The organism is Streptomyces sp. MMG1533, assembly GCF_001279775.1.
In the GTDB taxonomy this organism is placed as follows: domain Bacteria; phylum Actinomycetota; class Actinomycetes; order Streptomycetales; family Streptomycetaceae; genus Streptomyces.
The window spans coordinates 1-55,627 of sequence record NZ_LGDG01000238.1 but is presented as its reverse complement, the minus strand read 5'-3'; the positions used below and the strand labels follow the sequence as shown (position 1 = coordinate 55,627).

The following is a 55,627-nucleotide window of genomic DNA, read 5'->3' as shown; positions in this document are numbered from 1 at the left end:
CCGTCCTGATACTCCCCGGGGAGTAACGCGCCCGCCCGGTCACCCCGGGCAGTACCCCGCAACTCGCCCTCCCGCCCGACGAATCGCCCCCTGCCCGCCGGGAGTCTGGAAACGACCCAGACATTCCGACCGGAGGGAGGCCCGTCCATGGGGGCCGCAAGGACACTTACACGGCGACGGGGCGCAGTGCCCTGGGTGGTGCTCGGCCTGTGGCTGGCCGCGCTCGTGCTCGTCGGACCGCTCGCCGGGAAGTTCAGCGACGTACAGCAGAACCGCGCGGTCGACTATCTGCCCGACAGCGCGGACTCCACCCAGGTGGCGCGGATCCAGGACGAGTTGCCGGGCGGCGAGTCGACCGACCTGGTGCTCGTGTACCACCGGGACGGCGGGCTCACCTCCGCCGACCGGCAGACCGCCGCGGACCAGGTCACCGAGGTCGGCGGCGCCTACGACCTCTCGGGCACACCGCGGGGCATCCCGTCCGAGGACGGCTCCACCCTGATGTACCCGGTGTCCAGCACCCAGCCGGGCCAGGACGAGGAGGCCCGCAACGCCTTCGTGGACGGCGTGCGCGACCTCGCCGAGGGCACGGGCGGGCTCAGTGTCGAGGTCGGCGGGCCCGGCGCGCTCAACACCGACATGAGCAAGGTGTTCGAGACGATCGACGGCACCCTGCTGCTGGCCACCCTCGGCGTGGTCACCGTCCTGCTGATCCTCATCTACCGCAGCCCGTTCCTGTGGCTGGTCCCGCTCGCCGTCGCGGGCGTCGCCGCCGCCATGGCGATGGCCGCCGGATACGGCCTCCACGAACTGTTCGACGTCACCATCACCGGCCAGAGCGGCGGAGTGATGACCATCCTCGTCCTCGGCGCAGGCACCGACTACGCGCTCCTGCTCATCTCCCGCTACCGCGAGGAGCTACGACGCCACGAGCGGCCGTACGACGCCATGCGCACCGCGCTGCGGGGCTGCGGACCGGCGATCCTCGCCTCGTCCGGGACCGTCGCGGCCGGTCTGCTGTGCCTGCTCGCCGCCGATCTGAACAGCAGCAGCGGCATGGGGCCGGTCGGCATGATCGGTGTGCTCGCCGCGCTGGTCGCCATGACCACGCTCCTGCCCGCGGTCCTGGTGCTGCTCGGGCGGCGGATCTTCTGGCCGATGATCCCGGCCTTCGGCAGCACGCCCAAGAACCGCCGCTCGCTGTTCGGCGCGATGGGCACCTCGGCCACCCGACGGCCGGCCGCCGTGCTCGCGGGCGGTGCCGTCCTCCTCGGCACGCTCGCGCTCGGCGTCCTCAACCTGCCCGGGAGCCTCAAGCAGGAGGACTCCTTCACCGAGAAACCCGAGTCGATCGCCGCGATGCAGACGCTGGCCCGCGAGTACCCGGAGCGCAGCAGTCAGCCGGTCACGGTCATCGCCCCGGCGGACAAGGCGGGCGCCGTCCTGGACAAGGCCCGCACGACCGACGGGGTCGCCGAGGCGGAAGCCGGGCGCAGTGGCGACGGCTGGACCGAGATCTCCGTCTTCACCACCGCCGCCCCCGAGTCACCGGGCGAGACCAAAACCATCGAGGCCCTGCGCCACGGCCTCGACGACTCCTACGGCGCCTACGTCGGCGGGCCGAGCGCCCAGCAGATCGACCTGGCCGACAGCGAGTCCCGGGACCGCATGGTCATCGTGCCGCTGGTGCTCGCCGCGGTGTTCGTGATCCTCGTGTTCCTGCTGCGCAGTCTCGTCGCGCCGCTGATGCTGCTGGTCGCCGTGGTCGCGGTGTGGGGCGCGGCGCTCGGCATCGGGGGACTGGTCTTCGGACCGGTGCTCGACTTCGGGGGAACCGACCCCGGACTCGGACTGCTGTCCTTCGTCTTCCTGGTGGCGCTGGGCGTCGACTACGGCATCTTCCTGATGCACCGGATGCGCGAGGAGTCACTCAACGGCGCCGACCCGCAGACCGCGGCGCTCACCGCCCTGCGCACCACCGGCGGCGTCATCGCCTCCGCGGGCGTCGTCCTCGCCGCGACGTTCGCCGTGCTCACCACGCTGCCCCTGGTGGGGCTCGTCGAACTCGGCTTCGTCATCGCGGTCGGCGTCCTCCTCGACACGTTCCTCGTCCGGACCTATCTGGTGACCACGGCGAGCGTGCTCCTCGGCCGGAAGGTGTGGTGGCCGGGCCGGCTGTCGCGGATGCCGGAGCCCAGTCCGGAGCGCCCGGAACGGCAGCCGGAGCCGGTGTGAGCCGCGTGCACACCGTCAGGGCGTCCCTCCCCTCCCGGAGGGGCGCCCTCGTGGCGGAGGATGAGCCCGTGCAGGAGACCAGCCGAACCAGCCTGAGCGACCGGATCATCGCGGCGATCCACCGCGATCCCCGCACCGCCCCGCACGGCACCCGCAACGACGCGCTCTTCGCGCTCGGGCTCGCCGTGGCCGCCGTGTGCATCGGGTTGTTCACCGACGACAGCCGCCGCCCGGACGCGCTCGGCTGGACGCTGCTGCTCGTCGCGCACGTGCCGATCGTGTGGCGCCGGCGCCGTCCGCTGCTCGTGCTCGCGGTGATGGTGGCGCTGGTCGTGCCGTACCACGCCCTCGACAACAACCACAACGCCCCCACCGCGGCGGCCTTCACCGCGCTGTACACGGTCGCGGTCACCGGGCGCCCCCTGCGCACGATCCTGGCGGGCGGCCTGGTGCTCGGTGTCTCCGTGAGCGTGATGCTCACCGTCGACGAGAAGCAGGCCGTCGAGCTGCTGCGGATCTCCGGCTGGGTCGTCGCCGTGCTCTTCTGCGGTGTCGACATGCGCTACTACCGCCAGTACGTCGCCTCGATCGTGGACCGCGCCGAGCGCGCCGAACGCACCCGTGAGGAGGAGGCGCGCAGAAGGGTCGCGGAAGAACGGCTGCGCATCGCCCGTGATCTGCACGATCTGCTCGCACACAGCATCACCCTCATCGGCGTCCAGACCTCCGTCGCCGCCCACGTCCTGGCCGCCGACCCCGACCGCCTCGACCGGGAGACGGTCGCCAAGGCCCTCGACGACATCGCCGAGACCTGCCGGAGTACGCGTGGGGAGATCCGTACGACGCTGGAGGTGCTGCGGGCCTCCGAGCACGGCGAGGCACGCGGTCCGCTGCCCGGCCTCGACGGCGTGCCCGACCTGGTGGCGGCGGCGCGGCTCGCGGGGGCCCGGGTGGAACCCGACGTCCGGGTCCGGCAGGCGCCGCCCGCGGTGGGCGCCGCCGCGTACCGGATCGTGCAGGAGGCGCTGACCAACGCGGTGCGGCATGCCGGGCCCGAACCCGCCGTACGCCTGCGGATGTACGAGGAGCAAGGCGCCCTGCACCTGTCGGTGACCGACGACGGGATCGGGCCCGTGCTCGGCGGCACCCCGGGTTACGGGCTGGTCGGGATGCGGGAGCGGGCCCGCAGCGTCGGTGGCACACTCGACGCCGGACCACGGGGCCCGGGCGGCTTCGAGGTGACCGCCGTACTGCCACTCGCCGCTGCCGCATCTGGGGGGAACGGATGACCATCCGCGTACTGCTCGCCGACGACCAGACTCTCGTACGAGAGGCGTTCGCGATGCTCGTCGAGTCGGCGCGGGACATGGAGGTGGTCGGGCAGGCCGGCACCGGGCGTGAGGCCGTCGAGCTGGCTCGCGGTGCCCGCGCCGACCTCGTGGTGATGGACGTGCGGATGCCCGACCTGGACGGGATCGAGGCGACCCGCTTGATCGCCGCCGACGAGGACTTGGCGGGGGTGAGGGTGTTGGTCCTCACCACCTACGACACGGACGAGAACATCGTCGAGGCACTGCGGGCCGGGGCCTCCGGGTTCCTGGTGAAGGACACCCGGCCGGCCGAACTCCTCGACGCGATCCGTACGGTGGCGGCGGGGGAGGCGCTGCTGTCGCCCGGGCCGACGGCCCGGTTGATCGAGCGGTTCCTGCGCAGCCCTTCGGTGCCGGCGGCGGGTGGCGGGCCGGAGTGCCTGTCGGAACGTGAGCGTGAGGTGCTTGCGTTGGTCGCGCGCGGCCTCAACAACACGGAGATCGCGGAGGCGTTGGGGTTGAGCCCGCTGACCGCGAAGACCCACGTCAGCCGGATCATGGGGAAGCTGGGGGTGCGGGACCGGGCCCAACTCGTGATCGTGGCCTACGAGTCGGGCCTGGTGACCCCGGGGACGGTGTGAGCGTCAGTTCCAGCGGACCAGCGTTATGTGGTGATCCTCCGAGCCGTCGAGGGGCATCTCCACATCGGCGACCTTCACCGGCTGGGCGGTGGCGCCGGACGCGAAGTCGGCGCGGAAGAGGGAGAGTTGATCACCCTCCCCCTCGGAGAGGAAGGCGAACGACTTGCCGTCCGCGGAGAGGACCGGGTTCTGGTTGGCGCGGTCGTTGGCGGGGATCAGGTCCTGGGTCTTCACGGCCTCCGTGTAGTCGGACGTGAAGGTGATCTGCTTGAAGTCGCACACCAGGTTGGTGTCGTCCCGCCAGAACACCGGCTCGCAACCGGAGACGGAGTCCAGGCCCTTGGTGGTGACGTCCTCCAGGTAGCCGCCCACGCCGGTGTCGCCGTGGCCGCCCGTCTGCGACACGCGGCTCAGCTCCAGGGTGGGCCCGGACTCGATGTAGTCGGCGCTGTGGGCGAGGATTTGGGCGGAGGGCGTGACCGGGCCGGTGATGCGCTGCGCCGCGAGGGCGGTGAGGGTGGTGGCGGCGTCCTGGTGGAGGACGTCGGAGACCCCGGAGGCGGCGATGCGCTCCTCGGTCGAGTACCCCTTGCGTGCGTCGCGCGAGCCGAAGCCGTCGGCGCTGCTGCTCCCGTAGTCGCCGTTCTGCTCGCCGTACCACAGCCGTCCCGTGGTGGGGTGGAAGACGGCCGAGGCGTTCTCCGGACGCTCGGTGAAGGCGTCCGGGTCCGGCGGGGAGATCTCCTTGCCGGTGGCGAGGTCGTAGGCCGCGGCCCGGTCGTTCGCGCCGGCCTCCGTGATGCCGGCCACCAGGCTGAGGTCCTTGTTGAAGGCGAGGCTGGACAGGCTGCGGTAGCTCTCCTTCTCGCACACCGTCCTCGGCTCCACCTGGCTCGGCAGGACGGTGCTGCGCTCCGCGAGCACGGCTCCGTTCTTCGTCGAGTACGACCGCAGGGTGAGGCCGTACACCGGGGAGTCGCTGTCGCCGTCGGGTATCTCGTGGCAGAACGCCACCGTCAGGCTGCCCGACTGTGCGAGCGACGCGGTCTTCGCGTCCGTGGTCTTCTTGCCGCCCCCGGAGGCGGCCGCTCCGCCGTCCACTCGGAGCTCGCCGCCACCGCACGCGGCGAGCAACAGGGCTGCTCCCGCCGCCATCCCAGCACGAACCAGGCGTCCCATGACTCTTCCCCGTTCTTGTCGATCATCGAACGGAGATCATTTAAGCAGTCTTTATACGGGCTTCGATCTCGGCCTCGCAGGGGGCAGCGCCGCAGGCGGAGGTGGCACCAGGGCAGTCCGGCGGACAGGCCCTAGAGCAGCCCCGCCCTCTCCAGGAACTTCCCCACGCTCTCCACCTCGTCTCCCGACAACGGCACTTGAGGTGCCGCCGTCACCGGGCAGTCGATGATCCCCCGCAAGTGCAGCGCCGCCTTGAACGCCCCCAGCGCCGACGAGCTGCCGCCCATCCGGGCCGGGTCCCCGACGCCCACCATGCCGAACAGGGCGCACAACCGCTCCTGTTCGACCCGGGCCTGCTCGAACTCGCCGGTCCGGCAGAGGCCGTCGAGGCGGACGTAACCGTGCGGGTCGACGTTCGCGAGGCCGGGCACCGCCCCGTCGCCGCCGACCGCGAGCGCCGCGTCGACGATGGTCTCGGAGCCGGTCAGCACGCTGAAGCCGGTGATGCGCGGGTCGGTGCGGGCACCGGACACCACGGCACGGAAGCCCGCGAGGTCGCCGCTGGAGTCCTTGAGCCCGGCCAGTACACCCTCGGCGGCGAGTTCCAGGACGACCTCGCCGGGGAGCTTGGTGTGGACGGCCGAGGGGATGTCATAGGCGACGACGGGGACCGGACTGCCGGCCGCGACCAGGCGATAGTGGCGGGCGATCTCCGCGGGGTGGGTGCGGGTGTAGAACGGCGCGGCGACGACCACCGCGTCGGCGCCCGCCTTCGTCACCGCCCGCACGTGATCAAGGACCCGTGGTGTCGTCATGTCGATCGCCCCGGCGAGCACCGGGAGCCGGCCCCCGACCTGTCCCGCGACGGCCTCGACCACCAGCCCGCGCTGCCGGTCCGTCAGATACGCCGCCTCCGACGTCGACCCCAGCACGAACAGCCCGTGCACCCCGCCCGCCAGCAGATGGTCGACAAGCCTGAGCAGCGAGGGGACGTCCACCTCGCCCTCCGGTGTCAGCGGCGTGCAGAGAGGCGGAACGACACCGGTCAGCGGGGCGGGGAAGGGCATGGAGGCTCCCTGTGTGGCTACGGCTGTACTAGGGCCTGCCCGCGGATCATGCCAGACGGGCTCCAAGGGGCGCCGACCCCTGTACGGCGCCCCCTTGGCCGTGCCCGTTACGGGAGGGTCTTCTGGTAGGCCGTGTCCTCGTCGGAGTCGTAGACGAGCTTGCCGCCGGCGTCGTACCCCTTGATGTGGGGAGCGAGGGTGACCTGCTGGTTCAGGACGCCGGACGCGACGAACCAGCCGTGGTCGATGACGGCCTCGCTGGTGGCGCCGCCGTAGGAGACGGTCACCTTCGCCACCGACGACTCCGCCGTGCCGATGAACCCCCAGCGGAACGGCAGCTTCCAGCTGCCCTTGTCGAGGAACGACTGCTGGTACAGCTTGCCGCCGTTGGCGTCGGCCAGCACGGGCGGGGAGTCCGGCAGCCGGTCGTTGCCGCCGACGTTGAGCCCGGAGGCCTCGCCGTCCTTGATGTTGCAGATCAGCCGGGTCTCCTGCGGCTTCTCCCGCACGGCGACGACGTAGATGCCGTCACCGGGCGCGTTGGAGTCGCCGGTGCTGTTCAGCGCCAGGATGATCCGGTAGCTGTCGGCCGTGCCCAGGTCCATGGGGAGCCCGCCGTTCCGCTGCCGCTCCAGGTCGTAGGCAAGGCATTTCTCCAGCCCGTCCGTGGCCTGCGCGAGCGTGATCCCGTCGAGCAGCTGCCCCGGCGTGGCCGGCCCGGCGGGTCCCGACACAGTCGCCGACGGCGTGGGCGTCGGCGACGCCGCCCGCGAGGCGCTGACCGACGACTGCGGCGACGCCGTCACCGACCCCCCGTCCGAACCCCCCACCGCATACGCCCCCACCGGCACCGCCGCCAGCGTCGCCAGGACCGCCCCGGCCGCCGCCACCCGGCGCCGCCGCTCCACCACGCCCCGGCGACGGATCGCGGGGTACGGCGCGGGTGACGGCCGGATCGTGTAGGCGTCCTCGGCGAGCAGCTCACGCAACTGCTCCTCGAAGTCCGGCCGGTCTCCCCGGCCCTGCCCTTGCCGCTGTTCCTCGCTCACCTGGTTCCTCCCTGCCCGGCGGACGACGTGCCGGCGGACGACGTGCCGGCGGACGGCGTGCCGGTGGATGACGTGCGACTGCGGTCAGGCCCGTCCATGACCTGCGCGAGCCCCGGATACGTACGCAACTTCGCCAGCCCCTTGGACGCCTGGCTCTTGACCGTGCCGGGGGAGCAGCCGAGGATCTCGGCCACCTCCGCCTCGGACAGGTCCTCCCAGTACCGCATGACGATCACCGCCCGCATCTTCGGCGGCAGTCCGGCCAGCGCGCCGAGCAGCACACCGCGCTCGTCGACCCGTGACACGGCCTCGTCGCGCCCCGCCACCTCCGGCGGCGCCGCGGTCAGCGACTCCGTGACGCGCCGCTTGCGGAACCGGTCGCTGTTGCAGGTGACCAGCATCCGGCGGACGTACGCCTCCGGGCTGTCGCTGCGCGACACACGCCGCCAGGAGCGGTACGCCTTCGCCAGCGCCGTCTGCGTCAGGTCCTCGGCGTGGTGCGCGTCGCCGGTGAGCAGATACGCGGTCCGTACGAGCCGGGACCACCGCGCTCTGACGAATTCCTGGAACTGGGCCTCTTGTTCGGCCTGCATCAAGCACCCTCCCTCGCCCTCCAGACCACCGTTCTCCCGGATTCGGTTGCCCGCGGTCCGGCACCGGGTTCGAATGGGCTCGTGGCGAGTATGGAGCGGTGGGACGAGCGGGACGCCGGGGTGCTGCGGCTGCCTTCCGGGCGGCTGGTGCGGGGGCGGGGCCTGCGGCGCCCCCGGGAACCGGGAGCGCCGAGTCCGTCGTACGGCGTCTATCTGCTCGGCCGACAGCCGCCCGCGGTGGACTGGGAGTCCCGCTGGCTGCGCTGGCCCGACTTCCGGCTGCCCGCCGACCCTGCGGCCGCCCGCGCGGTCCTCACCGAGGCCTGGGAGCGGGCCGCCGGTGAACGCGTGGAGATCGCCTGCGGCGGCGGACGCGGCCGTACGGGCACGGCGCTCGCGTGTCTGGCGGTGCTGGACGGCGTGCCCGCCAAGGAGGCCGTCGCGTACGTCCGCCGCCACTACGACCGGCACGCGGTGGAGACGCCGTGGCAGCGGCGGTACGTACGGCGGTTCGGGGGGACGGCGGGGTCAGGGGCGGCGGGCGCGGAAGCGTAGGCCGCCGCTCTGCGGGTGCGTGTCGACGGCGACGTCCGTGAAGCCGGCCTCCTTCAGGCGGGCCGGCAGGGTCGCCGGGTCGAGCGTGTTCATCGTGTCCCGGAAGTGCAGGACGCGGAAGCGCAGGCCCGGCTGGCTGTCGCTGCCGGCGAAGGTGCCGCCGGGGCGCAGGACGCGGAACGCCTCGGCGAAGATGCGGTCCTGGTGGGCGGCCGTGGGCACGTGGTGGAGCATCGTGAAGCAGACGACGGAGTCGAAGGACGCCCCCGGCAGGGGGAGTTCGGCGCCGTCCGCGAGGAGGACGCGGGCGCGGTCGCCCCACTTGCCCTGGAGCAGCCGGACCGTGTCCGCGTCGATCTCGGCGGCCGTCAGGTGCGGCACCAGGTCGACGAGGACGCGGAGGTTGGCGCCGTAGCCGGGGCCGATCTCCAGTACGTCCTCGCCGAGGTCCACGTGTTCGAGGGCCCAGGGGAGTATGAGGTCCTTGGTCTTCTGCGCCCAGTCCTCGGAGCTGCAGATCCTGCGGTGGGCTCGGTTCATCGGCATGGCACCGACGCTAGGCGGGACGTACGGGCGTCCACCACGCGCTAGTCTGCCGTCCCATGTCGCCGAACGGACAGTACCGCCCGTACGACACCGCCGGTTCGGGCATCTTCGTCGGCCGCTTCAGCATGCCGCGCGGCAGCGCCTTCACCACGCACTGGCACGGCCACCATCAACTCGCCTGGTCGGCCAAGGGGTTGCTCCGGGTGCGCAGCGAGCAGGGGGTGTGGCTGCTGCCGCCGTCGCTGGCCCTGTGGATCCCGGCGGGGGTCGCGCACGCCACCGAGTCGGCGGGCGACGTCGTCATGCGCAGTCCGTACGTGGATCCGGCGTGCTGCCCGCACATCGACTGGCACGATCCGACCGTCGTGGCCGTAACTCCCCTGCTGCGGGCACTCATTGACCACCTGTTCCGTACGGACCTGGCCCCGGACGCCCGTTCGCGCGCCGAGCTCGTACTCCTCGACGAGCTGCGTCCGGTGCCGGTCACCAGCGTCTTTGCACCCCTGCCCCGCGACCCGCGCGCCCGCACGGTGGCCGAGGCACTGCGCGCCGACCCGGCGGACGGCCGGAGCCTCGCGGACTGGGGCGTCCAGGCCGGCGCCGGCGCACGGACGTTGGCCCGTCTCTTCGTCGCCGAGACGGGCCTTGCCTTCGGGCAGTGGCGGGAGCGCTCGCGGATGCAGTCCGCGATGCCCTACCTCGCGGCGGGCCTGCCGATCGAGTCGGTGGCCCACCGCGTCGGCTATGCCACGGCCAGCTCCTTCACCGCCGCGTTCCACCGGCTGGTGGGCGTGACGCCGAGGCAGTACTTCCCGGTCGGCTGAGGGTTTCGGCCAGCAGCGCCGCCGTCCTGGCGACGAGGGCGTCGTCCCATGCCGCGTCCTGGTCGGGCTGCGTCGACAGGACGGACAGGACGACGGGGGCGCCGGTGTCGGTCCAGGCGATGCCCACGTTGTTGGTGGTGCCGTAGGAGCCGGAGCCCGTCTTGTCGGCGATGGTCCAGGTCGTCGGGAGGCCTGCCCGGAAGCGTTTGTCGCTGGTCGTGTTGTTCAGCAGCCAGTGCGTGAGGAGGCTGCGGTCCCGGCGGTTCAGTGCGTCGCCGAGGACCAGTCGGCCGTACGTGCGGCCGATGGCGTACGGGCTCGTCGTGTCCGTCTCCCGCCACGGCTCGGCCGAGTTGAGATCGGGCTCCCAGCGGTCCAGGCGGGTCACCGGGTCGCCGAGGGAGCGGCAGAAGCGGGTGATCGCGGTGGGGCCGCCGAGTTCGCGCAGCAGGAGGTTGGCCGCGGTGTTGTCGCTGTAGCGGATGGCCACGTCGGCGAGTTCGGCGATCGTCATGCCGGTGGCCAGGTGTTTCCTGGTCTGGTCGGAGCCGCTCACCAGATCGGCCGCCGTGTAGTGGATCCGGCGGGCGAGCACCTCTCCGTGCCGGTCCAGGTCCCTCAGGACGGCCGCTGCCGCCAGGGTCTTGAACACGGAGCAGACGGGGAAGCGTTCGTCGGCACGGTGACGGACGGTCCGCCCGGTTGAGAGGTTGTGGGCGAAGACGCCGAGCCGGGCGCCGTGTCGGTTCTCCAGGCGGCGGAGGCGGGCGGTGAGGCTCTTGTCGTCGGTGGCGTGTGCGGGGACGCTCGTCAGCAGGGCGGCCGCGGTGGCGGTGCCGGTCGCGAGGAGGGTGCGTCGGGTCATCGGGGACGTGTCGGAGCCTAAGATCTTTTTCTCCTTCGCTCGATGTGGGGCGACGATCTCTCCAGTGATCGACGCCGGATCTCATCCCTTGGTTGCGGGGCCGTAGACCATCGGAGGACGGCGATGCGCGCCCGCGCTCGGCACAGTGACGGCATGGAGAAGACGAAGGGGATCAACCGAGCACAGTTCCTGGCCGGGGCGGCGGCCCTGGGAGTCACGGCGGTGACCCTGCCCGCGCGCCCGGCCGAGGCGACCGGAGGCGGGCTGAGGCACCACGGCGTCGTCTACACCGTCGGCGCCGGCGAGACCCCCGGCACCGCCTTCAGTACCGCTCGCATGCGCGCCGACGTCCGCGTCATCCGCGACGACCTGCACGCCGACACCCTCGACGTCACCGGCGACGGCGTCGAACGCCTCACCGCCACCGCCGCCGAGGCCGCCGAACGCGGGCTGCACGTCTGGCTCCAGCCGACCCTCGGGGACGTTCCGCAGCGGGACATCCTCGAACACCTCGCGGAGACCGGGCGGTTCGCGGAGCGGCTGCGACGGCAGGGCGCGAGCGTGGACCTCAGTGTGGGCTGCGAGTTCTGGCTGTTCGTGCCCGGCATCGTGCCGGGGGAGACCGTCCTGGAGCGCGTCGAGAACCTGCAGAAGGGGACGGTCGACTGGAAGATCGTGCAGCGCCGCCTGGACCACTTCACGGCGAAGGCGGCGAAGGTGGGCCGCTCGGTCTTCCGGGGCCGGCTGAGTTATGCCGCCGCCCAGGACGACGAGGTGGACTGGAGCCTGTTCGACGTCATCGGCATCGACTACTACTCGTACTTTCGCGAACCGGGCGCATACGTGCGGGAGTTGCGCAAGTACCTCCGCTGGGGCAAGCCCCTCGCGATCACCGAGTTCGGCACCTGCACGTATGTCGGTGCCCCCGAGGCGGGCGGCATGGGCTGGGGCATCGTCGACCACGAGAAGGACCCGCCGGAGATCAAGGGCGAGCCGGTCCGCAGCGAGCGCGTCCAGGCCGCCTACCTGACGGACCTGCTCGACGTCTTCGAGTCGATGGGCCTGTACGCGGCGATGGCCTTCGAGTTCGTCACCCCGGACTCCCCGCACCGCCCCGACGACCCGCGTCACGACCTCGACCTGGCGAGCTACAGCATCACCAAGACCCTCAAGGACCGTCCGGACGACCCGGGTTCGGGGTGGCACTGGGAGCCGAAGGAGGCGTTCCACGCGCTCGCCCGACGCTATGCCGGGGCGTGCCGATCGTCCGGTCAGTCGCAGTAGACGTCGGCCTCCGGCCGCTCGCCCGTGGCCAGGAAGCGGGACACCGTCTCGTCCCCGCACGCATTGCCGTTGGCGAGGTAGGCGTCGTGGCCGGTGGAGTTCACGGTGACCATCACGGCACGGTCGCCCAGGGCGCGGCGGAGCTTCAGGGCACCGGCGAGCGGGGTGTTGACGTCCCGTTCGTTCTGCACGAGCAGGATGTCGGACGGCCCCCGGTCGGTGATCCGTACCGGCGCCTGCTTCGGCGGGTACGGCCAGGCGGCGCACACCATCGCGTTGCGCGGCATGCCCACGGTCAGCGGGTACTCGGCCCGGCTCTCGTCGACGCCCTTCTGGTACTCGGCGGCCGACGTGGGCCAGGCGACGTCGTTGCACAGCGTCGCCGCGCCGACCGCGGCGACGTTCTGCAGGACCTGCTCCGGTGGGGCCGCGGGCGCGGGCGGCACGGTGCCCTTGCGCGCGGCCAGGATCAGCTCCGCGAGGGCGGGGAAGTCGTCGGGGTCGGCGAAGCTGTTCAGCAGGGTCTGGCGCAGCACGCTGCCGTTCAGTTCCTCGGGGTTGGCGCCGGGCCACGGGATGGGTTCCCGGTCCAGGCGCGCGGCCAGGTTCAGGAACAGGGGCCGTACCTCGGCCGCCGTCTCGGCCAGCCGGTCCGGGTTGTCCGGCGCCGACGCCCACCTCGCGAACTCGGGGAAGGTGTCCTCGACGCCCTGCTCGTGCCCGGCGAGCCAAGCGCGCGAGACCAGGGTGGGATCGGGGTTGTCGTTGCTGTCCAGCACGATCCGGTCGGTGCGGTGCGGGAACAACTGGCTGTAGACCGAGCCGACGTACGTCCCGTACGACACACCCCACGCGGAGATCTTCTGCTCGCCCAGTGCGGCCCGGAGGCGGTCGAGGTCGCGGGCCTCGTTACGGGTGCTGAGGTGCTTGAGGAGCTCGCCGCCGTTGCGGGCACAGGCGTCCGCCATGCGTTGCGCGGTGGCCATGTTCTCGTCCACGGACCCGTCCGCGGCGGGCCAGGGCCGCAGCTTGGACAGGGCGAGGTCGGCATGGTCGAGGCCGCAGTCGACGGAGGTGGAGGGGGCGAGCCCGCGCGGGGCGAAGCCGATCAGGTCGTAGGTGTCGCGTACGTCCTGGGGCAGCTTCTGTCCCTTCCCGGAAGGCGCGTCGAGACTGGACCCGCCCGGCCCGCCGGGGATCAGCAGCAACGCACCACGCCGGGTGTCCGGATTCTCGCTCGGTATCCGGGAGACGGCCATGCTGATCTTCCGGCCGTCGGGATCGGCGTAGTCCATGGGGACTTCGAGGGTGGCGCACTGCTGGCGGGGGTCGAGGCCGGTGCCGGTGCACTTCTCCCACTGGAGAGCGGGTGCGGCGGAGGCCGGGCCGGCGCTCAGGGGCGTCACGATCCCGAGCACCAGGGCGGTGGCGGCGACGATTCCGGCGTTTCGCTTGATCTGCGTCATGCGAACGAGCCTCTCGGATCTTCGCCTACCGCCCCATCCGGCCAACTGCCTTGTCCTTGCGGGGGTTTACCCCCTGGGGTACAGGTCAGGGATGCCCCTGGCTTCCCAACCCCCGCCGCATGACAAGCTGATGCTCCCCGGTCCGAAGTAGTCCCTGCGCATCCCGTCAGTCAGGCGGACCTCGTGAACGCCCTCCCCGCGTTTCAGGCGCAATACCTCCTGCAGCAGACCCCCAATTGCCTGATCTTGGTACCGTGGGTGAATGACGCCTGGATCGTCGGGGGACGCCCAGCTGAATGCTGATTTCGCCTGGGCGGCATTCGACCCGATCGCCTACGTTCATCACAACTACCTTGTCATGCAGGCGGAGGACGAGGAGATCCTGCGGATCGTCCGGGAACATTTCGGCGATCATTTCCAGGGTCGGGCCGGTGGACCCGTTTCCGGCGTCGATGTGGGTGCCGGAGCAAATCTCTATCCCGCGCTCACCATGCTGCCGTGGTGCGACGAGATCACCCTCTTCGAGCGCTCGCCCGCGAACGTGGAGTACCTCGTGAGCCAGGCCAAGGGCAGTGACGCGAACTGGGACCAGTTCTGGCACGTCCTGTGCGAGGACGGGGCGTACTACGCCCTCGACATGGACCAGCGGGAGAAGTTCCGCAGGGTCGTCAGCGTCGAGCAGGGGTGCATCTTCGACCTGGACCGGTACGAGGCGCGGTGGTCGATGGGGACCATGTTCTTCGTCGCCGAGTCGATGACCGCCTCGCAGCAGGAGTTCGCCCTGGGCGTCGAGCGGTTCCTGGGGGTCCTGGCCCCCGGCGCTCCCTTCGTCGCCGCCTTCATGGAACATTCGAAGGGGTATCAGGTGGGCGAGCAATTCTTCCCCGCCTGTGATGTGGGAGAGACCGAGGTTCGTGCGAGTCTCGATCCATTTGCCGAGGACCTCAAGGTCGAGTGCCTCAGAAGCTCGGCCACCGTGCGCGAGGGTTATTCGGGAATGATCGTCGCTTATGGACGGCGTCGGAACTGAGGGCAGCGCAGCCGTGTGTGTGTGGGGGGCACGGGAATGCAGATCAAGCCGCGCCCGCACCCTCTCGACATGCTCCTGGAGGCCACCGCGCGGCGCGAGATGCACGGTTCGAGGCCCGCAGGCCGGTCTTCCGCACCCGGTCGGCGTGGATGCGTGCCTGCGACAGCGACCTCAGGCAGTTCGCCTCCCGCCCTGGCATCGGCTACGACCAGGTCCCCCGGCTCCGTGCCCCTCGAACCCGTTCTGCAGTGGCGTGAGCAGCTCATCACCGACGAGGACGTCCTCGACAGTCAGATCGCCAACACGGAGACCTGGGAAGCGCTCAGGGGGCTCGCCGCCCGCCTCACCGAAGACGAGTGGCGGCCGAGGCGTGACGAATGGGCGTACGCCGCGCGGGCGTGTGTACGCGGGCTCGGATAGTCTCGAAGCCCCGGTGACAACGTTGCCCGAGCCCGGGCGCTCACAGAGCCGGACGACGGAGGCGAAAGCAGTGTCGGCCAAGGCGGTGGTGATCGGCGCCGGAGTCTCAGGGCTCACCACGGCGGTGTGTCTGGCGGAGTCCGGAATGGACGTCCGGGTGGACACCGACCGGTCCCCGGGCGAGACGACCTCGGCGGCCGCGGGCGCGATGTGGGACCCGTATCTCGCCGAACCCAGTGACCTGGTCGAACGGTGGAGCCGGGAGACCCTGTCGGAACTTGTCGCGCTGAGCCCCGACGCGGACACGGGGATCCGACTGGTGGAGGGCACTCAGGAATCCAGGCTCCCGTGCGACATGCCGGTGTGGGGCGGCCTGGTGGGCGCGCGCCTGTGCCGGCCGGACGAGCTCCGGCAGGGGTTCGTTGCCGGGTGGCGCTACCGCGCCCCTCTCGTCGACATGCCCCGGTACCTGAACTACCTCGTCCGACGGCTCGAGCAGGCGGGCGGAACCCTGCGCCGCCACCGCTACGACAGGCTCGACGAGGCCCTCCGGGAAGCACAGGTGGTCGTCAACTGCTCGGGCGCCGACGCCCGGTTCCTCGCGGACGACGCTTCGGTCGACGCGGTGCGCGGCCAGCTCGTCGTGGTGGAGAACCCCGGCATCCGGACCTTCTGGTGCGACGACACCCCCGGGGCCGAGGACCTCACCTACATCTATCCGCACGCCGACGTGCTGGTTCTGGGCGGTACGGCGGAGCGGGGCAACTGGGATCTGAGCCCGGACGAGGCCTCGGCCCGGGAGATCGTCCGCCGCTGCGCGGCCGTGGAGCCGTCGATCGGCGAAGCCCGGGTGCTGGGGTATCGGGTGGGGCTGCGGCCGGTCCGCAGCCGGGTCCGGCTCACGGACGAGCGGCACGAGGACACCCTGCTGCTGCACAACTACGGCCACGGCGGCGCCGGACTGACGCTGTCCTGGGGGTGCGCCCGCGAGGTGGCACAGCGGGTCCGTACGACAGCGGGACCTACTCCTTGATCTGCCACTGCCGGCGCTCCGCGATGTCGGCCTCCGCACCCCGGCGGAACAGATACAGCCAGGTCCGGGCCGCGAGCGTGAGGGTCAGGGCGGTGGTCCACGGCCAGCTGGTGGCGTCCGCCGCCACCAGCGCCGCGCCGACCGTCGGCGAGGCCGCCGTCAGCATCGTCAGGGCGAGCTCGAACCGGCTTCGGCGGAACCGGTGGGCGATGGAGAACTCGGACCGCTCGTACCAGGCGATCGCGGCGCTGAGTACGACGGCCAGGACCATCGTCGTCCAAGGGTCGCCGCTGGCCTGCGCGTAGGTGACGGGAAGCGAGATCAGGAAGGGGAGCACGCCTCCGTACTCGGAGAGCACGTTTCCCCACTTCATGATCCTGCCGAACGAGTTCGAGCGGATCCGGGCGAGTTCGCCGGAGGCGCTCGCGTAGACGATCAGGGAGAGCACGGTGCTGAACGTCGCCCCGATGAGGAGCAGCCGCACGTCGTCGGGGAACCGGGTCGACGAGAAGGCGAAGCCCAGCAGGAAGGTGATGGCGGCGAGTATCGAACCGGAGAAGGCGATGCCGGCCGCGGCCTCCCCCGACTGGAGGGCCGCCGGGTCGTCCTGCTCGAACCGCGCTATTTCGAACGCCGGTTTACCGCCCAGGGGCACCAGCGCCGTCACCGCGTGGTCGGAGGGCGACAGGGATTCCTTGAGCTGCTCGTGGGCGGTGACATGCACGAGATGCCGGGCGTCCGGATCCAGGTACTCCACACGGGACTTGTACTGGTAGTGGATGGGGAGGGCGCCCGTCCTGCCGCCGGTGCGCATGATCCGGGTCCCGATGAAACCGCACGCCAGCAGGAGGTGGGTCACCGCCAGTTGCTCCGTGGTCGCCAGGGCGGATATCAGCGGCGGCTCGCTCGAGGTCCGGTGCAGCTTCTTCACCGTCTCGGTCAGCAGCCGTGAGGCCATGCCCCGCCGGCGCATTCCGGCCCGGATCGCGATCACGGACAGCCGCGCATGCCCCGGTGACGGCATTTCCGCGGCCACGCACCCCACCAACTCGCCCTCGTATTCGGCTACCTGCACCAGTTCACGGTCGATGGCGTCGGCAAGGAGTTCCGACGAAGGAATGACCGCGCTCTCGCACGAATCGGCCAGCAGGGAGCGGAGCGGGGCCAGATCGGCGGGGGAGGCCGCCCGGGTGGACCATGCAGCCATGTCCGTCCGTTTCGTTCAGCTCGACCTCATGGGTCGCGCGCTCGCCGGTCGCTGAATCCTACAGATCAACTTCCCTGCGCACAGGTACCGTTGAGGCGCCGCCGTGGTGAATTCCGAGGCCTGCACGGTCCACGACACGAAGTGGAGACAGCTGTGACGGAGTCCGTGTTCCGGGAGTCCACCGCGGAGCCCCGCACCCAGTCCGTACCGCTTTCCCATCTCTCGCTGGAACTGGGCCATCTCTACATGGAGGACTTCGAGGCCGGACCCGGCCGACTGCGCGAGCACTTCGCCGAGGTGCGCGTCTGGATGGACGCCGCCCGCGCCTCCGCCGCCCGCCGCGCCGGTCTCAAACGGACCCGCATCAGTACCTGCTTCCTCATCGACGACTACTTCACCCGTTTCTCCAGTCCGGCCGAACTCGTCCCGCTCGTCCTCAAAGAGGCCGAGCGGGCGGGACTGGTCGTCGACTACCTGGCTCGCGAGTCCGGCTGTGCCGTAGCCGACCGGATCGAACCGGCCGAGTCCGTCCTGCACCGCATCGTCGAGTCCCCGCCGCCCGGCACCTACGGCTTCCGCCCGCCCGCCAGCCAGACCGGCTGGCTCGCCAACGGCCGACGCACGCCCACCGATCGGCGCAGTGCCCTGGGCGATGTCAAGACCTGGCAGCCGCCGCAGGAGACCGCGGCCCGCAATCACTCGGTGTTCATGGACGTCGAGCTGTGGTCCGAGGAGGGCGACCGGCGCGTGTGGTCCTGCGCCTTTATGGCCGCCGTGTGGCAGCTTGCCCGGCTCGGACTCCTACGACACCTTGGCAAGCCCGTGCTGACCCCGCGCCCCTGGGACGGCGGGGACTTCCCGGACGACTGGGACCGCCTGCCCCCGCTGCTCAGGCTCAACGCCTCCGCCGCACCCTTCAGCGCCTACCGCACCTGCACGCTGCTGCCGAACCGCTTCCTGGCCGTCGAGGACGCCGTCCGGCTCATCCTCGACCAGGTCGACGTCGACTCCGGCGCGCTGCGGCAGGTCGCCGAGCGGTCCGCCCGCGAAGGGGCCGCGGTGCCGACGGCGGTCGCACAGCGCGCCACCTACGTTTTCTACGAGGAGCCGGCCGACTTCTTCCCGCCCGAGGGGACGTGACATGACGTCCCCGCGACAGCAGGCGCGTCCGGTCCTCGCCTGCGGTGAGGTGCGCACCTGTCTGCTTCCGACCCTCCTCGCCCTGGACGGCCGCGCCGCAGCCCAACTGCTCAGGCTGCGCATGGACGAACACGAACGGGTCTCCGAGCGGCCCAATCTGTACGTCCGTTCCCCCGAGATCCTGACCGGCGTGGACTGCCGGCTGCCCACCTCCAACGGTGCCAAGGTCCGGGCCGTAGGCACGGTGATCACCCGTGCCGCGCTCACCGAGGGACGACTGCTCCAGGCCGGCGCGTACTTCAGTGCCCCGGCGGCCGGTCCCGGCCTGCGGCGTCCCTGGGGGCACTACCTCCTCCGGCCCGGCATCGTCGAACCCTTCGGCAAGCTGCCGGAGCAGGCCGCGGCAGAGGGGGTGCTGGAGGGAGCCGAGCGCGGTGAACTCGACCTCGGAACGATCGCGGACGGCATGCTCGCCCAACTTGTGCGTCATCCGCTCCTCGATCACCGGGTGCCCTTCAAGTCCCGGCGGACACGGCTGCGTTGGGCGGCGCTGCGGGCGACCGGGGGCGAGGGGCCCACGCTGGTGCGCTTCAGGCTGGCCGAGGACGGGCTGCGGACCGTGGAGCTGCGGCTGCCGGAGGACATCCCGGCCGGCGCGGCCGCCGGTCTGTGCGAGGACCTCGCGCTGCACGACTGGCTGCTGACGACCGTCGTGCACATGCTGGACATCAGCCGGCTCGGCACGGTGGACGGGTCGTCGGCGATCCTGGAGCTGCGCCCGGCCATCGACCATCTGCTGCATCTCTGGATGCCGGGCGCCCACGTGGACCCCGCCCTGCGTCACCTGTGGGACGTGCTGGAACGGGATCCGGGGTTCACTCGCCAGTGGCAGAACCTGGTCCAGCGGATCCGTGACCAACTGGCCGTCCAGGCCATTCGAGGATGCGCCGCTACTTGAGAAGGCCGAGGAAGCCGGTCCAAGAGCGTGCGGGGAAGACGAGGACGGGGCTGCCCGAGGCGAGTTTGGAGTCCCGGACCGGCACGACGCCGGGGACTCCGTCGGCGACCTCGACGCAGTCCTCCCCGCCGTCGCCGCCGCTGTAGGTGCTCTTGCGCCAGCGGGCGGCGCCCGGGAAGTCGTACGCGACCTCGACGCAATCGCCCCCGTTGCCGTCGCTGTATGTGCTCTTGCGCCAGCGGGCGCTGCTCAGGCCGTACTCGCGCATCGTCTGTAGTCCTCCGCCACCGACTCGATCAGGGCCAGGGTCGCCTCCGGCGACAACGCGGCGGCCCTGATGTGATCGTAGGACGCCCGGACCCGCTTCACCACCGCCGGTTCGTCCAGCAGGTTCCCCGAAAACACCCCCTCCGTATAGGCGGTTGGCGGCGCGTCCTCGAACTCCATGAGCTTCATCATCTTGCCCATGGCCGGGTGCGCTCCCGCCGCGAAGGGCAGCACCTGCAGTAGCACTGCGCGCTCCCGCAGCAGCGTCGCGATGTGGTCCAACTGGTGCGACATGACCCCGGCGTCGCCGACCGGGATGCGCAGGGCCGTCTCGTGCAGGACCGCCCAATACACGGGTCGTGTAGCGTCCTTGAGGAGCTGCGTCCGGTCCATGCGCCCTCTGACCAGCTCTTCGATGTACTCGTCGGTGGCCAGCGGATTGCCCGCCAGGAACACCGCTCGCGCGTACTCCCGCGTCTGGAGCAGCCCCGGAATCACCGTCGGCGCGTACTCGCAGATCTCTGTCGCCAGCCGCTCCAGCTCCACCACGTGTGCGAAGTACTCCGTGTACGGCTGCTCCTTGATGAGCTTTTTCCAGAGCCGTTCGAAAAAGCCATCGGTTTGTAGTATTTCATCAATCCGTTGCGCAACATCCAATTGAGGTTTCCGAATGGCCTGTTCGAACTGTCCGATGTACCCACCGGACACGAAAACTCTCAAGCCCAGTTCCGCCTGAGTGATCCCCGCGTCCTCGCGTCGTCGCTTCAGCTCCGTCCCGAAGAACTCCCAAGCCGCCTGCCGTGAACCATTGGCCACAGCCAATCACCCTCCGCTGACCCGCACTTGTAGTGCACAGACTCCTGCCGAGTGTAGGCCCGGCAGGGCATCGTGGAGATGAGAAGAGTGAAACCCGAAAAGGAAGGGGAGCACGGTGAGGTCTGTGGAGTCGCAGCACTCGGCGTTCTGCGTCGAAGAGGCGGAGGAAACGGTGAAAGAATTGCGCGCGGCGCTTCTTGCGGCGGGAATTACGCTGCCGTCACTCGGGCTCGATCCGGTGAGTCTTGCGCGGGAGGCGCCCTGTCCGCTCATCGAATTGGGGCGGTGTTCCGTTCAGACCGCGCAGCGACTCGCGGCGGTGCTGCGGTGAAGCCGCCGGTGGGGGCGTATGCCGTGGACACCCGGAGTGGGCGGGTGGGGATCGTCATGGGGCACGAGGGGCCGTATGTGCAACTGAGACCGTGCGGCGGAGGGCGGGAGTGGGACGCCGAGCCGGGTGCCGTGCGGCATGCCACGCCGGCCGAGCGGCTGAGCGCGATGACGACGTATGCCAATGCGCGCAGCCGCGGCGAGGTGCCGTGAAGCACGGGGACGACGGGGGACATCCGGAGTAGGCGAGAATGGGCCCATGAGTCTGTTCCGTGACGACGGCATCGTGCTGCGCACCCAGAAGCTGGGTGAGGCGGACCGGATCATCACGCTGCTCACGCGCGGTCACGGGCGGGTACGGGCCGTGGCCCGTGGGGTGCGCAGGACCAAGTCGAAGTTCGGGGCCCGGCTGGAGCCCTTCTCCCACGTCGACGTGCAGTTCTTCGCGCGGGGGAGCGAGCTGATCGGGCGCGGGCTGCCACTGTGTACGCAGAGCGAGACCATCGCGCCGTACGGGGGCGGGATCGTCGCGGACTACGCGCGCTACACCGCCGGGACGGCCATGCTGGAGACCGCCGAGCGGTTCACCGATCACGAGGGCGAGCCGGCGGTGCAGCAGTACCTGCTGCTCGTCGGTGCGCTGCGGACGCTCGCCCGGGGCGAGCACGCGCCGCATCTGATCCTCGACGCGTTCCTGCTCCGCTCTCTCGCCGTCAACGGCTACGCGCCGACCTTCACCGACTGCGCGAAGTGCGGCATGCCCGGGCCGAACCGGTTCTTCTCGGTGGCGGCCGGGGGGTCGGTCTGCGTCGACTGCCGGGTGCCGGGGAGTGTCGTACCGTCGCCGCAGACCCTGGAACTCCTCGGGGCGCTGCTTACGGGAGACTGGGAGACCGCGGACGCGAGCGAGCCGCGGTACGTCCGGGAGGGCAGCGGGCTGGTGTCCGCCTACCTGCACTGGCATCTGGAGCGCGGGCTGCGCTCCCTTCGATACGTCGAGAAGTCCTAGACAACGAGCACCGACAAGCACGAGGAGACGGAAGCACCATGGCCGTACGCGGGATCCTGGGGCGCCAGCGCCGTGAGTACAAGACGCCGGAGCCGCACCCGTCCGGGGCCCGCCCGCCGAAGCTCCCCGGTGAGCTGGTCCCCACCCACGTGGCGATCGTCATGGACGGGAACGGCCGCTGGGCCAAGGAGCGCGGCCTGCCGCGCACGGAGGGGCACAAGGTCGGCGCCGAGCGGGTGCTGGACGTGCTCCAGGGCGCGATCGAGATGGGTGTGAAGAACATCTCGCTGTACGCCTTCTCCACCGAGAACTGGAAGCGCTCGCCCGACGAGGTGCGCTTCCTGATGAACTTCAACCGCGACTTCATCCGCAGGACCCGTGACCAGCTCGACGAGCTGGGGATCCGGGTGCGCTGGGTGGGCCGTATGCCCCGGCTGTGGAAGTCCGTCGCCAAGGAGCTCCAGGTCGCCCAGGAGCAGACCAAGGACAACGACAAGCTGACGCTGTACTTCTGCATGAACTACGGCGGCCGTGCCGAGCTCGCGGACGCGATGCAGGCGATGGCGGAGGACGTGAAGGCGGGGCGGCTCGACCCGTCGAAGGTCTCCGAGAAGACCATCCAGAAGTATCTGTACTACCCGGACATGCCGGATGTGGATCTGTTCCTCCGCCCCAGCGGTGAACAGCGCACCTCCAACTACCTTCTGTGGCAGAGCGCCTACGCCGAGATGGTCTTCCAGAACGTGCTGTGGCCGGACTTCGACCGGCGTGACCTGTGGCGTGCCTGCGTGGAGTTCGCCTCGCGGGACCGCCGCTTCGGCGGCGCCATCCCGAACGAGGAGCTGCTGGCCATGGAGGGCAAGCAGGAGTAGGCCGGAGGGGCGCCCGGTGTCACCGGTGGCCGGGGGTGGGTGCGTAACCCGGCGCTGCGGGGTGCCGCTGCGCCCACCCCTTCCCCCACTCTCGACTTCGCTCGAGCGGGGGGACCCCCATCGCCCCAGCGGCACGACTGCCCGCAGCTGGGCCGCTGACCGCTAGGCCGACTTCGCCGCGCAGTCCTCACACGTCCCGAAGATCTCCACCGTGTGCGCCACGTTCACGAACCCGTGTTCCGACGCGATGGCCTCCGCCCACGTCTCCACCGCCGGGCCCTCGACCTCGACGGCCTTGCCGCAGACGCGGCAGACGAGGTGGTGGTGGTGTTCGCCGGTGGAGCATCGGCGGTAGACGGACTCGCCGTCGGAGGTGCGCAGCACGTCGACCTCGCCGGCGTCGGCGAGCGACTGGAGCGTGCGGTAGACCGTGGTCAGCCCGACCGAGTCGCCCTTGTGCTTGAGCATGTCGTGGAGATCCTGCGCGCTGCGGAACTCGTCGACCTCGTCGAGCGCCGCCGCCACGGCGGCCCGCTGCCGGGTGGCGCGGCCCTTCACGGGCGGTCCTGCGGTCGTCACCGGTTGCCTCCTCAACGTCTGCACCTGCCGGGCCATTGTGCCAGCCCGGCCTGTCAGTGGTCAGACGCCGACCTTTCCGTCGGACTCCCGGCTGGCCGGAATCGCACACTCCGCGGGGTCCCCGGCGGGCTGTGAGGCCGCCACTGCCCGCGCGCGCCGCCGGGCCAGCGGGGCCGCCAGCGCGGTCATGACGATGAACGCCCCGATGGTCAGCAGCACGATCGTCGCGCCGGGCGGCACGTCCTGGTAGTACGACGTCACGGTGCCGCCGATGGTCACCGAGACCCCGATGGCCACGGCGATCGCGAAAGTGGCCGCAAAGCTGCGGCTCAGCTGCTGCGCCGCAGCCACCGGCACCACCATCAGCGCCGACACCAGCAGCAGGCCGACCACGCGCATCGCGACCGTCACCGTGACCGCCGCGGTGATCGCCGTCAGCAGGTTCAGGGCACGTACCGGCAGGCCGGTGACCCGCGCGAACTCCTCGTCCTGGCTCACCGCGAACAGCTGGCGGCGCAGGCCGAGGGTGACCAGGACCACGAAGGCGGCCAGCAGACAGATCGCCGTGACGTCCGACTCGCTGACCGTCGAGAGCGAGCCGAAGAGGTACGACGTCAGGTTCGCGTTCGAGCCCGTCGGCGCGAGGTTGATGAACATCACGCCGCCGGCCATGCCGCCGTAGAAGAGCATCGCGAGGGCGATGTCGCCGCGGGTCTTGCCGTACCAGCGGATCAGCTCCATGGCGACCGCGCCGAGCACGGAGACGAGCGTCGCCATCCACACCGGGGACCAGGACAGCAGGAAGCCGAGGCCGACGCCGGTCATCGCCACGTGGCCGATGCCGTCGCCCATGAGGGCCTGGCGGCGCTGGACGAGGTAGATGCCGACGGCCGGGGCCGTGATGCCGACCAGGACGGCGGCGAGCAGGGCCCGCTGCATGAAGGCGTAGTTCAGGAGGTCCATCAGCTCAGCAGTCCCGTCCGGATCGGTTCGGCGTCGTGAGCCGCGTGCGGGTGTACGTGGTCGTGGCCGGGCAGCGCGTGCTGGCCGAGGGCCTTCGGGGGCGGGCCGTCGTGCTGGACGCAGCCGTCGCGCAGGACGACCGCCCGGTTGATCAGGGGCTCCAGGGGGCCCAGTTCGTGCAGGACGAGGAGGACGGAGACGCCCCGGGCGACCTGCTCCCTGAGGGTGCGGGCCAGCACCTCCTGGCTCGCCAGGTCCACGCCCGCCATCGGTTCGTCCATGATCAGCAGTTCGGGTTCGGCGGCGAGGGCGCGGGCGATCAGCACACGCTGGTGCTGGCCGCCGGAGAGGGCGCCCACGGAGTCCTTCGCGCGGTCGGCCATGCCGACCAGGTCCAGGGCACGGCGTACGGCCTCGTGGTCGGCCTTGCGCAGCATGCCGAAGCGGGCGCGGGAGAGGCGGCCGGAGGAGACGATCTCGGTGACCGTCGCGGGGACGCCGCCCGCGGCGGTGGTGCGCTGCGGGACGTAGCCCACGCGCGCCCAGTCGCGGAAGCGGCGGCGCGGGGTGCCGAACAGCTCGATCTCGCCGTCGCTCACCGGCACCTGGCCGATGATGCTGCGGATCGCGGTCGACTTGCCGGAGCCGTTGGCCCCGAGCAGCGCGACGACCTCGCCGCGGGACACGGTGAGGTCGATTCCGCGCAGGACGGGGCGCGAGCCCAGCTCGGCGCGGACGCCGCGCAGGGAGATGACGGGCTCGCTCACGAGGTCCTCCGTAGGGATCACTTGGCGCCGAGAGCGGTCTTCAGCGCGGTCAGGTTGGACTCCATGACCTGGAAGTAGTCGTCGCCCTCGGACTTCTCGGTGATGCCCTCGAGCGGGTCGAGGACGTCCGTCTTGAGGCCCGCGTCCTGGGCGAGGGTCTTCGCGGTCTTGTCGGACACCAGTGTCTCGTAGAAGACGGTGGTGACGCCGTCGGCCTCGGCCTCCGTCTGGAGCTCCTTGATCCGGGCGGGGCTGGGCTCGCTCTCCGGGTCGAGGCCGGAGATGGCCTCCTGGGTCAGGCCGTAGCGCTCGGCGAGGTAGCTGAAGGCGGCGTGGTTGGTGAAGAAGATCTTGGTGCCGGTGTTCTTCAGGCCGTTCTCGTACGCGCTGTCGAGGTCGGCGAGCTTCTTGGCCAGCGCGGCGGCGTTCTTCTTGTAGTCCGCCGCGTGGTCCGGGTCGGCCTTCTCGAAGGCCTTGGCGACACCCTCGGCGACCTCGGCGTACTTCACCGGGTCGAGCCAGATGTGCGGGTCGAGGGCGTGTTCCTCCTCGGAGGAGGCCTCCTCGCCCTCGTGCTCGTGCTCGACGTCGCCGTGGTCCTCCAGCTTGGTCAGCGTGGCCGCGTCGATCTTGTTCTTGACGTCGGCCTGCGTGACCGCCTTGTCGACGGCGGGCTGGAGGTTCTTGAGGTAGAGCACCGCGTCGGACTCCTGGAGCTGCGCGGTCTGCTTGGCGCTGATCTCCAGGTCGTGGGGTTCCTGGCCGGGCTCGGTGAGACTGGTGACGTTCACATGGGTCCCGCCGATCTGCTCGGCGAGGAAGGCCATCGGGTAGAACGAGGCGACGACGTCGAACTTGTCCGTGTTGCCCGCCGCCGCGCTGTCGCTGGAGCAGGCGGAGAGGGTGCCGAGGCCGAGGGCGGCGGCCGCGGCGACCGCGATGCCGGATATGTGGTGTCGTCGTACGTTCATGACACTCATTTTCAACAAATATGGAAACCGTTGTCAACAAACATGGTGAGAGGCCTGTACGGGCAACCGATTTGATCGGAGGGGATCCCCCGCCGGTAACCTGAAGCATTCGCTCTGAAGCATCCTCGCTTCGTCGCCCGTCGTCGTAATGAAGAGAGCACCGTGGCCGCCGACAAGATCGACACCATCGTCAGCCTGAGCAAGCGCCGTGGCTTTGTATTCCCCTGCAGTGAGATCTACGGCGGACAGCGCGCCGCCTGGGACTACGGGCCGCTGGGTGTCGAGCTCAAGGAGAACCTCAAGCGCCAGTGGTGGCGTTACATGGTGACGTCGCGCGAGGACGTGGTCGGTATCGACTCGTCCGTGATCCTGGCCCCCGAGGTCTGGCAGGCCTCCGGCCACGTCGCCACCTTCACGGACCCGCTCACCGAGTGCACCTCGTGCCACAAGCGGTTCCGTGCCGACCACCTTGAAGAGGCGTACGAGGCCAAGCACAACCGCCCGCCGGAGAACGGCCTGGCGGACGTGAACTGCCCCAACTGTGGCAACAAGGGCCAGTTCACCGAGCCCAAGCAGTTCTCGGGTCTGCTCTCCACCCACCTCGGCCCGACCCAGGACAGCGGCTCGATCGCCTACCTGCGTCCCGAGACCGCGCAGGGCATCTTCACCAACTTCGCCCAGGTGCAGACCACTTCGCGTCGCAAGCCGCCGTTCGGCATCGCGCAGATGGGCAAGTCCTTCCGCAACGAGATCACGCCCGGCAACTTCATCTTCCGCACCCGCGAGTTCGAGCAGATGGAGATGGAGTTCTTCGTCAAGCCGGGCGAGGACGAGAAGTGGCAGGAGTACTGGATGGAGCAGCGCTGGAACTGGTACACCGGCCTGGGCCTGCGTGAAGAGAACATGCGCTGGTACGAGCACCCGGCGGAGAAGCTCTCCCACTACTCCAAGCGCACCGCCGACATCGAGTACCGCTTCCAGTTCGGCGGCAACGAGTGGGGCGAGCTCGAAGGTGTGGCCAACCGCACCGACTACGACCTCGGCGCCCACTCCAAGGCCTCCGGCCAGGACCTCTCCTACTTCGACCAGGAGGCCGGCGAGCGCTGGACGCCGTACGTCATCGAGCCCGCGGCCGGTGTCGGCCGCGCGATGCTGGCGTTCCTGCTCGACGCCTACATCGAGGACGAGGCCCCGAACGCCAAGGGCAAGCTGGAGAAGCGCACGGTGCTGCGCCTGGACCCGCGGCTGTCCCCGGTGAAGGTCGCGGTGCTTCCGCTGTCCCGCAACCCCGAGCTGTCCCCGAAGGCCAAGGGTCTCGCCCAGGCGCTGCGGCAGAACTGGAACATCGACTTCGACGACGCCGGCGCAATCGGCCGCCGCTACCGCCGCCAGGACGAGATCGGTACGCCGTTCTGCGTGACGGTCGACTTCGACACCCTGGACGACAACGCGGTGACGGTGCGCGAGCGTGACTCGATGAAGCAGGAGCGGGTTTCGCTGGACCAGATCGAGGGGTACCTGGCGAGCCGGCTGATCGGCTGCTAGGTGTTCGTGCCGGGCCGGCGTCCGCCCGGCCCGGTGGTGTGACGGCCGCGGCTCTCGTCGTGGCCTGCCGCGCCACGCGGCCAAGCCGCATGCCGACACAGTTCCCCGCGCCCCTCGGTGGGCGCGGGGAACTGTTCGTCTACAGGTCCACGTCCACGTAGAGAGCGGCGTGGTCGGATGCGGCGTCGGCCTTCGAGGTCACGGTGTCGAAGGACTTGATGTCGTCCGCGAAGATGCCGCGGGTCTCCAGGCCGACGTGTTGCACCTCCTGCCACACTTCCGGTGCCAGCAGCAGGTAGTCGAGCTTGTTCTGCTCGCTCTTGCACTCCCCGAACGTGCCGGGCAGTCCGCGATAGGAGCGGTGCGTCATCACGTCCCGCAGGCCGGTGCCCTCCAGCACTGCGGCCGTGTCGCTCTCCGGGTGGTCGTTGAGGTCCCCGGCGACGACGACGTGCGGCGTGCGCTCCAGCGCGGCCCGGTAGATCTGCGCGACCCGCCTCGCCTGGGCCAGCCGCAGTTCCGGGTCGTCGTGGGACTTGCTCTTCAGGTGGTTGCCGAGGAGCACGAGGGGCGTGCCGTTGAGCCGGATCTCGAACTCGGGGCAGTCACGGCTGAAGAGGCGCTGGTCGGGACGGTCCGGGTTGGTGTCGAAGAGGTGGGTCCGTACGGATGTGATCGGGTGGCGGCTGAGGATCCCGATGTCGATGCCCCGGCTGTCGTTGCCGTCGATCAGCAGCGCGTAGGGGTACGGCCGCCTGCCGAGCGCCCCGGCCAGCACCTGCGTGTTGAAGCGCTCCAGGGTGAACCGGTCCTCGACCTCCACGGTGAGCAGGATGTCGGCGTCGACTTCCGAGACCACCCGGCCGGTGTTCCGCACCACGTCCAGGTCGAGGTCGTCCTGCCCCAGTTCGGCCCAACCGGCCCACGCGGCACGGCCCTTGGCGGTGACCTCGACGTCGGTGTTTCTCCCTGACCCCGTCGTCCTGAACAGTCCGGACTCCTTGCCCGGGCGGGACTGGTTGACGAAGATCGGCGGCGGCGGGTTCTTCGGGTCGGTGTCGTACGCCCGGTGCTTCTTGACGAGCCGGGCGATCTCCTTCTTGTCGTCGGCCTGGTACACAGGCAGGTCGAGGAGACCGACCAACTCGGCGAAGTCGTCGAGGATTTCCCTGCGCTTCGCCGGGTCCTCCAGGCGGAAGACCGTGGGCCGGCGGAAGACGTTCTCCATGTTGAACGTGGCGATACGGATGCTCATACGGGCCTCCTGGGGTGGCGCGAGAGTGCCCCCGGGCCGGCGGCAGGCGCCGCCCGAGATGACTGCACGCCGACATCTCTCATTGTCCTCGGGGTACCCGTCCCGTCGACCGGACAGATGACAGCTGACAGATGACGGATTGCAGATGTCGGCTGACAGATATTGAAATCTGTCAGCTGACATGCCATGGTGGATGTCATGACGATGCACACGCGCACTCTCGGAAACACCGGCCCCCAGGTCTCCGCCCTCGGCCTCGGCTGCATGGGCATGTCCGCGCTGTACGGTGACGCCGACCGCGCCGAGTCGATCGCCACCGTCCATGCCGCCCTGGAAGCCGGCGTGACCCTCCTCGACACCGGCGACTTCTACGGCATGGGCCACAACGAACTGCTGATCGGCGAGGCCCTGCGCACCGCGCCCGCCGCCCGCCGCGAACAGGCCCTGGTCAGCGTGAAGTTCGGCGCGCTGCGCGACCCGGACGGCGGCTGGTCCGGATACGACGGCCGCCCGGCCGCCGTGAAGAACTTCGCCGCGTACTCGCTCCAGCGCCTCGGCGTCGACCACATCGACGTCTACCGGATCGCCCGGCTCGACCCCTGCGTACCGATCGAGGAGACGGTCGGCGCGATCGCCGAACTGATCGAGAAGGGCCACGTCCGTCACGTGGGCCTGAGCGAGGTCGGCGCCGACACCATCCGCCGGGCCGCCGCCACCGCCCCCGTCAGCGACCTGCAGATCGAGTACTCGCTGATCTCGCGCGGCATCGAGGACGAGATCCTGCCGACCACCCGTGAACTGGGCATCGGCGTGACGGCGTACGGCGTCCTCTCCCGCGGTCTGATCTCCGGCCACTTCACCGGCGACCGGCAGCTCGCCGCGAACGACTTCCGGGCGATGTCCCCGCGCTTCCAGGGCGAGAACCTCCGGCACAACCTGAACCTCGTCGAGGCGCTGCGGAAGATCGCCGAGCAGAAGGGCGCCGGCGTCGCGCAGATCGCCATCGCCTGGGTGCTCTCCCGCGGCGCGCAGCACAACAACGACATCGTGCCGCTGGTCGGCGCGCGGACCCGGGAGCGGCTCGCGGAGTCGCTCGGCGCGCTGGACGTCACGCTGGATGCGGCCGACCTCGCCGCGATCGAGGAGGCCGTACCCGCCGGAGCCGCCGCAGGCGAGCGCTACCCGGCGGCCCAGATGGCGCACCTCGAACGCTGACCGGGCCGCCAGGTACGGTCTGCTCATGCCACCGACCAGCGAGATCCTGACCGCCGAGCGCATCCTCGAAGCCACCGAGGAGGTGCTGCGCCGCCACGGCCCGGCCAAGGCCACCGTGGTCGACGTCGCCCGCGCGCTCGGCGTCAGCCACGGCAGCGTCTACCGCCACTTCCGGACGAAGGCGGCGCTGCGGGAGGCGGTCACCAAGCGGTGGCTGGACCGTACGTCGCAGTCCCTGGCCGGTATCGCCGCCGACTCGGAGCGCGACCCCGCCTCCCGCCTCCGCGACTGGCTCGCGGCCCTCTTCGAGGCCAAGCGCCGCAAGGCGGGCGACGATCCCGAGCTGTTCGCCACGTACATGGTCCTGATCGACGAGAACGGCGAGGCGGTGGCCGAACACATCACCGACCTCACCGCTCAGCTGACCCGAATCGTCGGGGCGGGCGTGGACGCGGGCACCTTCGCGGTCGCCGACGCGGCCACCACGGCCCGCGCCGTCTTCCAGGCGACGGGCCGCTTCCACGACCCGTACTACCACCGGGAGTGGGAACTGCCGGGCGTGGAGGGCGAGTTCGAGGCGGTGGTGGGGTTGCTGCTGCGGGGGCTGGCAGCCTGAGCCGACGGGAATCGTCCGGCCGGTCACCGGGTTGTCGCCTCAGTACCCGCGATCTTCGAGGAGCCGAGATGTCCGACGAACCCGCCGTCCGTGAACTCCGCCTGGTGGTCACGGCCGCCGACTACGACGCGGCGCTGCACTTCTACCGTGACGTCCTCGGTCTGCCCGAACGCGGCGCGTTCGCCTCCGAGGACGGTCGCGTCACCATCCTCGACGCCGGCCGGGCCACCCTGGAGCTGACCGACCCGAACCACGCCGCCTTCATCGACGAGGTGGAGGTCGGGCGGCGGGTCGCCGGCCACATCCGGGTCGCCTTCCAGGTCGACGACTCCGTCGCCACCACCGAGAAGCTGGCCGCCGCGGGAGCGGAGGTGGTCGCCGAGCCGACCCGCACACCCTGGAACTCGCTGAACTCCCGGCTGGAGGCACCGGGCGCCCTTCAGCTGACCCTCTTCACCGAACTCGGCGACTAGAGGTTCTACGCCCGGCCCATGCCCGGACTACGCCCCGGCCCATGCCCGGACTACGCCCCGGCCTATGCCCGGACTACGCCTGGGCCGGATCCACCGTCGCCTGATGCGCCTCCGCCAGGTGTTCCTCCGCCTTCAGCCAGGGCAGGAACTGCGCTCCCTGGCGCCAGCCGCACGTGTCGCATCTGATCGTGCGCTGCATTCCCGCCCGCTGTACCCGGACGACGTGTTCGCGCCCGTGCTGGTCCCAGCGGCTCACCTTGCTCGTGTTGATCTCCAGCATGCTGCCTCCAGAGGCCGCGCCCTGCGAGTCTGTTGACGCAGCAAGGAGTGTGCAGCAAGACCAACATCAACAGGGGATCCTTCACAGCGAGTTGGCCAACCCGTGTTCTGGGGCTCAGTCGATCGTCCTCGGCAGCCGCAGACTCAGCAGACCGGTCGCGGCGATCGCCGCCAACTGCACGAGGAGCGTGGTGACCAGCGCGTTCCGCATACCCAGGCCCGGAGTCAGGGACAGGAAGAGGGTGCCGAGGGTGGCCACACCCAGCGCCAGCGCCGACTGCTGGGTGGTGGTCATCACACCGCTGCCGACGCCGGCCCGGGCGGACGGCACCTCCGAGAGCACGATCCGGAAGATCACGGGGAGTTGGAGGGCCTGGCCAACGCCGGCGATCGCCCCGCCCGGGAGCAGGGCGACGACACCGAGGTCCGGCCAGGAACGCCACGCGGCCAGGGCGATCAGGCCCACGCCCAACGCCTGGAGCAGGGAGCCGGCCGTCACCACACGGGTGCCGTAGCGGGCGATGAGCCGGGGACCGGCGAGCGAGGTGAAGAAGAACGTCACCGCCAGCGGGGCGAGGGCCAGGCCCGCCTGGACGGGGCCGAGGCCCGCGCCCTGCTGCAACGCCACCGCGATCACGAACATGAAGCCGCTGAACCCGATGGAGAACGGCAGGATCATCACCAGCCCGCGCCTGAGCGACACCAGCCGGAACAGGCTCGGCGGCACCAGTGGCGTACGGCCCAGGCGGTCCGCCCTGCGCTCCACCGCGTAGAACGCCGCCGCCACGAACGGGAATGCGGCCAGCGACAGCCACGTCCACAGCGGCCAGCCCGCTGACCGGCCCTCGGTGAGCGGGGCCAGCAGAGCGAGGAGCGAGGCGGCCAGCAGGAGTGTGCCGGGCCCGTCCACCGGCTCCGGGCGCTGCGCGCGGGTCTCCGGGATCGCGCGGGCGGCCAGCAGCAGACCGACGAGGACGACCGGCACGTTCACCAGGAACACCGAGCGCCAGCCCGTGCCCGCGATGTCGGCCGCGACGAGGACGCCGCCCAGGATCTGGCCCGCCACCATCGACAGGCCGGCCGTCGCGCCGTACAGGCCCATCGCCCTGGCCCGGCGCGGGCCCGCGGTGGCCGCCTGGATGGTGGCGAGGACCTGCGGCAGCATCGCCGCGGAGGCCGCGCCCTGCGCGACCCGGGCCGCGACCAGGGTCCAGGCGGTGGGCGCGAGCCCGCAGGCCAGCGAGGTCAGGCCGAAGGCGGCCATGCCGCCGAGGAAGAGCCGGCGCCGGCCGAAGAGGTCGCCGAGCCGGCCGCCGAGGACGAGCAGGACGGCGTACGCCAGCCCGTACCCGGAGACGACGAGCTCCAGGACCGACTCGCTCGCGGAGAGGTCCGCGCCGATGGTCGGAAGGGCGACGTTGACGATGAAGAAGTCGACGAGGGGCAGCGCCGCGGCCAGCAGCACCGTGAACAGGCCGAGCCCGCCCAGCTCCGGTGGGGTGGGGGAGAGGCGGGTGGCGGCGTGTGGAGTGGTCGTGGTTTCGGTCACGATGACGAGCCTGCGGCCGCCCCGAGACGGGTACCAGAGTCTTCTTATCCTGGTACAAGAAGCACCTGGAAACCGGGTGTGGACCGGGTGCGGGCGGCGGCAGGCTGGAGGTATGACGACCATGGCCCAGGAGACGGCATCGGGAAAGGCGTCGGGAACGCCGTCGGGAAGGGCATCCGGAACGGCTGTCGCGGAGATCCGGCGGAACGAACTCGCCGCGTTCCTGCGTCACCGTCGCGAGCACATCGCCCCCGAGCGGGTCGGCCTGCCCCGCGGCCGTCGGCGCCGCACGCCCGGCCTGCGCCGCGAGGAGGTCGCCCAGCTCTCCGCGGTCGGCGTGACCTGGTACACGTGGTTGGAGCAGGCCCGGGACATCCAGGTCTCCGTCCAGGTCCTCGACGCCCTCGCCCGCACACTCCTGCTCGACCCCACCGAACGCGCCCACCTCTTCCAGCTCGCCGGAGCCGTGGACCCGGCACCGGCCACCGACTGCCCCTCGCTCACCCCGGCGCTGCGTGCGGTCCTGGAACAGCTGGAACCGGCTCCGGCCGCCGTGCAGAACAGCCGCTACGACATCCTCGGCTACAACCGCACCTACAGCCTGCTGCTGTGCGACCTGGACGCGGTGCCGCCCGAGGACCGCAACTGCATGGTCCTCTCCTACACGCACCCCGAGTGGCAGTCGTCCATCGTGCACCTGGAGGACGCCCAGCGCATGATGGCCGCCCGCTTCCGCGCCACCATGGCCGCCCATCTCGCCGAGCCCGCCTGGAAGATCCTCCTCAAGCGGCTGCGCGCCGAGTCCCCGGACTTCTGTGCGGCCTGGGACCGACACGAGGTCGTCGCCCACCGCGGCAAGCGCAAGGAGTTCCTGAACCGGTACGTCGGCCGTGTCGTCGTCGACCACACCGACCTGTGGCTGGGCCCGGAGAACGGGCCGCGCATGGTGACGTACACACCGGCGGACGAGGAGTCACGGGCACGGCTGGAGCGGCTGCACGCGATCGCCGTCACGCGCACGAGGTAGTGCGTCGGCACTCGGGATGCTCTCCGAAGTGCGGGAAACCGGCGACCGGAGGGTGAGGCGCCACCCCGAGGAAGGTCATCGTCTACTCGCCCTCCAACAGGGCCTGGAACCGGTATTCCGTGGGCGAGATCCCGTACGCGGTGCGGAAGGCACGGGTGAAGTCGGAGGCGCGGGAGATGCCCCAGCGGGCGGCGATGGTGTGGACCGGCGTGGTGCGCAGCGCGGGGTTCGCCAGATCGCGGCGGGCGCCCGCCAGCCGCTGAGCGCGGATCCAGGCCGCCACCGTCTCGCCCGACCCCTCTTCCTGGAAGAGCCGGTGCAGATAGCTGACGGAGATGTGGTGTGCGGCGGCGATCACGGGCGGCCGCAGCTCCGGGTCGTGCAGGTGCTGCCGGATGAACGCTCGTACGCGGGTGACCATGACCCGGCGGTGGGTCTCCGGCGACAGGGCGGCCTCGGCCTCCAGCGTGTGGGCGAGCCACGCTGCCAGCAGGTCGACCAGGATCACGCCGAGGCGCGGCGCGTCGGACGGCTGGAGGAAGTCGGACTGCCGGTCCAGGCCGGTGAGGAAATCCGTCAGCAGGGCGCCCGTTCCCTCCCGCGCCGAGAGCCGCCTGCTCAGCAGTTCCCGGACCCGGGTCGGTGGCAGGGGCAGCAGGGCCTTGGGGAACTCCACGCCCACGCCGGTGATGAAGGGGAGCTCCCGGTCGGCCGACGGCCGCATCCCGTGGGGCTGTACGTCGTACGGGCGTGAGCTGTCGGACAGCCACAGGTCGTGCGGGCCGTACGTGTCGGACCGCCCCACGTGGTCGAAGCCCAGCCCGCCGCCGAGCACCAGCGACAGGTGGTACTCCTCGGGGTCGGACTGCCGCACCATCCGCGCGTTGCGCCGGTACCGCGTCGGCAGCACCCGGACCGGCCACACGCGCACCGGACCCAGTTCGAGCAGGCGCTGCTCCGCCCAGAAGTCCGCGGCGTAGTCAGTGCTCATGTCGCTGGGCGCGATGGTCCGGTCCATCAGCTGCCGCCAGTACTCGAACCTGTCCTCCACCGGTACGTCCTCGGTACGGAACACCGTCCCGATCATCCCCGCCCGACCTCCGCCCGCATCCCCGTCGGCGGTCCAGTCGGTTCCCGCCCGTGCGGAGAGTACTCCCTTGGCATGAGCGGGATATGGGCGTCGCTCAGGCGCTGACGGCCGCCGCCTCCCGGACGTCCGTCGCCTCCAGCCGCTCCGCCGTCCGCTCGGCGGTCCGTCGGGCCCGCGGTCCGGTGGTCGCGGCGCCCAGGACGAGGACCAGCAGTCCGCATCCGGCGAGGATCCACCAGCCGGGTACGGCGGCGGAGACGAAGGTGTCGCGGTACGACGAGGTGCTCACGCCCGCTGCCAGGACCGCGCCGACCACCGCGACGCCGAGGGTCTGGCCGAGCTGTCGGCTGGTGGAGGCGACCGCCGCCGCGACCCCCGCCTGACTGCGCGGCATCCCCGACACCGCCGTGTTGGTGATCGGCGCGTTGACGAACCCGAACCCGATGCCGAACAGCACGTACCCGACGAACAACGTGACATTGGAGGTCTCGGCCTCGAACCCGGCGAACAGCACACCGCTCGCCGTCATCGCCACGCCCGCGATCACCAGCGGAACACGCGGCCCGACGGACCCGACCAGCCGCCCGGACAGCGGCGCGCACAGGAACGTCGGGACGGCCATCGGCAGCATCCACAACCCCGCCTGCAGCGCGTCCAGCCCCCGCACGTTCTGCAGATACAGCGTCGACAGGAACAGGAACCCGCCCAACGCGGCGAACCCGCTGACCGCGATCACCGTGGCCCCACTGAACGGCGCCGAACGGAAGAACCGCAGGTCGATGAGGGGTTCGTCGCGCCGGGGCTCGTACCACAGCAGCCCGACCAGCGCGGCCAGCGCCAGCGCGGCGAACGGCAGGATCGCGGTGACCCCGGCGTTCGGCGCCTCGATGATCGCGTACGTCAGGGAACCGAACAGCGCGATCACCATGACCTGGCCGACCGGGTCGGGGCGGCGGGCCTTGGGGGCGCGGGACTCGGGGACGTGGCGCAGGGTGAGCAGCAGGGCGGCGAGTCCCACCGGCAGGTTGACCCAGAAGATCGACCGCCAGCCGACCGACTCCACGAGCAGCCCGCCGACCAGCGGCCCGGCGGCCATGGAGATGCCGACCACCGCACCCCACGCACCGATCGCCCGCGCCCGTTCGCGTGGGTCCGTGAACGTGTTGGTGATGATCGACATGGCGACCGGGTTGAGCATCGAGCCGCCCACCGCCTGGACCATGCGGAAGACGACCAGCATCTCCAGGTTGGGGGCCATGGAACACAGGGCCGAGCCGAGGGTGAAGACGATCAGGCCTGCCATGAACACCCGCTTGCGGCCGATCCGGTCGGCCGTGGAGCCGGCGAGCATCAGCAGCGAGGCGAGCACCAGGGTGTAGGCGTCGATCGTCCACTGGAGGCCCGACGTGCTCGCGTGCAGTTCCTTCTGCATGGAGGGCAGGGCGACGTTCAGGACGGTGTTGTCGAGGCTCACGATCAGCAGGCTCATACAGCAGATCGCGAGCACCAGCATGCGGCGGCGGTGGCTGAGCTCGGGCATGCGCTCCAGCGTACGCCGATGTCGATAGTGCGTCTAACTAATGACCGTTACAGGATCATCCCTCGAGCACAGGTCGCCGTACGCGACAATGGGTGGATGCCCACGCTCGCCCCGCCCCTGCAGATCGGCCCGCACACCGTCCGGCCGCCGGTCGTCCTCGCCCCCATGGCCGGGATCACCAACGCGCCCTTCCGCACCCTGTGCAGGGAGTTCAGCGGTGGCAAGGGCCTGTTCGTCAGCGAGATGATCACGACCCGGGCGCTGGTCGAGCGCAACGAGAAGACCATGCAGCTGATCCACTTCGACGCGACCGAGACGCCGCGCTCGATCCAGCTGTACGGCGTCGACCCGGCGACCGTCGGCAAGGCCGTCCGCATGATCGCGGAGGAGGACCTCGCCGACCACATCGACCTGAACTTCGGCTGCCCGGTCCCGAAGGTGACCCGCAAGGGCGGCGGCTCCGCCCTCCCGTACAAGCGCAACCTGCTGCGGGCGATCCTGCGCGAGGCCGTCAGCGGTGCCGGGGACCTGCCGGTGACGATGAAGATGCGCAAGGGCATCGACGACGACCACATCACCTTCCTCGACGCCGGCCGCATCGCCGTCGAGGAGGGCGTCACCTCCATCGCCCTGCACGGCCGCACCGCCGCCCAGCACTACGGCGGCACGGCCGACTGGGACGCCATCGCCCGCCTCAAGGAGCACGTCCCGGAGATCCCCGTGCTCGGCAACGGCGACATCTGGTCGGCCGAGGACGCGCTGCGGATGGTGCGCGAGACGGGCTGTGACGGAGTGGTCGTGGGGCGCGGGTGCCTCGGCCGGCCGTGGCTGTTCGCGGACCTGGTGGCGGCCTTCGAGGGACGTACCGAGGACATCGCACGCCCCTCCCTCCGCGAGGTCGCCGACGTCATGGTCCGCCACGCCACCCTGCTCGGCGAGTGGATCGGCGACGAGGCGCGCGGGGTCATCGACTTCCGCAAGCACGTCGCCTGGTACCTGAAGGGCTTCGCGGTCGGCTCCGAGATGCGGAAGCGGCTCGCGATCACCTCCTCGCTGGCCGAACTCCGGTCCGGACTCGACGAGCTGGACCTCGACCAGCCCTGGCCCGTGGGCGCCGACGGGCCCCGCGGCCGTACCTCCGGCAACAACCGGGTGGTGCTGCCGGACGGCTGGCTGAAGGACCCGTACGACTGCGCGGGGATCGGCGAGGACGCGGAACTGGACACGTCCGGGGGCTGAACCCCGTGAAAGGGCTCAGTCCTCGGACGGATGGGGCGTCGACCCGTACGCCGTCAGGAAGCGGTCCCGGAACGAACTCATCTTCCACACCGGCGCGTTCTCGGCGGGCTTCAGGCCGTCCGTCCAGTGCCAGGAGGCGATCTTGTCGAGGACCTTCGGGTCCTTCGCGACGATCGACACGGGCACGTCACGGCTGGCGTTCGTGCCGCTGACCCGGGCGATGGGCTGGTGGTCGCCGAGGAAGACGAGGACGGTGTCGTCGGTGCCGTAGCGCTCCAGCCACTGGGTGAGGCTGGTGACGGAGTACTGGACGGACTTGCCGTACTCCTGCTTGGAGCGGGCGGAGTTCGTGACGACGTCCGACGGGGCGAGGCCGGCCTTCTCGATCGGGTCGAAGACCGAGCCGTCGCCGATCTCGTCCCAGTCGACCAGCTTCGGGATCGGCGCCCAGGGCTGGTGGCTGGAGGTCAGGATGATCTCCGACATCAGCGGCTTGTCGCGCTTCTTGCCGTGCACCAGACGCTGGAAGGCCTCCAGCGCGTACTGGTCCGGCATGGTCGACCAGCTGAACTTCGGGCCCTGGTAGCCCATCTGGAAGGCGTTGTAGACCTTGTCGAGGCCGTAGAAGCTCTGCTCCGGCCAGGCCTTCTGCACACCGGGCATCACGCCGACCGTGTCCCAGGCACCGGTCTTCTGGAAGGCCTTGGTGAGGCTGAGGTGGTCGCCGGCCATGACCGTGCGGTAGCGCTGCTGGTTGTCGATCCACAGGCCCGACATGGTCGTGGAGTGGCCGAGCCAGCTGCTGCCGCCGTACGTCGCCGAGGTCATCCAGCCGCTCTTCGCGTGGAAGCCTGCCTTCTTGAGGGCCTCGGTGCTCGCGTCCAGCGTCTTGTCGACGCCCGGCGCGATGTCCGGGTCCTCGATCGCGCTGCGGCCGTAGCTCTCGATGAACGTGAAGACGACGTCCTTGCCGCGCAGGTCGGGCAGCAGCTGGCTGCCGGGCGTGTTGCCGAAGCTGTCGGCCTTGGCCTCCTTCGCGAACGCCGCCTCGTCGTGGAGCGTGTCCTGCACCCGCCGCGCCTGGATCTTCAGTGCCCCGCCGGCCCGGTCGGAGGCGATCGGCACGCCGTCGATCTGGAGGCCGAGAGCGGAGCAGGCTATCCAGACGGTGCCCGCGATCAGGGTGGCCCGGGTGCCGGTCTGACGGTCGCTGACCAGCAGATTGCTCAGCCGGACCGTCGCCGACGCCGTCACGACGAGCAGCAGCACGACGAGGACGGCCGCGCCGACCGCCGCGCCGACGGCCGTCGCCTTGCCCATCGAGTCCTCGACGTAGGCCTGGGCGTCGTCCAACAGCCCCCAGTCGAGGACCAGGTTGAAGCCCCGGCCCAGGTACTCGAGGAACCCCATGTCGAGCAGGTTGAGCACGGTCAGCGCGCCGAGGAGCACCCCGGACAGCGCCGCCACGATCACCCGCGGCCGGCGCGGCAGCACGAGCACCACCACGGCTCCGAGGATGGCCTCCACCGGCAGTCGCGTGAACCGGTTGTACTCGAGCGCGCCGACTCTGTTCGGCAGCAGCAGGGCGCCGAAGACCAGGACCGCGGCGAGAGCGGTGACCGTCCAGGAGAGGGCACGGGCGGCGACGGGACGGCGGGTGCGCCAGGTGCGCCAGTGGGCCAGGCGGCCCCTGAGCGTGACCGGCGTTTCCTCGTCGGGTACGGCTTCGCCCGTGGCCTCGGCCGGCTCGGTCAGCTCTGTCGACACCCGGAGGTCCTTCCGTACGAAACGGGTGATACGCCGGATCCGAAGTGGGGCCTCGGATCCGCCGCATTCCCGTACGGTTCGCCTCCGTCCGGTGTTCAGCCCATTTGCCCAGTGCTCGGCAAACACCGGGCAAACGCCTCACCAACCGGTCTTGCTACGCGCCGCCGACCGCCGTCAGCAGCGCCAGCGGCGCCGCGGCCGACCGCGACTCCCGCACGCACGCGTGCGGGTAAGGCACCGGCTCCGCGTGGGTGTCCCGGCCGTAGCCCGCCAGGACCTCCGGCAGCCGGTGCCCGGTCGCCGTCGCCGCGTCGACCAGGCCGTGGGCGACCGTACGGGCCTCGTCGTGCAGGCCGTAGCGGGACAGACCCAGGGCGATCAGCGCGTTGTCGTGCGGCCACACCGAACCGCGGTGGTACGACAGCGGGTGGTACGCCGACTGCCCGGCGGCCAGCGTGCGCACACCCCAGCCGGAGAAGAAGTCGGGTTCCAGCAGACGCCGCCCGACGACCTCGCCGTACTCCTTGTCCAGCAGCCCCGACCACAGCAGATGCCCGGCGTCCGAGGCGAGCGCGTCCACCTGGCGCCCCTCGCCGTCCAGCGCGAGGGCGGGGAAGGAGTGCTCCGGCATCCAGAAGTCGCGCTGGAAGCGGTCGCGCAGGTCGGCGGCGGCCTGCTCCAGCAGGGCCGCGTAGACCTGGTCGTCCCACGCCGTGCGCGCCAGCCAGGCGGTGCGGCGCAGCGCGTCGTACGCGTACCCCTGGGCCCCCGCCGCCATCACCGGGCCGCTTGCGCGGGTGCCGTCGGCCGAGCAGATGGCGCCGGGGGAGTCCTTCCAGTTCTGGTTGGCGAGGCCGCCCTGGTCGGCGCGGTAGACCAGGTAGCCGCGCGAGGTCAGCCCGCCGTGGTCCAGCATCCAGCCGATCGCCGCCCGGACGTTGGGCTCCAGACGCCGGGCCAGATCCGCGTCCCCGGTGTGCTCGACGTACGCCCCGAGCAGCACGAGGAACAGCGGGGTGGCGTCGACCGAGCCGTAGTAACGGCCGTACGGCACCTGCCCGAAGTGCGCCAGCTCGCCGTGCCGCACCTCGTGCACGATCTTGCCGGGCTGGGAGACCGACTCCGGGCCGGTCTCCGTCGCCTGGGCCGCGGCCAGCGCCAGCAGGGTGGCGGCGGCCGGCCGGGGCCGGTAGGGCAGCGCGAACAGCGAGGTCAGCAGGGCGTCCCGGCCCAACAGGGTCAGGAACCAGGGGGCGCCCGCCGCCGGTACGCGCAGTTCCTCGCCGTCCGGCCCGGTCGCCGGCACCTGGAGCGCGGCGAGGTCGGCGAGCCCGCGCGCACAGGCCGCGGCCAGCTCGGGCCAGCCGGTCGGGAAGGCCACGCCTTCCACGAACTCGCCCTCCAGTGCGAGGAGTTGGTCGTTCAGCGCGGCCGGGGAGCGTGGTACCCGCAGTGCCCGCTTGTCCCCGTGCGGCCGTGCCATCACGCGCAGCATCAGCTCCGCCGTGCCGTGCGGCTCCAGATCGAAGGTCCAGACGAGGCGACGGGCGCCGGTGCCGGTCTCCTCGACGCCGTCCGGGGCGGGCTCGGTCGTCACGGTCGTACAGGACCGCCACTCACCGCGCTGGTAGCCGAACTCCACGCCGTCGTCGAGGATTTGGCGAGAGCGGGTCGCTCCTGTTTTCGCGTACGTGCGGTGGTCCGAGCGCAGTTCGAACTGGTCGGTGAAGTCGGCGTCCGCGGTGACCGCGAGCCGGACCGTCGTCGGCACCGGACGGTTGCTGGTCACGCGCAGGGACTCGACGAACGAGCCGTCGCCCACGGCCTGTTCACGGAACAGGGTGTACGCGGGCGGCTCCTGGCGTCCGCCCCGCGGCACCAGCACACACCGGGCGGTGTCCCCGTCGGCGACCGGCGACAGGGCCTCCGGCACGGCACCGTCGACGGTGAGCTGCCACCGGCTCAGATGCCGGGCGTCGCGTACGAATAACCCGTCCGGGGAGCTGCCGCCCCGAACGCCACTGATGTCCCCACCGTCGCCCACAGCGGCGAACGTCCCGCCGTGCACGAGCAGATGATGCCGGTCCGTCATCCCCGGTCCCCTCCCTTGTCACTCATCTCGAACGTCCGGATGCCCGTGGGGGACGCGTCGTCTCCCGGGCCTGTGTGCAGCAGGTCGAGCGTGAGCGCGGCGGTCCAGCTGAAGCCGGTCGCCCCGCAGGCATCGCCGGTGTACGGGTCCACGTACTCCGCGAAGTCGGACGTGCCGGCGATGTCCAGGACGGCCTGGCGCAGCGCGTCGGCCCGCCCCTGCTCGCCGTGCGTGCGCAGCCCGCGCTCCACCAGCCAGGCGGTGTTGAACCAGGCCGGGCCGCGCCAGTAGCGGTGCGGGTCGAAGGCCTCGCCGAGCAGGTCGTAGCTCGGGACCAGGCGCGTCGAGTCACCCAGCCCGAAGTGCGCCCCGCCCAGCGTGCGGACGAGCGCGTCCGTGGTCTCCCGGGGCAGGCCGGGCAGCAGCAGCGGAACGATCCCGGAGACACTGCGCTCGCGGATCAGGTCCCCGCCCCGCACGTCCCGGCAGAAGAACATCCCCTCCGCCGGGTCCCACAGCCGCTCGACCAGCGCCGCGGTCAGCCGCTCGGCACGCGCGTGCCGGGCCGTCCCCGCGGCCCCGAGTTCCTCCGCGATCCGCGCGAGGGCGTGCTCGGAGGCGATGAGCAGGGCGTTGAACGCCGGGTCCTCCACCGCGAAGTCACCGGCGCCGTCGGCGTATCCGGCGTCCCGGTAGTCCGTCGCCAGCCGCACATACCGTCCGTAGTCCAGATCCGTCGGCCGGTCCTCCGCCGCCCCGTGGTCCAGGTCGGCACGGCGGAAGGAGCGCGCCGGAGCCGGTGTGATCCTGCTCAACGGGGCGTCCCAGCAGGGGCTGTTGTCCATACCCTGTTCCCAGGGGTGCACGACGGACGCCAGCGACCCCCCGCCCAGGTCCCGCCGGTGCAGCAGATACCGGTGCCAGGCCGCCAGCCGCGGATACACCCGGGCGAGGAAGCCGCGCGCCCGCGACAGCCCCGGGTCGGCGCGGTGCACCAGCCAGGCGGCCAGCGCGTGCACCGGTGGCTGCACGATGCCCGAGGTCTGTACGGTGCGCGGGGCGCCCGCAGCGCGCCCCGCGGTCGAGGAGCGCCAGAAGTCGGGGCTCGGGAAGTACGCGTCGAGGGGGACGGAGGGGTTGAAGACGATGTGCGGGATCCGGCCGTCGCCCCACTGCGCGTCGAGCAGCGTCTCCAGCTCCGTCTGCGCCCGGAGCGGCGACAGGTGGCGCAGGCCGATCGCGATGAACGCCGAGTCCCAGGACCACTGGTGCGGGTACAGACCGTGCGAGGGCACCGTCGAGGCGCCGGTCCAGTTGTCTTCCAGGACGCGGGCGGCCCTGACGTGCAGGGAATGTGACGTGGACGCCGAATGTGTCGTGACCGCCGGATCGTATGCAACGGCCTCGGCTCCCGCGATCTCACCGTGTCCGGAAAAGGGTGGTGAGGAAATGGTGCGTAGGGGGGTCGAGTGCCCGGTGTTACGGGCGGTGAGCTGCGTTGCGCGATCCACTCAAGGCTCCCCGAAGACGTACTGCCGACCAGTTCGGCAGTGGCTACCGTAGGGTTACGTCTATTTAACACGCAAAACTCAATATGTAATGCAAGCTTGAGAAACACAAGGGGGTGTGCATGACCGGACGACCCGGCAGGACCGGCAGGACGGGAAGTCAGGCGAGCGCCGGAGATCTGCTCGAACTGGTGCGCAGTGGCCGCGCCACCACCCGTGGCGCCCTGCAACAGGCCACCGGACTCTCCCGCGCCACCGTCGGCCAGCGCCTCGACCGTCTCTTCCGCGCGGGCTGGTTGCGCGAGGGCGCCGGCGGCCCGGTCGACTCACCTCTCGGCGGCCGCCCCTCCATCACCCTCGAATTCGACGACGCCCACGCCGTCGTCCTCTCCGCCGACCTGGACACCCGCCACGCGCGGGCCGCCGTACTCTCCCTCACCGGCGAGATCCTCGCCGAGCACTCGGGCGTCCTGGTCATCGAGGACGGCCCCGACGTCGTACTCGGCGAACTCGGCCGCTGGTTCGCCGAGCTCCTGGAGAAGGCCGGCCACCGGGCCGGCGAGGTCTGCGGCATCGGCCTCGCGGTGCCCGGCCCGGTCGACACCGACAGCGGCCGCGTCGTACAGCCGCCGATCATGCCGGGCTGGGACGGCTACGACATAAGAGGCCGCCTGGCGAGGGCCTTCTTCGAGCACACGGGATCCGGACCGGTACCCGTACTGGTCGACAACGACGCGAACCTCATGGCGTACGGCGAACAGCGCACGGCATACGCAGACTGCTCGGCCTTCGTGCTGGTGAAGGTGTCGACGGGCATCGGCGCGGGAGTCGTGGTCGACGGCTCGGTGTACCGGGGCATCGACGGAGGCGCGGGCGACCTCGGCCACATCCGGGTCCCGGCGGGCGCGGACGCACTGTGCCGGTGCGGCTCGTACGGCTGTCTCGCCGCCGTCGCCAGCGGTGGCGCCGTCGCGCGACGGCTGGCGGAGGCCGGAGTGCCGGCCGCGTCCGGCTCGGACGTGCGGGATCTGCTGGCCTCCGGGCACCCGGAGGCGGCGGCGCTCGCGCGAGACGCGGGACGGCAGGTCGGAGACGTCCTGGCGACGGTCGTCACCCTTCTCAACCCCGGAGTTCTGATGATCGCGGGGGATTTGGCCGGAACTCCCTTCCTCACGGGCGTACGGGAGCTGCTGTACCAGCGGGCGCTGCCGCGCTCCACCGCTCATCTGGACGTCGTCACCTCGCGGCTCGGGGAGCGGGCGGGGCTGGTGGGGGCGGGGGCGATGGTCGTGGAGTACCTGTACGCGCCGGAGCGGGTGGAGGAACGGCTGGTCACGCTGGGGGTGTGACCGGGGCGTGTGACTGGGGGTGTGACTGGGGGGTGACCGGGGGTGTGACTGGGGGGGGACCGGGGGTGTGACCACGTTGTTTTCGGTGTTGTTTCCGTCGGGATACGCGTCCGCATGGTGAAATTCCGGCGCCTGTGACAGCGTGATTATCGCCACCCTTGATAAGGCTTGCGCTCAGATGAGCGGATCTTGACCGACTGCACTTCTCCAAGGGGTGGCACTCAGTGCCACCCCTTGATCGTTCATCGATCGAAAACAGACGGGCTCGCCATCGCTCATATGAGCAGAATTCCGGGAGAGTGAGCGCTCCTGCGTTCAAGAAGTGAAAACATCAGCCCGTCTCCGCTTGCCAAGCTTTGACTTTCGATCCGGTGGCGGACGAGTGGTTACAGGAGCATGACGCGCAAGTGGACGTACCCAGGCGCCTTCGATCTGGGTATGTTCCTGGCCGTCAGGGCAGCCACCGCGTCCTCGAGGAGTCGAGACCCGTGTCGGAAAACAAAGATCCCCAGGTAGCTGAGCACGGCACCAGCGTTGAGGGCGTGAAGTTCGTTTACGACTTCACCGAGGGCAACAAGGAGCTCAAGGACCTCCTCGGCGGCAAGGGCGCGAACCTCGCCGAGATGACCAACCTGGGTCTCCCGGTGCCTCCGGGCTTCACGATCACCACCGAGGCCTGCAAGGTCTACCTCGACAGCGGCGACGAGCCGGCGGCACTGCGTGACGAGGTGAGTGCGCACCTCGACGCGCTGGAGCAGCGCATGGGCAAGAAGCTCGGCCAGCCCGACAACCCTCTGCTGGTCTCGGTCCGCTCCGGAGCGAAGTTCTCCATGCCCGGAATGATGGACACGGTCCTGAACATCGGTCTGTCCGACAAGTCGGTCCAGGGCCTGGCCAAGCAGGCCGGCGACGAGCGCTTCGCCTGGGACTCCTACCGCCGCCTCATCCAGATGTTCGGCAAGACCGTCCTCGGCGTCGAGGGCGAACTCTTCGAGGACGCGCTGGAGGCCGCGAAGACCGCCAAGAAGGTCACGGTCGACACCGAGCTGGAGGCCGCGGATCTGAAGAAGCTGGTCACCCGCTTCAAGAAGATCGTCAAGGCCGAGGCCGGCCGGGACTTCCCCCAGAACCCGCGCGAGCAGATGGACCTCGCCATCCACGCGGTCTTCGACTCCTGGAACACCGACCGCGCCAAGCTCTACCGCCGCCAGGAGCGCATCCCCGGCGATCTGGGCACCGCGGTGAACGTCTGCTCGATGGTGTTCGGCAACCTGGGCCCGGACTCGGGCACGGGCGTCGCCTTCACCCGTGACCCCGCCTCGGGCCACCAGGGCGTATACGGCGACTACCTGCAGAACGCCCAGGGCGAGGACGTGGTCGCGGGCATCCGCAACACCGTCCCGCTGGCGGAGCTGGAGACGATCGACAAGAAGTCCTACGACCAGCTGATGCAGATCATGGCGACGCTGGAGAACCACTACCGGGACCTCTGCGACATCGAGTTCACCATCGAGCGCGGTCAGCTGTGGATGCTCCAGACGCGCGTGGGCAAGCGGACGGCGGGAGCGGCGTTCCGTATCGCGACGCAGCTGGTGGACCAGGGCCTGATCGACGAGGCCGAGGCGCTCCAGCGAGTGACGGGCGCCCAGCTCGCCCAGCTGATGTTCCCGCGCTTCGACGAGGACGCGAAGGTGGAGAAGGTCGGCCGGGGCATTGCCGCGTCGCCGGGTGCCGCGGTCGGCAAGGCGGTCTTCGACTCGTACACCGCGGTGAAGTGGTCGCGTTCGGGCGAGAAGGTCATCCTGGTCCGCCGCGAGACCAACCCGGACGACCTGGACGGCATGATCGCGGCGGAGGGGATCCTGACCTCGCGCGGTGGCAAGACGTCCCACGCGGCGGTCGTGGCGCGCGGCATGGGCAAGACCTGTGTGTGCGGCGCGGAGGAGCTCGAGGTCGACACCAAGCGGCGCCGGATGACGGTGCCGGGTGGTCATGTGGTGGAGGAAGGCGACCTGATCTCGATCGACGGGTCGAGCGGCAAGGTGTACCTGGGCGAGGTCCCGGTCGTGCCTTCTCCCGTCGTGGAGTACTTCGAGGGGCGGATGCACGCGGGCGCCAACGATGCCGACGAACTGGTCGAGGCGGTGCACCGGATCATGGCGTTCGCCGACCGCAAGCGCCGCCTGAGGGTGCGTGCCAACGCGGACAACGCCGAGGACGCGCTGCGCGCCCGTCGCTTCGGCGCCCAGGGCATCGGTCTGTGCCGTACGGAGCACATGTTCCTCGGTGACCGCCGTGAGCTGGTCGAGAGGCTCATCCTGGCCGACACGGAGGCCGAGCGCGAGGAGTCGCTGAAGCAGCTGCTCCCGCTGCAGAAGAAGGACTTCGTGGAGCTGTTCTCGGCGATGGACGGTCTCCCGGTGACGATCCGCCTCCTCGACCCGCCGCTGCACGAGTTCCTCCCGGACATCACCGAGCTGTCGGTCCGAGTGGCGCTGGCCGAGTCCCGTCAGGAGCCCCACGAGAACGAACTGCGCCTGCTCCAGGCCGTCCACCGGCTGCACGAGCAGAACCCGATGCTGGGTCTGCGGGGTGTGCGTCTGGGCCTGGTGATTCCGGGTCTCTTCACCATGCAGGTACGGGCGATCGCGGAGGCCGCGGCCGAGCGCAAGGCCGCGAAGGGCGACCCGCGCGCGGAGATCATGATCCCGCTGGTGGGCACGGTCCAGGAGCTGGAGATCGTCCGCGAGGAGGCCGACCAGGTCATCGCGGAGGTCCAGGCGGCGACGGGCACGGAGCTGAAGCTCGCGATCGGCACGATGATCGAGCTGCCGCGCGCCGCCCTGACCGCCGGTCAGATCGCGGAGGCGGCGGAGTTCTTCTCCTTCGGCACGAACGACCTGACCCAGACGGTGTGGGGCTTCAGCCGGGACGACGTGGAGGCGAGCTTCTTCACGGCGTACCTGGAGAAGGGCATCTTCGGTGTCTCCCCCTTCGAGACGATCGACAGGGACGGTGTGGGTTCCCTGGTGAAGCTGGCCGCGGAGGCCGGCCGCGCGACTCGCCCCGACCTGAAGCTCGGCGTCTGCGGCGAACACGGCGGCGACCCCGAGTCCGTCCACTTCTTCCACGAGGTCGGACTGGACTACGTCTCCTGCTCGCCGTTCCGGATTCCGGTGGCGAGGCTGGAGGCGGGGCGCGCGGCCTCGCAGTCGGCGGGGAGCGACCACCGCTAGGCCGCACGGCCACGGGCCTCACGCCACTGCCTGACGGCCCCTGAACGCCGGAACCGCCGGCCGTCCCCGACCGACCCTCACCGATGGGCGGCGGTTCCGGACCACGAGGAGAGGGCGGCACCCTGTGCGGGGGGTGCCGCCCTCTTGCCATTGCTTGTGCGCGGGTGGCGTCGCGGCACTTGCGGCATAGGGTCTGGCGCACGATGACCGACCATCACACCTACGGAACCAGCACCCACACCGCCGACGAGCTGGTCCGGCTCGTCAGTGACCGCCTCGGGCTGGTTTTCACCAAGCGTGAGAGCGACTACAGGGGCGTCTATCACTTGGCCGACAGCCTCGACGGGGAAATCGCGATCCAGCCCAACCCGATTCCTGGTGACGACGGCGAAGACGACCTCTACCTTCCCGAACACCCCGAGGCGCGAGTGATCCTGCTGACGACCACCGAGGCCCTCGACCCCGGCCCGCAGATGCGTCTGGGCGCCGTCGAAGGGCTCATTCGCCTGAGCTGACATGGGCGGCGATGGTGCGTGCGCACACCAGGGACTCGGTGTGCGTCGTGTCGACCTCCAGGTCGTAGGCCACCCCTTGGTGAACCACATCAGCCTGCGACGCGGCCATTCCCTGGATCCGGTCTCCCCGTGCGACCTCACGGCCCGCGGCGACCGCACTCTCACACCTGACGCCGACCCACAGCACGTCCAGTCCGCCAAGAGCCTTCTGCCACCGCTGCTGGGACGCCGCTCCGCCGAGGAAGACGTCATCGACGACGACCCTGGCGCCGGCACGGGCCATTGCCACGATGCCCTCGGTCCAGGCCGCGTCCAGCGCCCGGAAGTCCGCCCCGACGCTCACCCGTCCGTCCGCCGCGAACGTGATTCCCCCGTCCGACGCCTGCATCCTCGCGGGCATCGCCTCGATGAGTGAATCGACCCCGAACGCCAGCCACGGATCCGGCAGTACCCGACCGGAAACCCGACGGCGCGAGGAAACCCGCCCCCACCTTCCCGGACCACGCACCCGATGCGCGCCGCCGGGTCGTGGAGTGAAAGCGGGCGACCAGGGTGCCCAACACCGTTCGGAGCATCCGGCTGAGCAGGAGTCCTGGCAACAGGACTCACTCCCGCTCAGTCTGTAGGAACGGTACGACGTTCCACGCTTGCTCCAATGTGTGTCGTGACCCTAGGGGCGCGGGATGGACGTCCCTGTGGACGGGCTGTGAAGCGGGGGCGCGCTGTACATGACCAGCAACGTGCAGTGCCAGCAGCTCTCTGCCTCGCTGGGTGGCACTGCCCGGTGCATGGCCGGGCACGGGTTCCGCCGACGGCAGCCGCACCACCGCGTCCAGCCCGCCCGTCGCCGCCGCGCGCAGGCTCGCCTCGCCGCCGCTCGCGTGGGCGAGCCGTTGGACGAGGGCGAGGCCGAGGCCCGTACCGCCCTTGGGGGCGCCCGGTGCGCGCCAGAAGCGGTCGAAGGCGCGGGTGCGTTGGTCGGCCGTCATGCCGGGGCCCTCGTCGGTGATGTGGAGGTCGACCCAGCAGGGGCGGGCGTCGCGCAGCGCGCGGCGCGGCGGGACGTGGAGGCGGAGTTCGATGGTGACGGTGGTGGCGGGCGGGGAGGCCCGCAGGGCGTTGGAGAGGAGGTTGTCCAGGATCTGTTCGACGGAGCCCGGCAGTGCCAGGACCGGACCCACGCTGCCCGCGAACAGGACCAGGGACACGTTCTGCCGGCCGAACAGGGGCGCCCAGGTGTGGTGGCGTTCCGCGCAGACCGCGCCGACGTCGACCGGGCCGGGGGTGGCCGCGTGTTCCTCCAGTCGCGCCATCGCGAGCAGGCCTTCGACCATGCGGGAGAGGCGGTCCGTCTCGGTCACGGCGGCGGTGAGGCTGCCCCGGCCGCGGGCGGTGACGTTCGGTTCCAGGTTCTCCAGGCGGAGGCGCAGGGCGGCGAGGGGGGTCTTGAGCTGGTGCGAGGCTTCCCCGGCGAACGCGTGCTGGGAGTCGAGGAGATGGGCGAGGCGGGCCGCCGTACGGTTGAACGCCGCGGCGAGACTGCGGACTTCGGGCGGCCCCTTGGTGACGGTCACCGGCTCGGCGCGCCCTCCGTCCGCCAACTCGTGCGTCGCGCGCTCCAGTTCGCGGATGGGCCGGCCGGTCCAGCGGGCGATCGCGAAGCCGACGAAGGTGACCGCGGTGAGCACGCCGAGTCCGCCGAGGGCGAGCAACAGCCATACGTGGTGGACGCGTTCGTGCACCATCCGGGTCGGGACCGTGAGCCATACGGCACCCTCGGGTCGTACGCCCTGACCCACGGGCGCGGCGACCGACAGGTACTCCACCCCGCCGATGGTGGAGGTGCGGACGTCCGCCGTGGAGGTGCCGTGCAGGGCGGCCGCGATGCCCGGCCGGGACATCAGCGCGCGGGACGTGGCGGGCGTGAGGGGGTGGGAAGTGGCGAGCGGTGCGCCCGTGTCGTCGACGACCACCACCTTTCCGCCGATGCGCTCGGCGCAGTGGGACACCCGGGCGGGCAGATCCTGCTCGGCCCGGCCGGTGGCGAGGGACAGTGCGGCGTACGCGGAGACCGACTCGGCCTCGTCCTTCGCCGCGTTGACCACCTGCTCCCGCTCGCCCCGCGAATATACGAAGCCGAGCGGTATCTCCAGGCAGAGCAGGACGAGCGCGGCGAGCGTGAGATAGCTGAACAGGAGGCGGCGGGTCATGTCGGGCCCTGCTGCTGTTCGTTCGGCTCCCCGTGCACCGCCAGCCGGAAGCCGACGCCGCGCAGTGTCTGGATCCACGCCGGGTGGCCCAACTTCCTTCGCAGCGCGGCGACATGGACGTCGAGGGTCTTGGTCGGGCCCTCGTAGTGCGGATCCCAGACCCGGTCGAGGATCTGCTGCCGGGAGTAGACGGCGCCCGGGTCCTCGGTGAGCAGCGCGAGCAGCTCGAACTCCTTCGGGGTGAGGGCTACTCGGGCCTCACCCACCCAGACCTGGCGGGTGCGGCGGTCGACGACGAGCGGGCCGGGTTCGTGGGAGGGGGCCGCGGCCGAGACGGGTTGTTCGTACGGCGGCGGTGGCGGCGGTGGCGGCGGGGTGTCGTAAGAGGGTTCCGGCGCACGTTCGTACGAGGGTGCCGGTGCACGGTCGTAGGAGGGTGTCGGTGCGCGGTCGTACGACGGGACCGGCGCGCGGTCGTACGGCGGCACCGGCACCGCCTCGACCACCGCCTGCGGAAGCTGAGTCCGCTGCGTCCGTCGTGTCACCGCCCGCACCCGGGCCACCAACTCCCGGATGCTGAACGGCTTCGCCAGATAGTCGTCGGCGCCCAGCTCCAGGCCCAGCACGCGGTCCGCCTCCTCGCCGCGGGCGCTGAGGATGACGATGGGGACGTCGGAGACCTGCCGGATCCCGCGGCAGACGTCGATGCCGTCCATGTCCGGCAGCCCGAGGTCGAGCAGGACGACATCGCCGTACGGACCTCTCAGGCCGTCCGTGCCGGTGGCGACGTGGTCGACCGTCAGTCCGAAGTGGCCGAGACCCTCGGTGAGCGGTTCGGCGATCGTCTCGTCGTCCTCGATGAGCAGTACTCGTAGGCCCATGCGTCCCGTCTCTCCGTGAACCGTGAACCATTGATCGGCGTGAATCCAGGAGCCCATTCGTTTTTCGCTCCCTGGAGTCGACACGTTACAAGATGACAGCGCTTGCACGGAGTCCGACAAGAAATGTTCAATTCCTGTCCGGGCTCTGGCCGTTACTTAACCTTCCGCTGGCCCGCGTCCTTCTACGGTGTGATGACCTGCCCGAACTTCCCATCGAGGAGGCGTCGTTGAAGGCACTGCTGGACCGCGCCCGCACGTTCACACAGCGGGTCGAATTCGAGCACGACGAATACCGGAAACTGGCCGAGGGGCAATATCCCGAGGCCCTCTTCATTACCTGCTCGGACTCGCGGGTGATACCCGCGCTCATCACGGGCGCCCGGCCCGGAGAGATATTCGAGCTGCGGAACGCGGGCAATATCGTGCCCTCGTACGGGCGGCCCGGTGCCGGCGGAGAGGCGGCCACCATCGAGTACGCACTGGAGGTCCTCGGGGTTCAGGACGCCGTGGTGTGCGGTCACTCACACTGCGGGGCGATGGGCGCGCTGAAGTCCGGCGACGACCTGGCCGCGCTGCCGGGCGTGGGGGCCTGGTTGGAGGTGGCCCGCCCGGAGCTGGCTCCGACGCTCGCCGACGCCTCCGACGATCCGTCGCTGTCCGACGTGGCACAGCGCAACGTCGTCAACCAGCTCGCCGCGCTGCGGAGCCACCCGGCGGTACGGCAGCGGCTCGACACGGGCCGGCTGCGACTGCACGGCTGGTACTACGAGATCGACACCGGGCGGGTGTACGAGCTCGACGAGGACGGGCGTTTCCGGGTGCACGCCGGATGAGCGGGGCGCATGCGCGGGGGCGGGGCGCCGCCTTCAGGACGCGCCCGGCATCGGGCCCGGGAAACGGCTCCGGGCACGGCGGATCCATGCCCAACGGCCCCAGGCGCGACGGATCCATGCACAACGGCCCCAAGGACGACGGCTCCACGCACAACGGCCCCAGGAGCGCCGGTTCCGGGGACAACGGCCCCAGGAGCAACGGCTCCGGCGGCACCGGCCCGAAGGGCACAGCCCCCAAGCCCACCGGCCCGAAAGCCGACCTCGGCACCGAGATCACCGCCTCCCTCGTCGTCTTCCTCGTCGCCCTCCCGCTGTGCATCGGCGTCGCCGTCGCCTCCGGTGTGCCGGCCGAGCTCGGAATCATCTCCGGAGTGATCGGCGGGCTGGTCGTCGGCGCGGTGCGGGGCAGCACGCTCCAGGTCAGCGGGCCCGCCGCGGGCCTGGCCGCGCTGGTCGCGGAGACCGTCGCCGAGCACGGGGTGGCCATGCTGGGCGTGATCGTGCTGGGTTCCGGGATCCTGCAGATCGTCCTCGGTGTCGTACGGCTGGGCCGGATGTTCCAGGCGATCTCCCTGGCCGTCGTCCAGGGCATGCTGGCCGGCATCGGGCTGCCGCTGATGTTCAGCCAGGCGTATCCGATGGCCGACTCGAAGGCACCCGGCACACCGATCGAGAACATGGCCGGGATCCCGGGGCTGTTCGCCGACATCCTCACCGACCGGCAGGCGATGATCGCCACGCTGCTCGGTGTCGTCACCGTCGTGCTGAGTTTCGTGTGGAAGAAGGTGCCGGGGCCGGTCAGGAAGGTCCCGGCAGCCCTGGTCGCCGTGGGCATCGGCATCGCGGTCGCCGCGCTGCCCGGCGTGGACGTGAAGACGCTCCAGGTCGGCAATCTGCTCGCCGCGGTGAGCGTGCCCGGCGGGGAGCAGTTCGCGGGGCTCGCCGACGCGGCCATCATCACGTCCATCCTCACCTTCACGGTCATCGCCTCCGCGGAGAGCCTGTTCACGGCGGCCGCGGTGGACCGTATGCACAGCGGTCCGCGCACCCGCTACAACACCGAACTCATCGCCCAGGGCGCCGGGAACACGATCGCGGGCGTGCTCGGGGCCCTGCCCATCACGGCGGTGGTCGCCCGGAGTTCGGCGAACGTCCAGGCGGGCGCGAAGACGCGGCTCTCCCGGACCCTGCACGGGTTGTGGCTGCTCGCCTTCGCGCTGCTGCTGCCGCAGGTGCTGGCCCTGATCCCGATCTCGGTGCTCGCCGGGGTGCTGGTGCACAGCGGCTGGAAGCTGTTCGCACCGGAGGAGTTCCCGAAGATGTGGCGCCAGGACCGGGGCGAGTTCGCGGTGATGACCCTGACCACCCTGGTCATCGTGGCGACCGCGCTGCTCGAAGGCGTGCTCGTCGGGCTCGCCGCCGGGATCGTCCTTGCCGCGCTCAGGATGTCGCAGACCGTGATCCGCCAGCACGTCGAGGAGGACACCGCCAAGGTCGTCATGGCCGGCAACGCGACCTTCCTGCGACTGCCGAAGGTCATCGAGGCGCTGGAGGCCGCGGCGGCCTCGGGCAGGCCCCGTATCCGCCTCGACCTGACCGGTGTGACCCATCTGGATCACGCCTGCCGCAACCAGGTGGAGGAGTTCACGGCCCAGCAACGGGGGAACGGCGTAAGGGTGGAGCTGCTGATGCCGGGGCCGGCGAAGCCGGTGCCCGCCGAGGCCGAGGCGGAAGTGTCCGCTCCCGACGTCATGCCCGGCCCCGGCGCCGAGTGGTTCTACCTGGACACCCGGCCCCTCCCGGACGATTACCTGGAGCGCCCCCCGCTCGTAGGCTGAGTCCGACCCCGTCACCGGAGGGAGGTCGGCCATGGCCGGCTGGACCGCGAAGGACATCCCCGATCAGCACGGCCGTGTCGCCGTCGTCACCGGCGCCAACAGCGGCCTCGGATACGTCACCGCGCGAGAGCTGGCGCGGCGGGGCGCCCGGGTGGTGCTCGCGTGCCGGAGCGAGGCCCGCGGCACCGAGGCCGAGGACCGGATGGCCACCGAAGTGCCGGACGCGGAGGTGGGGTTCGCGCGGCTCGACCTCGGGGACCTCGCCTCCGTACGGCGGTTCGCGGCCGGCTTCTCCTACGACCGGCTCGACCTGCTCGTCAACAACGCGGGCGTGATGGCGCTGCCGTACGGGACGACCGCGGACGGGTTCGAGACGCAGTTCGGCGTCAACCACCTCGGGCACTTCGCGCTCACCGGGCTGCTGCTGCCCACGCTGCTCGCCACGCCCGGCGCGCGCGTCGTGACCGTCTCCAGCACGATGCACTCGGTGGCCAACATCGACATCACGGACCTCAACAGCGAGCGCAGGTACCGGCGTTGGACCGCCTACGCCCGCTCCAAGACCGCCAACCTGCTCTTCACGCACGAACTGGCGCGCAGGCTGGCGGCCCACGGCTCGGACGTCGTCGCGGCGGCGGCGCACCCCGGGTACGCCGCCACCAACCTCCAGACCGAGGGGCCCCGGATGTCCGGCCGCAAGGCCGTGGAGCGGTTCATGGAGATCGGCAACCGCATCTTCGCCCAGTCCGCCGAGGCGGGTGCCCTCCCCACGCTCTACGCCGCGACCGCGCCCGAGGTCCCCCCCGACTCCTTCACCGGGCCCTCCCTCGCCGGCTGGCGAGGGTCACCCGCCCCGTCCTGGCGAGCACCGTGGACCCTCAACGACAGGGCGGGGGAGCGGCTTTGGGCCGCCTCGGAGGAGCTGACGGGGGTGGCGTACGACCGGCTGAAGGTGTGACGGGTCGGCGTCGGTCAGTCCTTGCGGCCGGTCACGGCCACCGTCACGCCCAGCCCGATCATGGTGAGCCCGCCGGCCCCGCCCACCAGGGAGAGCCGCTGCGGCGAGCGCGCGAACCAGTTCCGCGCGGTCGCCGCCACCAGTCCCCACGCGGTGTCGCAAGCCACCGCGATGAGGTTGAAGACCAGGCCGAGCACCAGCATCTGCGCCACGACGTGCCCCTGACCGCGGTCGACGAACTGCGGCAGCACGGCGGCGAAGAACACGATGGTCTTGGGGTTGGGAACTGCTGCCGGTTGACTGCGCATGAGTGACTTTTGGTGAGCGTGAGTGAGTGCCCGGGGCTGGATGTGGTTTGTTCCGCCGCGCTTCAGGAGGGTCTGCTCCGGCCTGGGGTGTGTTTGTGGCCCTTCGGTCTTCGGGGGAACGGGAGTTCTTGGGTCGAATGGGTGACCTTTGCGGAGGCTGCTCGTTGACTGCGGTGACGGGAAACTTCGGCCGATGGGGGTGAACGGGTGGGCGGGTTGCGGGAGTTGGCGGCGTCGTTCGTGGTGCCCGGCCCGGGCGGGGTGGCTGTGCGGGACCGGCTGCGGGTGTCGCAGGCGGACGCGTCCGTACTGGCCGAGGTCGGCGTCT

Annotated in this window: 53 protein-coding genes and 2 pseudogenes (1 of these 55 cut by a window edge); 29 read left to right on the top strand and 26 right to left on the bottom strand. The window is 70.7% G+C overall.

The annotated features are described in order from the left end of the window. From ADK57_RS31395 to ADK57_RS31380, 4 genes are all read left to right on the top strand, one after another. Positions 1–9, top strand: partial view of a TerB family tellurite resistance protein gene (locus ADK57_RS31395; RefSeq protein WP_053753006.1) — the 3' portion only. 687 nt of this gene lie to the left of the window's left edge; only the last 9 of its 696 coding nucleotides appear in the window; its start codon lies beyond the left edge, outside the window; it ends in the stop codon at positions 7–9. 138 nt (positions 10–147) lie between these two features. Then, the gene (locus ADK57_RS31390; RefSeq protein WP_078973443.1) at positions 148–2,235 is read left to right on the top strand and encodes an MMPL family transporter; all 2,088 of its coding nucleotides are present in this window, start codon (positions 148–150) and stop codon (positions 2,233–2,235) included. A gap of 68 nt (positions 2,236–2,303) precedes the next feature. Next, complete coding sequence (locus ADK57_RS31385) at positions 2,304–3,524, top strand: sensor histidine kinase (RefSeq protein WP_234390468.1); 1,221 nt, start codon at positions 2,304–2,306, stop codon at positions 3,522–3,524. After that, a complete protein-coding gene (locus tag ADK57_RS31380; RefSeq protein WP_053753004.1) occupies positions 3,521–4,186 on the top strand; it encodes a response regulator in 666 nt (221 codons plus the stop codon). Before ADK57_RS31385 ends, ADK57_RS31380 begins: the two co-directional genes overlap by 4 nt. A 3-nt stretch (positions 4,187–4,189) precedes the next feature. Here ADK57_RS31380 and ADK57_RS31375 read toward each other — a convergent pair whose 3' ends face one another. From ADK57_RS31375 to ADK57_RS31360, 4 genes are all read right to left on the bottom strand, one after another. Next, positions 4,190–5,365, bottom strand: a complete 1,176-nt coding sequence (locus ADK57_RS31375; RefSeq protein ID WP_159050177.1) for a hypothetical protein — start codon at positions 5,363–5,365, stop codon at positions 4,190–4,192. Positions 5,366–5,496: 131 nt separating this feature from the next. Further along, positions 5,497–6,432, bottom strand: a complete 936-nt coding sequence (locus tag ADK57_RS31370) for a dihydrodipicolinate synthase family protein (RefSeq protein WP_053753002.1) — start codon at positions 6,430–6,432, stop codon at positions 5,497–5,499. A gap of 107 nt (positions 6,433–6,539) precedes the next feature. Then, positions 6,540–7,481, bottom strand: a complete 942-nt coding sequence (locus ADK57_RS31365; RefSeq protein WP_053753001.1) for a hypothetical protein — start codon at positions 7,479–7,481, stop codon at positions 6,540–6,542. After that, positions 7,478–8,074 carry a SigE family RNA polymerase sigma factor gene (locus ADK57_RS31360; RefSeq protein WP_078973442.1) on the bottom strand — a complete coding sequence of 199 codons (597 nt, stop codon included), beginning with the start codon at positions 8,072–8,074 and terminating at the stop codon, positions 7,478–7,480. Before ADK57_RS31360 ends, ADK57_RS31365 begins: the two co-directional genes overlap by 4 nt. A 90-nt stretch (positions 8,075–8,164) precedes the next feature. Here ADK57_RS31360 and ADK57_RS31355 point away from each other — a divergent pair, with 90 nt between their 5' ends. Further along, the gene (locus ADK57_RS31355) at positions 8,165–8,629 is read left to right on the top strand and encodes a protein-tyrosine phosphatase family protein (RefSeq protein ID WP_053753000.1); all 465 of its coding nucleotides are present in this window, start codon (positions 8,165–8,167) and stop codon (positions 8,627–8,629) included. Here the strand turns inward: ADK57_RS31355 and ADK57_RS31350 are convergent. Beyond that, entirely contained in the window at positions 8,603–9,175 is a 573-nt protein-coding gene (locus ADK57_RS31350; protein WP_053752999.1) for a class I SAM-dependent methyltransferase, read from the bottom strand. The genes ADK57_RS31355 and ADK57_RS31350 overlap by 27 nt on opposite strands. 56 nt (positions 9,176–9,231) lie before the next feature. Here ADK57_RS31350 and ADK57_RS31345 point away from each other — a divergent pair, with 56 nt between their 5' ends. Continuing rightward, complete coding sequence (locus ADK57_RS31345; RefSeq protein ID WP_053752998.1) at positions 9,232–9,999, top strand: AraC family transcriptional regulator; 768 nt, start codon at positions 9,232–9,234, stop codon at positions 9,997–9,999. Here the strand turns inward: ADK57_RS31345 and bla are convergent. Continuing rightward, positions 9,938–10,864, bottom strand: a complete 927-nt coding sequence (gene bla, locus ADK57_RS31340) for a class A beta-lactamase (protein WP_053752997.1) — start codon at positions 10,862–10,864, stop codon at positions 9,938–9,940. The genes ADK57_RS31345 and bla overlap by 62 nt on opposite strands. 153 nt (positions 10,865–11,017) lie before the next feature. Between bla and ADK57_RS31335 the strand changes: the two genes are divergently transcribed. Then, positions 11,018–12,148, top strand: coding sequence for a hypothetical protein (locus ADK57_RS31335; protein ID WP_053752996.1), 1,131 nt, complete (start codon positions 11,018–11,020; stop codon positions 12,146–12,148). Here ADK57_RS31335 and ADK57_RS31330 read toward each other — a convergent pair. After that, positions 12,136–13,614, bottom strand: a complete 1,479-nt coding sequence (locus tag ADK57_RS31330) for an alpha/beta hydrolase (RefSeq protein WP_053752995.1) — start codon at positions 13,612–13,614, stop codon at positions 12,136–12,138. The two genes, ADK57_RS31335 and ADK57_RS31330, sit on opposite strands and share 13 nt — an antisense overlap. Positions 13,615–13,876: 262 nt before the next feature. Between ADK57_RS31330 and ADK57_RS31325 the strand changes: the two genes are divergently transcribed. The 3 genes from ADK57_RS31325 to ADK57_RS31315 all read left to right on the top strand — a co-directional run bounded on the left by ADK57_RS31325 (position 13,877) and on the right by ADK57_RS31315 (position 16,097). Then, on the top strand, positions 13,877–14,644 hold the full coding sequence (locus tag ADK57_RS31325) for an SCO2525 family SAM-dependent methyltransferase (protein WP_053752994.1): 768 nt from the start codon (positions 13,877–13,879) through the stop codon (positions 14,642–14,644). A gap of 225 nt (positions 14,645–14,869) precedes the next feature. Next, positions 14,870–15,064 carry a hypothetical protein gene (locus tag ADK57_RS31320; protein ID WP_053752993.1) on the top strand — a complete coding sequence of 65 codons (195 nt, stop codon included), beginning with the start codon at positions 14,870–14,872 and terminating at the stop codon, positions 15,062–15,064. A gap of 70 nt (positions 15,065–15,134) precedes the next feature. Beyond that, a complete protein-coding gene (locus ADK57_RS31315) occupies positions 15,135–16,097 on the top strand; it encodes an FAD-dependent oxidoreductase (protein WP_053752992.1) in 963 nt (320 codons plus the stop codon). Here the strand turns inward: ADK57_RS31315 and ADK57_RS31310 are convergent. Then, a complete protein-coding gene (locus ADK57_RS31310; protein WP_053752991.1) occupies positions 16,087–17,304 on the bottom strand; it encodes a GNAT family N-acetyltransferase in 1,218 nt (405 codons plus the stop codon). The two genes, ADK57_RS31315 and ADK57_RS31310, sit on opposite strands and share 11 nt — an antisense overlap. Before the next feature lie 153 nt (positions 17,305–17,457). Here ADK57_RS31310 and ADK57_RS31305 point away from each other — a divergent pair, with 153 nt between their 5' ends. Both ADK57_RS31305 and ADK57_RS31300 read left to right on the top strand, forming a co-directional pair. After that, positions 17,458–18,444, top strand: a complete 987-nt coding sequence (locus ADK57_RS31305) for an SCO2522 family protein (protein ID WP_053752990.1) — start codon at positions 17,458–17,460, stop codon at positions 18,442–18,444. 1 nt (position 18,445) lies between these two features. Continuing rightward, positions 18,446–19,402 (top strand): SCO2521 family protein, encoded by a 957-nt coding sequence (locus tag ADK57_RS31300; RefSeq protein WP_053752989.1) that lies wholly within the window; start codon positions 18,446–18,448, stop codon positions 19,400–19,402. Here ADK57_RS31300 and ADK57_RS31295 read toward each other — a convergent pair. Together ADK57_RS31295 and ADK57_RS31290 are read right to left on the bottom strand one after the other, a co-directional pair. Next, positions 19,395–19,670: a DUF397 domain-containing protein gene (locus ADK57_RS31295; protein WP_053752988.1), complete on the bottom strand. Its 276-nt coding sequence runs from the start codon at positions 19,668–19,670 to the stop codon at positions 19,395–19,397. The two genes, ADK57_RS31300 and ADK57_RS31295, sit on opposite strands and share 8 nt — an antisense overlap. Further along, positions 19,652–20,485 (bottom strand): helix-turn-helix domain-containing protein, encoded by an 834-nt coding sequence (locus ADK57_RS31290; RefSeq protein ID WP_053752987.1) that lies wholly within the window; start codon positions 20,483–20,485, stop codon positions 19,652–19,654. The genes ADK57_RS31295 and ADK57_RS31290 overlap by 19 nt, the downstream gene beginning before the upstream one ends. A 124-nt stretch (positions 20,486–20,609) precedes the next feature. Between ADK57_RS31290 and ADK57_RS31285 the strand changes: the two genes are divergently transcribed. The 4 genes from ADK57_RS31285 to ADK57_RS31270 are packed head-to-tail and all read left to right on the top strand — an operon-like array spanning position 20,610 to position 22,696. Next, positions 20,610–20,816, top strand: coding sequence for a hypothetical protein (locus ADK57_RS31285; RefSeq protein WP_053753021.1), 207 nt, complete (start codon positions 20,610–20,612; stop codon positions 20,814–20,816). Continuing rightward, positions 20,813–21,028, top strand: a complete 216-nt coding sequence (locus ADK57_RS31280; protein ID WP_053752986.1) for a hypothetical protein — start codon at positions 20,813–20,815, stop codon at positions 21,026–21,028. The genes ADK57_RS31285 and ADK57_RS31280 overlap by 4 nt, the downstream gene beginning before the upstream one ends. A gap of 46 nt (positions 21,029–21,074) precedes the next feature. Next, positions 21,075–21,824 carry a DNA repair protein RecO gene (gene recO, locus ADK57_RS31275; protein ID WP_053752985.1) on the top strand — a complete coding sequence of 250 codons (750 nt, stop codon included), beginning with the start codon at positions 21,075–21,077 and terminating at the stop codon, positions 21,822–21,824. A 38-nt stretch (positions 21,825–21,862) separates the two neighbouring features. Further along, the gene (locus ADK57_RS31270) at positions 21,863–22,696 is read left to right on the top strand and encodes an isoprenyl transferase (RefSeq protein WP_053752984.1); all 834 of its coding nucleotides are present in this window, start codon (positions 21,863–21,865) and stop codon (positions 22,694–22,696) included. A 162-nt stretch (positions 22,697–22,858) separates the two neighbouring features. On the opposite strand, the gene ADK57_RS31265 is transcribed toward ADK57_RS31270, so the two are convergent. The 4 genes from ADK57_RS31265 to ADK57_RS31250 are packed head-to-tail and all read right to left on the bottom strand — an operon-like array spanning position 22,859 to position 25,976. After that, positions 22,859–23,275: a Fur family transcriptional regulator gene (locus ADK57_RS31265; protein ID WP_053752983.1), complete on the bottom strand. Its 417-nt coding sequence runs from the start codon at positions 23,273–23,275 to the stop codon at positions 22,859–22,861. 60 nt (positions 23,276–23,335) lie between these two features. Then, positions 23,336–24,238, bottom strand: a complete 903-nt coding sequence (locus ADK57_RS31260; RefSeq protein ID WP_053752982.1) for a metal ABC transporter permease — start codon at positions 24,236–24,238, stop codon at positions 23,336–23,338. Continuing rightward, entirely contained in the window at positions 24,238–25,005 is a 768-nt protein-coding gene (locus ADK57_RS31255) for a metal ABC transporter ATP-binding protein (protein WP_053752981.1), read from the bottom strand. Before ADK57_RS31255 ends, ADK57_RS31260 begins: the two co-directional genes overlap by 1 nt. A gap of 17 nt (positions 25,006–25,022) precedes the next feature. Next, positions 25,023–25,976: a metal ABC transporter solute-binding protein, Zn/Mn family gene (locus tag ADK57_RS31250; RefSeq protein WP_053752980.1), complete on the bottom strand. Its 954-nt coding sequence runs from the start codon at positions 25,974–25,976 to the stop codon at positions 25,023–25,025. A gap of 162 nt (positions 25,977–26,138) precedes the next feature. Here ADK57_RS31250 and ADK57_RS31245 point away from each other — a divergent pair, with 162 nt between their 5' ends. Continuing rightward, on the top strand, positions 26,139–27,521 hold the full coding sequence (locus tag ADK57_RS31245; RefSeq protein WP_053752979.1) for a glycine--tRNA ligase: 1,383 nt from the start codon (positions 26,139–26,141) through the stop codon (positions 27,519–27,521). Between the two features lie 139 nt (positions 27,522–27,660). Here ADK57_RS31245 and ADK57_RS31240 read toward each other — a convergent pair whose 3' ends face one another. Further along, positions 27,661–28,776 (bottom strand): endonuclease/exonuclease/phosphatase family protein, encoded by a 1,116-nt coding sequence (locus ADK57_RS31240; protein ID WP_053752978.1) that lies wholly within the window; start codon positions 28,774–28,776, stop codon positions 27,661–27,663. Positions 28,777–28,974: 198 nt separating this feature from the next. Here ADK57_RS31240 and ADK57_RS31235 point away from each other — a divergent pair, with 198 nt between their 5' ends. The 3 genes from ADK57_RS31235 to ADK57_RS31225 all read left to right on the top strand — a co-directional run bounded on the left by ADK57_RS31235 (position 28,975) and on the right by ADK57_RS31225 (position 31,080). Continuing rightward, positions 28,975–29,991, top strand: coding sequence for an aldo/keto reductase (locus ADK57_RS31235; RefSeq protein ID WP_053753020.1), 1,017 nt, complete (start codon positions 28,975–28,977; stop codon positions 29,989–29,991). Positions 29,992–30,016: 25 nt separating this feature from the next. Then, positions 30,017–30,607 (top strand): TetR family transcriptional regulator, encoded by a 591-nt coding sequence (locus tag ADK57_RS31230; protein ID WP_053752977.1) that lies wholly within the window; start codon positions 30,017–30,019, stop codon positions 30,605–30,607. A 68-nt stretch (positions 30,608–30,675) separates the two neighbouring features. Continuing rightward, the gene (locus ADK57_RS31225) at positions 30,676–31,080 is read left to right on the top strand and encodes a VOC family protein (protein ID WP_053752976.1); all 405 of its coding nucleotides are present in this window, start codon (positions 30,676–30,678) and stop codon (positions 31,078–31,080) included. A 73-nt stretch (positions 31,081–31,153) separates the two neighbouring features. Here ADK57_RS31225 and ADK57_RS31220 read toward each other — a convergent pair whose 3' ends face one another. Beyond that, on the bottom strand, positions 31,154–31,360 hold the full coding sequence (locus ADK57_RS31220) for a hypothetical protein (protein ID WP_053752975.1): 207 nt from the start codon (positions 31,358–31,360) through the stop codon (positions 31,154–31,156). A 114-nt stretch (positions 31,361–31,474) separates the two neighbouring features. Further along, positions 31,475–32,908, bottom strand: a complete 1,434-nt coding sequence (locus tag ADK57_RS31215) for an MFS transporter (RefSeq protein WP_053752974.1) — start codon at positions 32,906–32,908, stop codon at positions 31,475–31,477. Between the two features lie 112 nt (positions 32,909–33,020). Between ADK57_RS31215 and ADK57_RS31210 the strand changes: the two genes are divergently transcribed. After that, the gene (locus ADK57_RS31210; RefSeq protein ID WP_053752973.1) at positions 33,021–33,935 is read left to right on the top strand and encodes a helix-turn-helix transcriptional regulator; all 915 of its coding nucleotides are present in this window, start codon (positions 33,021–33,023) and stop codon (positions 33,933–33,935) included. An 82-nt stretch (positions 33,936–34,017) separates the two neighbouring features. On the opposite strand, the gene ADK57_RS31205 is transcribed toward ADK57_RS31210, so the two are convergent. After that, the gene (locus ADK57_RS31205; RefSeq protein ID WP_053752972.1) at positions 34,018–35,022 is read right to left on the bottom strand and encodes a helix-turn-helix domain-containing protein; all 1,005 of its coding nucleotides are present in this window, start codon (positions 35,020–35,022) and stop codon (positions 34,018–34,020) included. 97 nt (positions 35,023–35,119) lie between these two features. Beyond that, positions 35,120–36,565, bottom strand: coding sequence for an MFS transporter (locus tag ADK57_RS31200; protein WP_053752971.1), 1,446 nt, complete (start codon positions 36,563–36,565; stop codon positions 35,120–35,122). Positions 36,566–36,661: 96 nt separating this feature from the next. Between ADK57_RS31200 and dusB the strand changes: the two genes are divergently transcribed. Next, on the top strand, positions 36,662–37,804 hold the full coding sequence (gene dusB / locus ADK57_RS31195; RefSeq protein WP_053752970.1) for a tRNA dihydrouridine synthase DusB: 1,143 nt from the start codon (positions 36,662–36,664) through the stop codon (positions 37,802–37,804). 15 nt (positions 37,805–37,819) lie between these two features. Here the strand turns inward: dusB and ADK57_RS31190 are convergent, their stop codons facing one another. The 3 genes from ADK57_RS31190 to ADK57_RS31180 form a co-directional block, all read right to left on the bottom strand. Next, positions 37,820–39,571, bottom strand: a complete 1,752-nt coding sequence (locus ADK57_RS31190) for a CDP-alcohol phosphatidyltransferase (protein WP_420711924.1) — start codon at positions 39,569–39,571, stop codon at positions 37,820–37,822. Positions 39,572–39,725: 154 nt separating this feature from the next. Further along, entirely contained in the window at positions 39,726–41,663 is a 1,938-nt protein-coding gene (locus ADK57_RS31185; protein WP_053752969.1) for a glycogen debranching N-terminal domain-containing protein, read from the bottom strand. Beyond that, positions 41,660–43,174, bottom strand: a complete 1,515-nt coding sequence (locus tag ADK57_RS31180) for an MGH1-like glycoside hydrolase domain-containing protein (RefSeq protein WP_107091687.1) — start codon at positions 43,172–43,174, stop codon at positions 41,660–41,662. Before ADK57_RS31180 ends, ADK57_RS31185 begins: the two co-directional genes overlap by 4 nt. Before the next feature lie 119 nt (positions 43,175–43,293). Here ADK57_RS31180 and ADK57_RS31175 point away from each other — a divergent pair, with 119 nt between their 5' ends. The 3 genes from ADK57_RS31175 (at position 43,294) to ADK57_RS31165 (ending at position 48,271) form a co-directional block, all read left to right on the top strand. Continuing rightward, positions 43,294–44,520 carry an ROK family protein gene (locus ADK57_RS31175; protein WP_199830727.1) on the top strand — a complete coding sequence of 409 codons (1,227 nt, stop codon included), beginning with the start codon at positions 43,294–43,296 and terminating at the stop codon, positions 44,518–44,520. Between the two features lie 488 nt (positions 44,521–45,008). After that, on the top strand, positions 45,009–47,756 hold the full coding sequence (gene ppdK / locus ADK57_RS31170) for a pyruvate, phosphate dikinase (protein ID WP_053752967.1): 2,748 nt from the start codon (positions 45,009–45,011) through the stop codon (positions 47,754–47,756). Between the two features lie 203 nt (positions 47,757–47,959). Continuing rightward, a complete protein-coding gene (locus tag ADK57_RS31165; RefSeq protein WP_053752966.1) occupies positions 47,960–48,271 on the top strand; it encodes a hypothetical protein in 312 nt (103 codons plus the stop codon). Here ADK57_RS31165 and cpt read toward each other — a convergent pair. Next, a complete protein-coding gene (gene cpt, locus ADK57_RS31160; RefSeq protein ID WP_053752965.1) occupies positions 48,255–48,779 on the bottom strand; it encodes a chloramphenicol phosphotransferase CPT in 525 nt (174 codons plus the stop codon). The two genes, ADK57_RS31165 and cpt, sit on opposite strands and share 17 nt — an antisense overlap. On the opposite strand from cpt, the pseudogene ADK57_RS51535 reads away from it, so the two are divergent. Next, positions 48,736–48,897: pseudogene (locus ADK57_RS51535) on the top strand (IS200/IS605 family accessory protein TnpB-related protein); the annotation flags it as partial. The gene cpt and the pseudogene ADK57_RS51535 sit on opposite strands and share 44 nt — an antisense overlap. On the opposite strand, the gene ADK57_RS31155 reads toward ADK57_RS51535, so the two are convergent. Together ADK57_RS31155 and ADK57_RS31150 are read right to left on the bottom strand one after the other, a co-directional pair. Next, the gene (locus ADK57_RS31155; protein ID WP_078973441.1) at positions 48,877–50,481 is read right to left on the bottom strand and encodes a sensor histidine kinase; all 1,605 of its coding nucleotides are present in this window, start codon (positions 50,479–50,481) and stop codon (positions 48,877–48,879) included. The pseudogene ADK57_RS51535 and the gene ADK57_RS31155 overlap by 21 nt on opposite strands. After that, positions 50,478–51,362, bottom strand: coding sequence for a winged helix-turn-helix domain-containing protein (locus tag ADK57_RS31150; RefSeq protein ID WP_053752964.1), 885 nt, complete (start codon positions 51,360–51,362; stop codon positions 50,478–50,480). Before ADK57_RS31150 ends, ADK57_RS31155 begins: the two co-directional genes overlap by 4 nt. Before the next feature lie 227 nt (positions 51,363–51,589). Between ADK57_RS31150 and ADK57_RS31145 the strand changes: the two genes are divergently transcribed. The 3 genes from ADK57_RS31145 (at position 51,590) to ADK57_RS31135 (ending at position 54,991) form a co-directional block, all read left to right on the top strand. After that, on the top strand, positions 51,590–52,195 hold the full coding sequence (locus tag ADK57_RS31145) for a carbonic anhydrase (RefSeq protein WP_053752963.1): 606 nt from the start codon (positions 51,590–51,592) through the stop codon (positions 52,193–52,195). Between the two features lie 86 nt (positions 52,196–52,281). Beyond that, the gene (locus ADK57_RS31140; protein WP_234390467.1) at positions 52,282–54,033 is read left to right on the top strand and encodes a SulP family inorganic anion transporter; all 1,752 of its coding nucleotides are present in this window, start codon (positions 52,282–52,284) and stop codon (positions 54,031–54,033) included. Between the two features lie 31 nt (positions 54,034–54,064). Further along, positions 54,065–54,991, top strand: coding sequence for an oxidoreductase (locus tag ADK57_RS31135; RefSeq protein WP_053752962.1), 927 nt, complete (start codon positions 54,065–54,067; stop codon positions 54,989–54,991). Between the two features lie 14 nt (positions 54,992–55,005). Here ADK57_RS31135 and ADK57_RS31130 read toward each other — a convergent pair. After that, positions 55,006–55,278 (bottom strand): annotated as a pseudogene (locus ADK57_RS31130) (LysE family translocator); the annotation flags it as partial. Positions 55,279–55,627: the final 349 nt, after the last annotated feature.

What these genes read in the sequence shown, in the direction of transcription:
- ADK57_RS31295 (WP_053752988.1), bottom strand. Translation starts at nt 19,670, where the DNA reads ATGCGCGAGTACGGCCTGAGCAGCGCCCGCTGGCGCAAGAGCACATAC.
- ADK57_RS31205 (WP_053752972.1), bottom strand. Translation starts at nt 35,022, where the DNA reads ATGATCGGGACGGTGTTCCGTACCGAGGACGTACCGGTGGAGGACAGG.
- ADK57_RS31150 (WP_053752964.1), bottom strand. Translation starts at nt 51,362, where the DNA reads ATGGGCCTACGAGTACTGCTCATCGAGGACGACGAGACGATCGCCGAA.
- ADK57_RS31390 (WP_078973443.1), top strand. Translation starts at nt 148, where the DNA reads ATGGGGGCCGCAAGGACACTTACACGGCGACGGGGCGCAGTGCCCTGG.
- recO (WP_053752985.1), top strand. Translation starts at nt 21,075, where the DNA reads ATGAGTCTGTTCCGTGACGACGGCATCGTGCTGCGCACCCAGAAGCTG.
- ADK57_RS31155 (WP_078973441.1), bottom strand. Translation starts at nt 50,481, where the DNA reads ATGACCCGCCGCCTCCTGTTCAGCTATCTCACGCTCGCCGCGCTCGTC.
- ADK57_RS31300 (WP_053752989.1), top strand. Translation starts at nt 18,446, where the DNA reads ATGACGTCCCCGCGACAGCAGGCGCGTCCGGTCCTCGCCTGCGGTGAG.
- ADK57_RS31370 (WP_053753002.1), bottom strand. Translation starts at nt 6,432, where the DNA reads ATGCCCTTCCCCGCCCCGCTGACCGGTGTCGTTCCGCCTCTCTGCACG.
- ADK57_RS31350 (WP_053752999.1), bottom strand. Translation starts at nt 9,175, where the DNA reads ATGCCGATGAACCGAGCCCACCGCAGGATCTGCAGCTCCGAGGACTGG.
- ADK57_RS31235 (WP_053753020.1), top strand. Translation starts at nt 28,975, where the DNA reads ATGACGATGCACACGCGCACTCTCGGAAACACCGGCCCCCAGGTCTCC.
- ADK57_RS31165 (WP_053752966.1), top strand. Translation starts at nt 47,960, where the DNA reads ATGACCGACCATCACACCTACGGAACCAGCACCCACACCGCCGACGAG.
- ADK57_RS31220 (WP_053752975.1), bottom strand. Translation starts at nt 31,360, where the DNA reads ATGCTGGAGATCAACACGAGCAAGGTGAGCCGCTGGGACCAGCACGGG.
- ADK57_RS31185 (WP_053752969.1), bottom strand. Translation starts at nt 41,663, where the DNA reads ATGACGGACCGGCATCATCTGCTCGTGCACGGCGGGACGTTCGCCGCT.
- ADK57_RS31230 (WP_053752977.1), top strand. Translation starts at nt 30,017, where the DNA reads ATGCCACCGACCAGCGAGATCCTGACCGCCGAGCGCATCCTCGAAGCC.
- ADK57_RS31240 (WP_053752978.1), bottom strand. Translation starts at nt 28,776, where the DNA reads ATGAGCATCCGTATCGCCACGTTCAACATGGAGAACGTCTTCCGCCGG.
- ADK57_RS31225 (WP_053752976.1), top strand. Translation starts at nt 30,676, where the DNA reads ATGTCCGACGAACCCGCCGTCCGTGAACTCCGCCTGGTGGTCACGGCC.
- ADK57_RS31330 (WP_053752995.1), bottom strand. Translation starts at nt 13,614, where the DNA reads ATGACGCAGATCAAGCGAAACGCCGGAATCGTCGCCGCCACCGCCCTG.
- ADK57_RS31250 (WP_053752980.1), bottom strand. Translation starts at nt 25,976, where the DNA reads ATGAACGTACGACGACACCACATATCCGGCATCGCGGTCGCCGCGGCC.
- ADK57_RS31140 (WP_234390467.1), top strand. Translation starts at nt 52,282, where the DNA reads ATGCCCAACGGCCCCAGGCGCGACGGATCCATGCACAACGGCCCCAAG.
- dusB (WP_053752970.1), top strand. Translation starts at nt 36,662, where the DNA reads ATGCCCACGCTCGCCCCGCCCCTGCAGATCGGCCCGCACACCGTCCGG.
- ADK57_RS31360 (WP_078973442.1), bottom strand. Translation starts at nt 8,074, where the DNA reads ATGCAGGCCGAACAAGAGGCCCAGTTCCAGGAATTCGTCAGAGCGCGG.
- ADK57_RS31200 (WP_053752971.1), bottom strand. Translation starts at nt 36,565, where the DNA reads ATGCCCGAGCTCAGCCACCGCCGCCGCATGCTGGTGCTCGCGATCTGC.
- ADK57_RS31375 (WP_159050177.1), bottom strand. Translation starts at nt 5,365, where the DNA reads ATGGGACGCCTGGTTCGTGCTGGGATGGCGGCGGGAGCAGCCCTGTTG.
- ADK57_RS31270 (WP_053752984.1), top strand. Translation starts at nt 21,863, where the DNA reads ATGGCCGTACGCGGGATCCTGGGGCGCCAGCGCCGTGAGTACAAGACG.
- ADK57_RS31260 (WP_053752982.1), bottom strand. Translation starts at nt 24,238, where the DNA reads ATGGACCTCCTGAACTACGCCTTCATGCAGCGGGCCCTGCTCGCCGCC.
- ADK57_RS31175 (WP_199830727.1), top strand. Translation starts at nt 43,294, where the DNA reads ATGACCGGACGACCCGGCAGGACCGGCAGGACGGGAAGTCAGGCGAGC.
- ADK57_RS31135 (WP_053752962.1), top strand. Translation starts at nt 54,065, where the DNA reads ATGGCCGGCTGGACCGCGAAGGACATCCCCGATCAGCACGGCCGTGTC.
- ADK57_RS31345 (WP_053752998.1), top strand. Translation starts at nt 9,232, where the DNA reads ATGTCGCCGAACGGACAGTACCGCCCGTACGACACCGCCGGTTCGGGC.
- ADK57_RS31355 (WP_053753000.1), top strand. Translation starts at nt 8,165, where the DNA reads ATGGAGCGGTGGGACGAGCGGGACGCCGGGGTGCTGCGGCTGCCTTCC.
- ADK57_RS31335 (WP_053752996.1), top strand. Translation starts at nt 11,018, where the DNA reads ATGGAGAAGACGAAGGGGATCAACCGAGCACAGTTCCTGGCCGGGGCG.
- ADK57_RS31380 (WP_053753004.1), top strand. Translation starts at nt 3,521, where the DNA reads ATGACCATCCGCGTACTGCTCGCCGACGACCAGACTCTCGTACGAGAG.
- bla (WP_053752997.1), bottom strand. Translation starts at nt 10,864, where the DNA reads ATGACCCGACGCACCCTCCTCGCGACCGGCACCGCCACCGCGGCCGCC.
- ADK57_RS31310 (WP_053752991.1), bottom strand. Translation starts at nt 17,304, where the DNA reads ATGGCTGCATGGTCCACCCGGGCGGCCTCCCCCGCCGATCTGGCCCCG.
- ADK57_RS31210 (WP_053752973.1), top strand. Translation starts at nt 33,021, where the DNA reads ATGACGACCATGGCCCAGGAGACGGCATCGGGAAAGGCGTCGGGAACG.
- ADK57_RS31325 (WP_053752994.1), top strand. Translation starts at nt 13,877, where the DNA reads ATGACGCCTGGATCGTCGGGGGACGCCCAGCTGAATGCTGATTTCGCC.